At 58.2% G+C, this 57,671-nt stretch carries 53 protein-coding genes (2 of these 53 running past the window's edge); 30 read left to right on the top strand and 23 right to left on the bottom strand.

The features are described from left to right. Positions 1–723, bottom strand: partial view of a GlxA family transcriptional regulator gene (locus DI396_RS04755; protein WP_110795044.1) — the 5' portion only. The gene continues 282 nt to the left of window position 1, outside the view; the window shows 723 of its 1,005 coding nt (coding positions 1–723); the start codon lies at positions 721–723; its stop codon lies off the left edge, out of view. Positions 724–948: 225 nt separating this feature from the next. Between DI396_RS04755 and DI396_RS04760 the strand changes: the two genes are divergently transcribed. After that, positions 949–2,319, top strand: coding sequence for a class II 3-deoxy-7-phosphoheptulonate synthase (locus DI396_RS04760; protein ID WP_110795045.1), 1,371 nt, complete (start codon positions 949–951; stop codon positions 2,317–2,319). A 141-nt stretch (positions 2,320–2,460) separates the two neighbouring features. On the opposite strand, the gene DI396_RS04765 is transcribed toward DI396_RS04760, so the two are convergent. After that, positions 2,461–3,171 (bottom strand): PAS domain-containing protein, encoded by a 711-nt coding sequence (locus DI396_RS04765; protein WP_235851745.1) that lies wholly within the window; start codon positions 3,169–3,171, stop codon positions 2,461–2,463. 384 nt (positions 3,172–3,555) lie between these two features. Here DI396_RS04765 and DI396_RS04770 point away from each other — a divergent pair, with 384 nt between their 5' ends. The 4 genes from DI396_RS04770 to DI396_RS04785 are packed head-to-tail and all read left to right on the top strand — an operon-like array spanning position 3,556 to position 6,732. Then, positions 3,556–4,437 carry a YicC/YloC family endoribonuclease gene (locus tag DI396_RS04770; RefSeq protein ID WP_110795046.1) on the top strand — a complete coding sequence of 294 codons (882 nt, stop codon included), beginning with the start codon at positions 3,556–3,558 and terminating at the stop codon, positions 4,435–4,437. Between the two features lie 4 nt (positions 4,438–4,441). Beyond that, positions 4,442–5,095 (top strand): guanylate kinase, encoded by a 654-nt coding sequence (gmk, locus tag DI396_RS04775; RefSeq protein ID WP_110795047.1) that lies wholly within the window; start codon positions 4,442–4,444, stop codon positions 5,093–5,095. Beyond that, positions 5,092–5,619 (top strand): gamma carbonic anhydrase family protein, encoded by a 528-nt coding sequence (locus tag DI396_RS04780; RefSeq protein ID WP_110795048.1) that lies wholly within the window; start codon positions 5,092–5,094, stop codon positions 5,617–5,619. The genes gmk and DI396_RS04780 overlap by 4 nt, the downstream gene beginning before the upstream one ends. Positions 5,620–5,667: 48 nt before the next feature. Next, positions 5,668–6,732: an ATP-binding protein gene (locus tag DI396_RS04785; protein ID WP_110795049.1), complete on the top strand. Its 1,065-nt coding sequence runs from the start codon at positions 5,668–5,670 to the stop codon at positions 6,730–6,732. Here the strand turns inward: DI396_RS04785 and DI396_RS04790 are convergent. Then, a complete protein-coding gene (locus tag DI396_RS04790; RefSeq protein ID WP_110795050.1) occupies positions 6,729–7,649 on the bottom strand; it encodes a LysR family transcriptional regulator in 921 nt (306 codons plus the stop codon). The genes DI396_RS04785 and DI396_RS04790 overlap by 4 nt on opposite strands. Before the next feature lie 135 nt (positions 7,650–7,784). Between DI396_RS04790 and DI396_RS04795 the strand changes: the two genes are divergently transcribed. Both DI396_RS04795 and DI396_RS04800 read left to right on the top strand, forming a co-directional pair. Next, complete coding sequence (locus tag DI396_RS04795) at positions 7,785–9,008, top strand: acyl-CoA dehydrogenase (RefSeq protein WP_110795051.1); 1,224 nt, start codon at positions 7,785–7,787, stop codon at positions 9,006–9,008. A gap of 86 nt (positions 9,009–9,094) precedes the next feature. After that, positions 9,095–11,281: a dehydrogenase E1 component subunit alpha/beta gene (locus tag DI396_RS04800; protein WP_110795052.1), complete on the top strand. Its 2,187-nt coding sequence runs from the start codon at positions 9,095–9,097 to the stop codon at positions 11,279–11,281. A 173-nt stretch (positions 11,282–11,454) separates the two neighbouring features. Here the strand turns inward: DI396_RS04800 and DI396_RS04805 are convergent, their stop codons facing one another. Further along, positions 11,455–12,720: a glycerate kinase type-2 family protein gene (locus tag DI396_RS04805; RefSeq protein ID WP_110795053.1), complete on the bottom strand. Its 1,266-nt coding sequence runs from the start codon at positions 12,718–12,720 to the stop codon at positions 11,455–11,457. A gap of 234 nt (positions 12,721–12,954) precedes the next feature. On the opposite strand from DI396_RS04805, the gene DI396_RS04810 reads away from it, so the two are divergent. Beyond that, positions 12,955–13,710 carry a helix-turn-helix transcriptional regulator gene (locus DI396_RS04810; protein ID WP_110795368.1) on the top strand — a complete coding sequence of 252 codons (756 nt, stop codon included), beginning with the start codon at positions 12,955–12,957 and terminating at the stop codon, positions 13,708–13,710. A gap of 429 nt (positions 13,711–14,139) precedes the next feature. On the opposite strand, the gene tsf is transcribed toward DI396_RS04810, so the two are convergent. From tsf to DI396_RS04825, 3 genes are all read right to left on the bottom strand, one after another. Continuing rightward, a complete protein-coding gene (gene tsf, locus DI396_RS04815; RefSeq protein ID WP_110795054.1) occupies positions 14,140–15,015 on the bottom strand; it encodes a translation elongation factor Ts in 876 nt (291 codons plus the stop codon). Between the two features lie 82 nt (positions 15,016–15,097). After that, positions 15,098–15,856, bottom strand: a complete 759-nt coding sequence (rpsB, locus tag DI396_RS04820) for a 30S ribosomal protein S2 (protein ID WP_110795055.1) — start codon at positions 15,854–15,856, stop codon at positions 15,098–15,100. A 279-nt stretch (positions 15,857–16,135) separates the two neighbouring features. Then, positions 16,136–17,281, bottom strand: coding sequence for a HupE/UreJ family protein (locus DI396_RS04825; RefSeq protein WP_110795056.1), 1,146 nt, complete (start codon positions 17,279–17,281; stop codon positions 16,136–16,138). Between the two features lie 7 nt (positions 17,282–17,288). Between DI396_RS04825 and DI396_RS04830 the strand changes: the two genes are divergently transcribed. The 4 genes from DI396_RS04830 to DI396_RS04845 all read left to right on the top strand — a co-directional run bounded on the left by DI396_RS04830 (position 17,289) and on the right by DI396_RS04845 (position 20,826). Beyond that, the gene (locus DI396_RS04830) at positions 17,289–18,104 is read left to right on the top strand and encodes a DUF4198 domain-containing protein (protein ID WP_235851746.1); all 816 of its coding nucleotides are present in this window, start codon (positions 17,289–17,291) and stop codon (positions 18,102–18,104) included. A 90-nt stretch (positions 18,105–18,194) separates the two neighbouring features. Further along, the gene (locus DI396_RS04835; RefSeq protein WP_110795370.1) at positions 18,195–19,115 is read left to right on the top strand and encodes a carbohydrate kinase family protein; all 921 of its coding nucleotides are present in this window, start codon (positions 18,195–18,197) and stop codon (positions 19,113–19,115) included. Further along, positions 19,112–20,044: a pseudouridine-5'-phosphate glycosidase gene (locus tag DI396_RS04840; RefSeq protein WP_110795057.1), complete on the top strand. Its 933-nt coding sequence runs from the start codon at positions 19,112–19,114 to the stop codon at positions 20,042–20,044. The genes DI396_RS04835 and DI396_RS04840 overlap by 4 nt, the downstream gene beginning before the upstream one ends. Positions 20,045–20,142: 98 nt before the next feature. Further along, the gene (locus DI396_RS04845) at positions 20,143–20,826 is read left to right on the top strand and encodes a DUF502 domain-containing protein (protein ID WP_110795058.1); all 684 of its coding nucleotides are present in this window, start codon (positions 20,143–20,145) and stop codon (positions 20,824–20,826) included. A gap of 39 nt (positions 20,827–20,865) precedes the next feature. Here the strand turns inward: DI396_RS04845 and DI396_RS04850 are convergent, their stop codons facing one another. Continuing rightward, a complete protein-coding gene (locus DI396_RS04850; RefSeq protein WP_110795059.1) occupies positions 20,866–21,900 on the bottom strand; it encodes a patatin-like phospholipase family protein in 1,035 nt (344 codons plus the stop codon). A 61-nt stretch (positions 21,901–21,961) separates the two neighbouring features. Next, the gene (locus tag DI396_RS04855; protein WP_110795060.1) at positions 21,962–22,747 is read right to left on the bottom strand and encodes a 3-hydroxybutyrate dehydrogenase; all 786 of its coding nucleotides are present in this window, start codon (positions 22,745–22,747) and stop codon (positions 21,962–21,964) included. A gap of 355 nt (positions 22,748–23,102) precedes the next feature. On the opposite strand from DI396_RS04855, the gene DI396_RS04860 reads away from it, so the two are divergent. The 7 genes from DI396_RS04860 (at position 23,103) to DI396_RS04890 (ending at position 30,432) form a co-directional block, all read left to right on the top strand. Further along, positions 23,103–24,914 carry an extracellular solute-binding protein gene (locus DI396_RS04860; protein ID WP_204362794.1) on the top strand — a complete coding sequence of 604 codons (1,812 nt, stop codon included), beginning with the start codon at positions 23,103–23,105 and terminating at the stop codon, positions 24,912–24,914. Between the two features lies 1 nt (position 24,915). After that, a complete protein-coding gene (locus tag DI396_RS04865; protein WP_110795062.1) occupies positions 24,916–25,038 on the top strand; it encodes an entericidin EcnA/B family protein in 123 nt (40 codons plus the stop codon). 40 nt (positions 25,039–25,078) lie between these two features. Further along, a complete protein-coding gene (locus DI396_RS04870) occupies positions 25,079–26,614 on the top strand; it encodes a class I adenylate-forming enzyme family protein (protein ID WP_110795063.1) in 1,536 nt (511 codons plus the stop codon). A gap of 100 nt (positions 26,615–26,714) precedes the next feature. Beyond that, the gene (locus tag DI396_RS04875; RefSeq protein ID WP_110795064.1) at positions 26,715–27,353 is read left to right on the top strand and encodes a DsbA family oxidoreductase; all 639 of its coding nucleotides are present in this window, start codon (positions 26,715–26,717) and stop codon (positions 27,351–27,353) included. 4 nt (positions 27,354–27,357) lie between these two features. Then, a complete protein-coding gene (locus tag DI396_RS04880; protein ID WP_110795065.1) occupies positions 27,358–27,753 on the top strand; it encodes a potassium channel family protein in 396 nt (131 codons plus the stop codon). Between the two features lie 140 nt (positions 27,754–27,893). After that, on the top strand, positions 27,894–29,102 hold the full coding sequence (locus DI396_RS04885) for an MFS transporter (RefSeq protein WP_110795066.1): 1,209 nt from the start codon (positions 27,894–27,896) through the stop codon (positions 29,100–29,102). A 106-nt stretch (positions 29,103–29,208) separates the two neighbouring features. Next, a complete protein-coding gene (locus DI396_RS04890) occupies positions 29,209–30,432 on the top strand; it encodes an NADP-dependent isocitrate dehydrogenase (protein WP_110795067.1) in 1,224 nt (407 codons plus the stop codon). A gap of 117 nt (positions 30,433–30,549) precedes the next feature. Here DI396_RS04890 and DI396_RS04895 read toward each other — a convergent pair whose 3' ends face one another. After that, positions 30,550–31,425 (bottom strand): NAD(P)-dependent oxidoreductase, encoded by an 876-nt coding sequence (locus DI396_RS04895; protein ID WP_110795068.1) that lies wholly within the window; start codon positions 31,423–31,425, stop codon positions 30,550–30,552. An 83-nt stretch (positions 31,426–31,508) separates the two neighbouring features. Between DI396_RS04895 and DI396_RS04900 the strand changes: the two genes are divergently transcribed. Continuing rightward, positions 31,509–33,983, top strand: a complete 2,475-nt coding sequence (locus DI396_RS04900) for a penicillin acylase family protein (protein WP_110795069.1) — start codon at positions 31,509–31,511, stop codon at positions 33,981–33,983. Between the two features lie 48 nt (positions 33,984–34,031). On the opposite strand, the gene hflX is transcribed toward DI396_RS04900, so the two are convergent. The 4 genes from hflX to trkA form a co-directional block, all read right to left on the bottom strand. Then, positions 34,032–35,306, bottom strand: a complete 1,275-nt coding sequence (gene hflX, locus DI396_RS04905) for a GTPase HflX (RefSeq protein WP_110795070.1) — start codon at positions 35,304–35,306, stop codon at positions 34,032–34,034. Next, positions 35,306–35,545: an RNA chaperone Hfq gene (gene hfq, locus DI396_RS04910; RefSeq protein ID WP_110795071.1), complete on the bottom strand. Its 240-nt coding sequence runs from the start codon at positions 35,543–35,545 to the stop codon at positions 35,306–35,308. The genes hflX and hfq overlap by 1 nt, the downstream gene beginning before the upstream one ends. 132 nt (positions 35,546–35,677) lie before the next feature. Next, positions 35,678–37,240, bottom strand: a complete 1,563-nt coding sequence (locus tag DI396_RS04915) for a TrkH family potassium uptake protein (RefSeq protein WP_110795072.1) — start codon at positions 37,238–37,240, stop codon at positions 35,678–35,680. A 14-nt stretch (positions 37,241–37,254) separates the two neighbouring features. Further along, positions 37,255–38,631 (bottom strand): Trk system potassium transporter TrkA, encoded by a 1,377-nt coding sequence (trkA, locus tag DI396_RS04920; RefSeq protein WP_110795073.1) that lies wholly within the window; start codon positions 38,629–38,631, stop codon positions 37,255–37,257. 155 nt (positions 38,632–38,786) lie between these two features. Here trkA and DI396_RS04925 point away from each other — a divergent pair, with 155 nt between their 5' ends. After that, a complete protein-coding gene (locus DI396_RS04925; RefSeq protein ID WP_110795074.1) occupies positions 38,787–39,245 on the top strand; it encodes a hypothetical protein in 459 nt (152 codons plus the stop codon). Positions 39,246–39,337: 92 nt separating this feature from the next. Here DI396_RS04925 and ntrX read toward each other — a convergent pair whose 3' ends face one another. The 5 genes from ntrX to dusB all read right to left on the bottom strand — a co-directional run bounded on the left by ntrX (position 39,338) and on the right by dusB (position 46,585). Continuing rightward, a complete protein-coding gene (gene ntrX / locus DI396_RS04930) occupies positions 39,338–40,759 on the bottom strand; it encodes a nitrogen assimilation response regulator NtrX (protein WP_110795075.1) in 1,422 nt (473 codons plus the stop codon). A 7-nt stretch (positions 40,760–40,766) separates the two neighbouring features. Continuing rightward, positions 40,767–43,004: a sensor histidine kinase NtrY-like gene (locus DI396_RS04935; RefSeq protein ID WP_235851767.1), complete on the bottom strand. Its 2,238-nt coding sequence runs from the start codon at positions 43,002–43,004 to the stop codon at positions 40,767–40,769. Between the two features lie 175 nt (positions 43,005–43,179). Beyond that, positions 43,180–44,550 carry a response regulator gene (locus DI396_RS04940; RefSeq protein WP_110795076.1) on the bottom strand — a complete coding sequence of 457 codons (1,371 nt, stop codon included), beginning with the start codon at positions 44,548–44,550 and terminating at the stop codon, positions 43,180–43,182. Then, a complete protein-coding gene (locus DI396_RS04945; protein WP_110795077.1) occupies positions 44,550–45,629 on the bottom strand; it encodes a two-component system sensor histidine kinase NtrB in 1,080 nt (359 codons plus the stop codon). Before DI396_RS04945 ends, DI396_RS04940 begins: the two co-directional genes overlap by 1 nt. Beyond that, positions 45,626–46,585 carry a tRNA dihydrouridine synthase DusB gene (dusB, locus tag DI396_RS04950; protein ID WP_110795372.1) on the bottom strand — a complete coding sequence of 320 codons (960 nt, stop codon included), beginning with the start codon at positions 46,583–46,585 and terminating at the stop codon, positions 45,626–45,628. Before dusB ends, DI396_RS04945 begins: the two co-directional genes overlap by 4 nt. 235 nt (positions 46,586–46,820) lie before the next feature. Between dusB and DI396_RS04955 the strand changes: the two genes are divergently transcribed. The 4 genes from DI396_RS04955 to DI396_RS04970 all read left to right on the top strand — a co-directional run bounded on the left by DI396_RS04955 (position 46,821) and on the right by DI396_RS04970 (position 50,454). Further along, the gene (locus DI396_RS04955) at positions 46,821–48,065 is read left to right on the top strand and encodes a bifunctional 2-C-methyl-D-erythritol 4-phosphate cytidylyltransferase/2-C-methyl-D-erythritol 2,4-cyclodiphosphate synthase (protein ID WP_110795373.1); all 1,245 of its coding nucleotides are present in this window, start codon (positions 46,821–46,823) and stop codon (positions 48,063–48,065) included. A 13-nt stretch (positions 48,066–48,078) separates the two neighbouring features. Further along, a complete protein-coding gene (locus DI396_RS04960; protein WP_110795078.1) occupies positions 48,079–48,600 on the top strand; it encodes a phosphatidylglycerophosphatase A family protein in 522 nt (173 codons plus the stop codon). Beyond that, positions 48,597–49,088 carry a CinA family protein gene (locus tag DI396_RS04965; protein ID WP_110795079.1) on the top strand — a complete coding sequence of 164 codons (492 nt, stop codon included), beginning with the start codon at positions 48,597–48,599 and terminating at the stop codon, positions 49,086–49,088. The genes DI396_RS04960 and DI396_RS04965 overlap by 4 nt, the downstream gene beginning before the upstream one ends. A gap of 187 nt (positions 49,089–49,275) precedes the next feature. Continuing rightward, a complete protein-coding gene (locus tag DI396_RS04970; RefSeq protein WP_110795080.1) occupies positions 49,276–50,454 on the top strand; it encodes an ammonium transporter in 1,179 nt (392 codons plus the stop codon). Positions 50,455–50,559: 105 nt separating this feature from the next. Here the strand turns inward: DI396_RS04970 and DI396_RS04975 are convergent, their stop codons facing one another. Then, positions 50,560–51,018: a type II toxin-antitoxin system RatA family toxin gene (locus DI396_RS04975; protein ID WP_110795081.1), complete on the bottom strand. Its 459-nt coding sequence runs from the start codon at positions 51,016–51,018 to the stop codon at positions 50,560–50,562. Positions 51,019–51,089: 71 nt separating this feature from the next. Here DI396_RS04975 and hpt point away from each other — a divergent pair, with 71 nt between their 5' ends. Together hpt and DI396_RS04985 are read left to right on the top strand one after the other, a co-directional pair. Next, on the top strand, positions 51,090–51,653 hold the full coding sequence (hpt, locus tag DI396_RS04980; protein WP_110795082.1) for a hypoxanthine phosphoribosyltransferase: 564 nt from the start codon (positions 51,090–51,092) through the stop codon (positions 51,651–51,653). A gap of 11 nt (positions 51,654–51,664) precedes the next feature. Then, the gene (locus DI396_RS04985; protein ID WP_110795083.1) at positions 51,665–51,844 is read left to right on the top strand and encodes a hypothetical protein; all 180 of its coding nucleotides are present in this window, start codon (positions 51,665–51,667) and stop codon (positions 51,842–51,844) included. 6 nt (positions 51,845–51,850) lie between these two features. Here the strand turns inward: DI396_RS04985 and lipA are convergent, their stop codons facing one another. Continuing rightward, on the bottom strand, positions 51,851–52,810 hold the full coding sequence (lipA, locus tag DI396_RS04990) for a lipoyl synthase (protein ID WP_110795084.1): 960 nt from the start codon (positions 52,808–52,810) through the stop codon (positions 51,851–51,853). 305 nt (positions 52,811–53,115) lie between these two features. Here lipA and DI396_RS04995 point away from each other — a divergent pair, with 305 nt between their 5' ends. Further along, positions 53,116–53,664, top strand: coding sequence for a peroxiredoxin (locus DI396_RS04995; RefSeq protein ID WP_110795085.1), 549 nt, complete (start codon positions 53,116–53,118; stop codon positions 53,662–53,664). Positions 53,665–53,771: 107 nt separating this feature from the next. On the opposite strand, the gene DI396_RS05000 is transcribed toward DI396_RS04995, so the two are convergent. After that, positions 53,772–54,695, bottom strand: coding sequence for a LysR substrate-binding domain-containing protein (locus DI396_RS05000; protein ID WP_110795086.1), 924 nt, complete (start codon positions 54,693–54,695; stop codon positions 53,772–53,774). Between the two features lie 112 nt (positions 54,696–54,807). Here DI396_RS05000 and DI396_RS05005 point away from each other — a divergent pair, with 112 nt between their 5' ends. Then, on the top strand, positions 54,808–56,301 hold the full coding sequence (locus DI396_RS05005) for a catalase (protein ID WP_110795087.1): 1,494 nt from the start codon (positions 54,808–54,810) through the stop codon (positions 56,299–56,301). Between the two features lie 184 nt (positions 56,302–56,485). Further along, on the top strand, positions 56,486–57,217 hold the full coding sequence (locus DI396_RS05010; protein WP_110795088.1) for a VIT1/CCC1 transporter family protein: 732 nt from the start codon (positions 56,486–56,488) through the stop codon (positions 57,215–57,217). Here DI396_RS05010 and DI396_RS05015 read toward each other — a convergent pair. Next, a protein-coding gene (locus tag DI396_RS05015; RefSeq protein ID WP_235851747.1) for a DUF6456 domain-containing protein crosses the window boundary here: on the bottom strand, positions 57,214–57,671 show its final stretch. 676 nt of this gene lie beyond the right edge of the window; 458 of the gene's 1,134 nt are visible here — the last part of the coding sequence; the start codon falls outside the window, past its right edge; it ends in the stop codon at positions 57,214–57,216. The genes DI396_RS05010 and DI396_RS05015 overlap by 4 nt on opposite strands.

The raw sequence follows: 57,671 nt of genomic DNA on the forward strand, positions 1-57,671 counted from the left end.
CTCTTCGATATTGCCTTCCATCCGCAAAATCACCGCTGCCAATTTCGGGTGCCGCACGCCAATGCGCGTCGGAACCGACAGCCGTTGCGTATCGCTATCGGTGCGGATCGAGGAATAAATCAATTGATCCGCCACATCATTGGCCAATCCGGCCCCGTGATCCGTGCCAATCAACTGCAACATCAAATCGATCGACGCGGTCCCACCGGCGCAGGTGATGCGATTGCCATCGACCACAAACACCGAACGGGTCAGCTGCACATCCTCAAACTCTTCTGCAAAACTGTCCTGGTTCTCCCAATGGATTGTCGCGCGTTTCCCATCCAAAAGGCCCGCCTTTGCAAGCACATAGGCCCCGGTGCACAATCCGCCGATCACAACACCCTTGCGTGCTTCGCGGCGCAACCAGCCCAGCAACCGCTTACTGGCGGCGGCTTGAACCTGTGTGCCACCACAAATCAGAACCCGATCGCCACGCTCCAGATCGACCAGATCATCATCGGCCTGAAACGCCGCACCGGACGAGGACACCACAAGCCCGCCACCGTCGCAGGCCAGGCGCCATTCGTACAACGGCGCGTTGGCCATCCGGTTCACCACGCGCAAACATTCCAATGCCGATGCAAAGGGCATCAATGTGAATTGATCCAAAAGCACAAAAACAAACCGCTGCCGCGCCGCAGGGGCGGGCAGGGCGGCGGCGGGGGAAAGGGGCTCTGCCATTGGTCACATCCCTAAGGCAACATCATTCATGCGGCGGCGCATATCGAAGATCGTCAATCACAAGGGCGCAAATGTTAGCGCAGGTCAATCCCTGCAATTGCCCTATGGCCTCTTAGGGCGTGGTTTTGTATAGGTTGGGCTTGATATTGAGCGCTACGGGCCAAAACCACCCGCAGCATAGAAGAGCAGCGCGCGGCACGTCCTGCGCGAGACCGGAGTACGACGATGAGCGATTGGCAAAAAACCGACTGGCGGAACAAACCCCGGGTTCAGATGCCGGACTATCTGGATCAAGACGCGCTGAAGGCCGTCGAGGCCCAACTGTCCAAATATCCGCCTCTCGTATTTGCGGGCGAATCCAGACGGTTAAAAGCGCAGCTTGGTGCCGCAGCACGCGGCGAGGCCTTCTTGCTTCAAGGCGGCGATTGCGCCGAAAGCTTTGAACAATTCAGCGCCGACGGCATCCGCGACACTTTCAAAGTGATGTTGCAAATGGCGATGGTTCTGACCTTTGGCGCCAAAGTGCCGGTGGTCAAAGTCGGCCGCATGGCGGGGCAATTTGCCAAACCGCGCAGCGCCCCGACCGAGGTGGTCGATGGCGTCGAATTGCCAAGCTACCGCGGCGACATCATCAACGAATTGGATTTCACCTCGGCGGCGCGCATCCCCGACCCGAAAAAAATGTTGCAAGCCTACACACAGGCGGCGGCGACCTTGAACCTGTTGCGTGCCTTTTCGACGGGCGGCTACGCCGATGTGCATCAGGTCCACGCGTGGACATTGGGCTTTACCGAAGGCGAAAAGGCGGCAAAATACCGCGAAATGGCCAACCGGATTTCCGACACATTGGATTTCATGAAGGCCGCCGGCGTAAATTCGGCCAGCTCCTCGGCGCTGCATACGGTCAGCTTTTACACCTCACATGAGGCGCTTTTGCTGGAGTATGAAGAGGCGCTCACCCGCCGCGACAGCACCTCGGGCAATTGGCTTGCCGGATCGGGGCATATGGTTTGGATCGGCGACCGGACACGCCAACCCGATGGCGCGCATGTTGAATATTGCCGCGGCGTGATGAACCCGATTGGGTTGAAATGCGGCCCGTCGATGACCGCCGAAGACCTTAAGGTGTTGATGGCCAAATTGAACCCTGAAAACGAAGCCGGTCGTTTGACATTGATCGCGCGGTTTGGCGCGGGATCCGTTGGCGAACACCTGCCGCGTTTGATCAAAACCGTGCAAGAAGAGGGGGCCAATGTGCTTTGGACCTGTGATCCGATGCATGGCAATACGATCAAATCCTCGACCGGATATAAAACTCGTCCGTTTGACAGCGTGCTGCGCGAAGTGCGTGAATTCTTCGCCGTGCATAATGCCGAAGGCACCGTGCCGGGCGGCGTGCATTTCGAGATGACCGGCCAAGACGTGACCGAATGCACCGGCGGCGTGCGCGCGGTCAGCGAAGAGAACCTGTCGGATCGCTACCACACCGCATGTGATCCAAGGCTCAACGCCTCGCAATCTCTGGAACTGGCCTTCCTCGTGGCCGAGGAACTATCAAACCGCCGCGATGCGGATATGGAAAGCAAAGCCGGATAAGCCAGCGGGCGCGGCCTGACATGACATAAGCTTCGCTTGATACGGCGTTGAAACAAAATAAAAAGCGCGGGGCTGGAGCCTCGCGCTTTTTCCTAATCCGTCAGGTTTTTTCAGCCTGTCCGATCACATCACGACGGGCGCTCAATCGTCGTTTTTCACCAACCGCAGATAGGTCACATTGCTACGGCTGTGTCCGGGGTCTGTTTCGAGCGGCTCGTCCGAGAATACGGTGCTGGGCGCGCTAAAGCCGAGTTGCGGTGCGGCCTCCAATTCGGGCAAGGCTCCTTCATCGGGCGTATGAGTTGCGCCGGTCACACCGATGGCGCGGGACCGGGTGCCGGTGATGTTAAACCGGCGCGGCGTACGGCCCACCGATCCACGCGTGACAAAACATCCCAAAATCCGCGTCACATCGCCCAGATCGCTTTTCAGCGGTAGCAAGAGCAACCGCCCTTCGACTACGGGTTTACCAATGCCGCCCTCGGCCTGGATATCCAATTCAACGATCGACGGGCCATCAAAGACCTCTTCCATCTTCTCGGAAATCGTCTTGCGCGCCGTCGGCGTGAACAGGGCCGAAACCGGCATGCCGCGCACTTCCATGCCCATCAATTCTGTCAAATGCGACCCGGCGATGCGCAGCCGCGCAATGCCGGGCGCGATGCGTTCCAAGATAAATGCATATTCCAAGGCGCGTTCAATTCCGCGCGGATCAATTTCGGAGCGCCGCGGCATGAGGCGCGTTCCGCGCAGGCCGTTCCAATAGGCTTCGACCTCTGCAATCACCGGAAAGCGCAACTCATTTTGGAACCGCGCCATGTTGATGATATTTTTGCTGCTATCCTGTTGCACTCTGTCCATCCTTCGTTTCTCACACTGTATATCAGGTTCGCCGCCCGCGAGGGTTAATACGTTCCTAACATTCCCTACCCAAATATGAATATGCCACAGCTTAACGAAAATTGGCGTTAAATTTTGACCATTGGTTAATATTGCTCTGCGTCGCGCGGCCTGTGGGGCGCGCCATTCCGGGCGCAAGGCGCACCGGCCAAACAGGGTATTGGACACCCGGCACGTATTATCATAGGCATAGGCCAATTGGTGATTGTGCCGGTGATATGCCGCACGCCGCCGTAATATGACGAACCTCGCGCCGCCGCCCATGGGCAAAAATCCGCCCATATTTGCCGCACCACTGCGCGACGCCAAGGGAGTGATCCGCGCGTGAGACAATCAATGACCGGATTTGCAGCCGCCAAAGGCACCGATGGAGGCGCATATAGTTGGGCATGGGAAATCCGTTCGGTCAATGCCAAGGGCTTGGATCTACGGCTGCGCGTGCCCGATTGGATCGAGGGGCTGGAAGCCGGCCTACGCAAACGCATCAGCGCCGCCGTCCAGCGCGGCAATGTCACGCTCTCATTGCGGATCAGCCGCAGCGAAGAGGCCGGCACATTGGCCATCAATGCCGCGCAGCTGTCTTCGGTTCTGGAGGCGATGGCTGAAATCGAACATGAAGCAATGGAGCGCGGATTGTCGTTGGCCCCCGCCAATGCCGCCGATATCGTTGGTCTGCGCGGGGTTTTGGAACCCGCAAAATCCGATGACGACAGCGCCGCGCTGTTAAAGATCCTCGCCAAGGATTTCGACGCCGTTCTCAACAGCTTTATCGACATGCGCGCCTATGAGGGCAGGGCGCTACATAGGGTTCTGCTGGATCAACTTACCGAGATCGAAACCCTCACGGCCGCCGCTGCATCCGCCGCAAAAGCCCGCGCGCCCGAGGCCGCCAAAGCGCTCAAGGTCAACCTTGCCGCCGTGATGGATAACACCGAAGGCGCGGACCCCGCCCGCGTCGCGCAAGAATTGGCGCTTTTGGCGGTGAAATCCGATGTCACCGAGGAAATCGACCGTCTCACCGCCCATGTTGACGCCGCGCGCGCGCTATTGGCGCAATCGGGGCCGGTGGGGCGCAAGCTGGATTTCCTCACTCAGGAATTCAACCGCGAGGCCAATACGCTGTGTTCCAAAGCCGGTGCCGTGGAATTGACCCGCATCGGTCTTGATCTCAAAGCAGTGATCGACCGGTTGCGTGAACAAGTACAGAATATGGAGTAACCCGATGTCTTCGGTGAACGCCGCCCGTCGCGGGCTTTTGATCATCCTGTCCTCGCCCTCGGGCGCTGGCAAATCCACTCTCGCCAAACGGCTGCGCATTTGGGATGAGCAGATCCGGTTTTCGGTCTCGGCCACCACGCGCAAACCGCGTGCCGGTGAAATTGACGGCGTCGATTACTATTTCCACGACCGCACAGAATTTGAAGCCATGATCGCCGAGGATCAAATGTTGGAACACGCCGAGGTGTTCGGAAATCTCTATGGTAGCCCGCGCGGCCCGGTCGAAGCCGCCATCACCGCCGGACAGGACCTGCTTTTTGATATTGACTGGCAAGGCGGGCAACAGGTGCGTAATTCGGCGCTTGGCAAACATGTGTTGTCGATCTTTATTCTGCCGCCCTCGATCCCCGAGTTGGAACGCCGCCTGCACACCCGTGGTCAAGACAGCGACGAGGTGATCGAAAGCCGTATGCGCAAAAGCCGCGACGAGATAAGCCATTGGCCGGAATATGATTATGTTTTGGTCAACGACGATCTGGACGCGACAGAATCCAAACTTCAAACCATCATCACCGCAGAGCGCCTGCGCCTGTCTCAACAACCCGATGTGGTCGAGACCGTGCGGCGGCTCAACAAAGAATTCGAGGATATGCAATGACACTCTACACCCTTGACGGAAAAGCCCCCCAAACCCCCGAAGACGGCGATTTTTGGGTCGCGCCCGATGCCAATGTCATCGGCAGCATCGTGATAGAAAGCGGCGTCGGCATCTGGTTCGGCAGCACACTGCGCGGCGACAACGAAGTGATCCATATTGGCAAAGGCAGCAATGTGCAGGAAAACACCGTCATGCATACAGACATGGGATTTCCGCTGACCGTTGGCGAAAACTGCACCATCGGACATAAGGCCATGCTGCACGGCTGCACCATCGGTGACAATTCTTTGATCGGTATGGGCGCGACGATTTTGAATGGCGCCAAGATCGGCAAAAATTGCCTGATCGGGGCGGGGGCATTAATCACCGAAGGCAAAGAGATCCCCGACGGCAGTCTGGTGATGGGCGCACCGGGCAAGGTCGTGCGCACATTGGACAAGGCGGCGATCGAGCGGCTGACCGCTTCTGCGCGGGGCTATCAAAACAACATGCGCCGGTTTAAAAACGGCCTAAAACCACTCTAAGGTCGCACGCTAAATTACTGTATTTAATTTTTTATCTAGGGATCATGGATGAGCGACAAGGACATTGACGGCCTTTTGACCGCGATCCCGCTGGCGGCGCTTTTGGTGGCCCCGAACGAACGCATTCTGGGCGCCAATGCGCGTGCCTTGGCGCTTTTGGGGATTAACCTGCGCGGGCGACATTTCATCACCGCGATCCGGCAACCCGGAGTTCTGGATGCGGTCGAAGGCGTCATGAGGGACGGCCAGCTGCGTGAAACCCGCTATCTGACCAATGATGGGGCACGCGATATGACCTATAAGGTCACGGTCAGCCATATCAAAACCAGCCTCGCCGAGGGTGTCCTGCTGTGCTTTGAAGACATCACACATGTCGAGCAAGCCGGCCAAATCCGCCGCGATTTTGTCGCCAATGTCAGCCATGAATTGCGCACGCCTTTGACCGCGATGATGGGATTTATCGAAACCCTGCGCGGTCCGGCCCGCGACGATGCGGCCGCCCGCGACCGGTTTTTGGGAATCATGGCCGGCGAAGCCGCGCGAATGGAACGGTTGGTCAAGGATTTGCTATCGCTAAGCCGTGTCGAGTCCGACGAACGCCTGCGCCCGAACGAACATGTGGACATCGCCGCGCTCACCGATTCGGTCTTTCACACGCTTGCGCCCTTGGCGCAGGATGCCGGTGTCACGCTGGTGCGCGGTGGCGACACCGCCGCAACTGAGGTCATTGGCGATCCCGATCAATTGCGGCAGGTCCTCTCGAACCTGATCGAAAATGCGATCAAATATGGCGGCGCAGAGGGAACCGTCACGGTACAGATTGCCCATAATGACAGCGAATCCGCCCTGCGCGGCCCGGGCGTCAGCTTTGCGATTTCCGACAGGGGGCCGGGCATCGACCCGCTGCATCTTCCGCGACTGACCGAACGATTTTATCGCGTCGACAGCCATCGCAGCCGCGAAATGGGAGGCACGGGGCTTGGCCTTGCCATCGTCAAACACATCATCAACCGGCACCGCGGGCGGTTGCGCATCGAAAGCGCGCTTGGCGAGGGCAGCACCTTTACCGTGATCCTGCCTGCCGCGCCGCGTTCGGATCCCTCCGCGCCCTAGCGCGGCAAAAGGTCTTCGTCTTCGGCCTGTGTCGCAAGCCAATCGCGGAACACTTCCAATGCGTTCTGCCGCGCCGTCTCGCGCGGCCAGACAAGATAATAGGCCCCAAGACTTTGCGTCGGACCGCCAAAGGCCACCTGCAACCGCCCCGCCGCCAAATCTTGTTCCACCAGATAATCGGGCAAAAGCGCCACGCCAAGCCCGTGAATGGCCGCCTGTGTGATGGTCGAAAACTGGTCATAAAGCGTGCCGGCGGGCAGGGCGGGCGCGGCCGCCGTGCCATCGCCTTGCCGCGCCAACCATTGCCGCCATGCATCGGGACGTGTTTCAATATGCAACAGCGGCAATTGCAACAGGTCCGAAGGCTTGGTTATATCCACGGATTGCAAAACCTGCGGCGCACAAACCGGCACGACATATTCTTCCTTAAGCAATAAGGATTCTGTGCCCTGCCAATCCCCGCGTCCAAAATGAATAGCCGCATCAAAGGGCTCTGCGCCAAAGTTAAACGGTTTCAACCGCGTCGACATGTTGATCGTAACTTCGGGATAGAGCTTTGCAAATTCTGCCAAACGCGGCACCAACCAGCGCATGCCAAAGGTCGGCAAGATCGCCAAATTGAGCGTCCCGCCTTTGGGGTTCAGGGTCAATTTTATCGAGGCGCGCGTGATTTTCTGCAAGGCCTCGCGCACGTCCGCCGCATATCCCGTGGCGGCGGGGGTCAACCGCATCCGCTTGCGTTCGCGCACAATCAACGGCAAGCCAATCTGCGCCTCAAGCGCCTGTAATTGTCGGCTCACCGCACTTTGGGTCAGGTCCAATTCCTCTGCCACCGCCGTGGCGCTGCCCAGCCGGTCCAACGCTTCGAGCGCCCGCAACGACGCAATAGAGGGTAAAAACCGGCGCGGGGCGATCATCTATGCGAAAACCTCATGAAGTGATGCGACAAATGCAATGTTCATGGCGGTATAGCTCCTATAGAACCTCGATCAAGAGAAAATCTTGACGCAAAACTCATGACTGGCCCGTCGGCCAGCCCAAGGGAGAGAAACATGACACAAGAAACACCGCACCTGCGCGCCAAAGACGCCCCCGATTTGAGCAGCTTTGACTGGCAAGACCCGTTCCGGCTCGATGAGCAATTGCGCGAAGACGAACGTATGATCATGCAAAGCGCCCGCTCTTACGCCCAAGAAAAGTTGCAACCGCGCGTCACCGAAGCCTTTGCCAATGAATCCACCGATCCGGAGATTTTCCGCGAAATGGGCGCTATGGGTCTCTTGGGTGTCACCACGCCCGAACAATATGGCGGGCTCGGGGCGGGTTATGTGTCCTACGGCCTCGTTGCACGTGAAGTTGAGCGCGTAGATAGCGGATATCGTTCAATGATGTCGGTTCAATCCAGCCTCGTCATGTATCCGATTTACGCCTATGGCAGCGAAGAACAGCGGATGAAATATCTGCCGAAACTGTCGTCCGGCGAATACATCGGCTGCTTTGGCCTGACCGAGCCCGACGCCGGATCGGACCCGGCTGGCATGAAAACCCGCGCGATCAAGACCGAGGGCGGCTATCGCCTCAAGGGGGCGAAAATGTGGATTTCCAATAGCCCCATTTCCGATGTCTTCGTGGTCTGGGCCAAATCCGAAGCCCATGGCGGAAAAATTCGTGGCTTCATCCTTGAAAAAGGGATGAAAGGCCTGTCCGCGCCAAAAATCGAAGGCAAAATGAGCCTGCGCGCCTCGATCACCGGCGAAATCGTCATGGACGATGTGGAAGTCGGCGAAGATGCGTTGCTGCCGCATGTCGAAGGCCTCAAAGGACCGTTCGGTTGCCTCAACCGCGCCCGTTACGGCATCAGCTGGGGTGTGCTTGGCTCTGCCGAATTCTGCTGGCATGCTTCGCGCCAATACGGGCTTGACCGGCACCAATTCAACCGGCCTCTGGCGCAAACCCAATTGTTCCAGAAAAAGTTGGCGGATATGCAAACCGAGATCAGCCTCGCACAGCAAGCCAGCCTGCGCGTCGGTCGGCTTATGGATGAGGCCAAGGCCGCGCCCGAGATGATTTCAATCGTCAAGCGCAACAACTGCGGCAAGGCGTTGGACATTGCACGCATGTCGCGCGACATGCATGGCGGCAACGGGATTTCGTTGGAATATCAAGTCATTCGCCATATGGTGAACCTTGAAACCGTCAATACCTATGAGGGTGCCCATGACGTGCACGCCCTCATCTTGGGCCGGGCGCAAACCGGTTTGCAGGCGTTCTTCTAAGGCTTTGAAAATCGCCCCCGAGCGGACTTCGCAAGATCGCGGCGCGAGAAATTCGCGCCGCGCATTGGATCAGAAAGGGGCCGGCAATGGACCGCGCAGACATCGTGCATCACAATTTTCTTCGCCGCGTCCGTGACGGAGATCTGCCTCCAGTCGGACCACTACCCGCCAAGGAGGCACGATTGGACGGCGCCGCGCTGCTGTCGATCTTCCGTGCGCAAGTGCTCAGCCGTCAACTCGACCGGATCTCACGAAAAATGCAAGCGGCGGGGCAGGGGTTTTACACCATCGGATCTTCCGGCCATGAGGGCAACGCCGCGATTGCTGCGGCGTTGCGCCCCACAGATCCGGCCTTTTTGCATTACCGTGACGCCGCTTTTCAAATCGCACGTGCAGCGCAGGTCGAGGGACAAGATCCCCTCACAGATATGCTGCTCAGCTTTGCCTGCGCCGCCGATGATCCAATCAGCGGCGGGCGACATAAGGTGCTTGGCTCCAAAGCGTTAAACATCCCGCCGCAAACGTCGACCATCGCCAGCCATTTGCCCAAAGCCGTCGGCGCGGCTTATTCGATTGGTCTCGCGCGCCGCGTGCCACCGATCGCGGCTCAATATCCCGCCGATGCGGTGGTCGCATGCAGTTTTGGCGATGCCTCCCTCAATCATTCCACGGCGCAAGGGGCGCTGAATACTGCCGGTTGGACCTCCTATCAAAATGTGCCTTTACCGTTGATTTTCATTTGTGAAGACAACGGCATAGGGATTTCCACCAAATCGCCCGCCGGGTGGGTGGCGGCCAATTTGCAGGCGCGGCCAGGGCTTGAATATATCTCTTGCAACGGTTTGGATATTGTCGAGACCTACGCCGCCGCGACCCGCGCTGCACAGATCGCGCGGGCGCGTAAGAAACCGGCTATCCTCCATACGCGTTGCATCCGTCTCTATGGTCATGCCGGGGCGGATGTCGAAGCGGCCTACCGGCCCAAATCCGAGATTGAAGCCATCGAAGCGCAAGATCCCTTAATCCATACGGCCGCACGGCTCATCGCAGAAGGTGCCGCATCTCAAGATGACATTCTGAAATTATATCAAGATATTGAAGCGCAAACCTCACGCACCTCTGAAGAGATCGTAACCCGCCCACACCTCAAAACCGCCGCGCAGGTGATGCGGTCAATTTTGCCTCCAGAACGTACCGTGCCACGGATCAATGCGCCCTCGGATGCAGAGCGCGCAGAGCGTTTCGGGGTAGCGGACATGCGCGCCATGGATGCGCCACAACCGATGAACAAGCTGATCAATCTCGGCCTTTGTGACCTTATGCTCAGCTATCCCGAAATCGTCATGATGGGCGAGGATATTGGCCGAAAAGGCGGGGTTTACGGGATTACCAAAGGGTTGCAAACACGGTTCGGCGAAGCGCGAATGATTGATACGCTGCTCGATGAACAAAGCATTCTAGGTCTCGCCATTGGCACGGCGCACAACGGATTTGTCCCAATGCCGGAAATCCAGTTCCTCGCCTATCTACACAATGCCGAGGATCAAATCCGAGGCGAAGCTGCGACCCTGCCGTTTTTCTCGAACGGGCAATTCAGCAACCCGATGGTGTTGCGCATTGCCGGGCTGGGCTATCAACGCGGCTTTGGCGGTCATTTTCACAATGACAATTCTCTGGCGGTTCTGCGCGACATTCCGGGCATCGTGATCGGCGTGCCAAGCGATGGCGCCGAAGCCGTGCGGATGTATCGCGAAGCGGTGCGTTTGGCGCGCGAAGAGCAACGTGTCGTTGTGATGATCGAGCCCATTGCGCTTTATCCGATGCGCGATCTGCATGAGGATGGCGACGGCGGTTGGATGCGGACCTATCCGGATCGCGCTGAAACCGCGCCATTGGGCAAGGTGACGGTGAACGGGCAGGGTGACGATCTGGCGATTGTGACATTTGGCAACGGGGTTTACCTTTGCGAACAAGCGCGCCCCGACATCAAGGCTGATCTGCGCGTCGTCGATTTACGCTGGCTTGCGCCCTTGGCCACCGAAGCCGTACTTGATGCGGTCAAAGGATGCAAACGCGTGTTGATCGTCGATGAATGTCGCCGCACAGGCGGCCAAAACGAGGCGCTGATGGCGCTGTTTTCCGAACATCTGGACGTGCCGATCGCGCGCTATACAGCAGAAGACAGCTTCATCGCCACGGGTCCCGCATATGGTGCGACCTTGCCAAATCGCGACGGCATCATCCGCGCTGCCAATGCCTTGCTCAATCCCTAGACACTAGAACAGCCCGCGGGGCCGGCGCGGCAAACAACACATCAAGAATGCCACCTAAGGTCCAGTAGAATATAAATAGATATCACATATCACTGCGTACAGTCTGATCCACCATTGTTACGCATAATCAGTATTATGTAATATAATTACCGATGCCGCGTGACCTAAGCCCCTTAAGCCTCAATCAAAATCGCCCTGAAATCATTCACATTGGTCAATGTTGGCCCTGTCACCACCTGATCTCCAATCTGTTCGAAAAACCGGTGTGCATCGTTCTCCGCCAAAGCCGCCCGCGCATCAACATCTGCCGCACGGGCTTTGTCCAAGGTCTGCGGACCGATCACTGCACCGGCGACTTCGGCCGCACCGTCGACACCGTCGGTGTCGCATGCGATCGCCGTGATCCCATCCGCGCCGCGCAACGCCAGAGCCAAGGCCAGACAGAATTCTGCATTTGGACCACCGATACCATCGCCACGCCGCGTCACGGTCAATTCGCCGCCCGACAACAATAGGACCGGCGCTGCGCCATCGGTCATGCCGCGCTGGATCTCGCAGGCCATTGCGGCCTGTGCCTGTGCCACTTCACAAGCTTCGCCTTGCAGCGCATCCCCTAGAAGACGCACATCGATCCCCGGTCGCATCTTGCGCGCCCACGCCTCGGCAGCGCGCAGCGATTGCACCGGCGCCGCGTAAATCCGGTTTTCGACATGCGCCAACCTTGGGTCATCCCGCCGCACGACGGTGCTGCCCTTGGTCAAAGCCTCGCGAACCGATACCGGTGCATCGATATGCCACTTTTCCAACACTGCCAAAGCCTCGGCGGCAGCGCTATCATCGCCGACGGTCGGCCCCGAACCAATAAAGGCCGGATCATCCCCCGGCACGTCGGAGATCATCAAACACAGCATCCGAGCCGGAAACGCCCGCGCCGCCAATTGCCCGCCCTTGACGCGGCTCAGATGCTTGCGCAGCGTATTCATCCGCTTGATGGGCGCACCGGATGCCAATAAAGCGTTGTTAATCAACTGCTTTTCTTCCAAAGAGACGCCCTCGACCGGCGCCACCAGCAAGGCCGAAGCCCCACCAGATATCAGTGCCAAAACATGATCTTGCGGACCTAACCCGTCAAGCATATCGAGCATCCGCACCGTTGCCGCCTGCCCTACCGCGTCCGGGACCGGATGCGCCGCTTCGACAATTTCGATCCCCTGACACGGACGCGCGTAGCCATACCGGGTGATCACCAATCCCTGACAGGGGCCCCATGCGGCCTCGACTGCTTCGGCCATCCGGGCGCTGGCCTTGCCGGCACCAATCACCACCAGCCGCCCGCCACCCTTCGGCTTGGGCGGTAGATGCGCCGCAAGAGACCGCATCGGATCGGCCACTTCGACCGCATGGTCAAACATCGCGCGAAGAAATTTATCGTTCTGCATCAGTCTACTACCCGTTAAAGCGCATCTTATCTGCCCCTGATCCGCAAGAGCCACGCTCTTTAACCTACCCTGCACCAAATCCCACCATAATGAAACGGCCCATCCATTGCCCCGTGCCGCACATCGCAAGACTTGCAGCACTGCTATAATAATGGTCAAATAGTTCTTCTCATGGTATTGCAAACGCGAGTCATGATCCGCGTCAGCGTGTGCGATCAATTTCAGGAGCCGAATATGCACCGCATCACCCATCTCGAAGATTTGACCAATGCGCAAAGCATTGAATCGCTATGGGACATGCATTGCCGTCGAATGGACGACTATGGCTTTGATCGCCTGCTCTATGGCTTCACCCATTACCGCACCAACACCAGCCTCGGCGATCCCGACGATTACGTCATTCTCACCAATCATAGCGCCGCCTACACTGATGTTTTCATGGGGCAAGGGTTATATTTCCACGCGCCAATGGTGAATTGGGCCTTGGAGCATGAAGGTGCGGCCAGCTGGAACATGGTCCGCGACATGCAGGCCACGGGCACCATGACCGCCAGCGAACGCAAAGTAATGGAATTCAATCATTCCATGGACGTGACTGCGGGCTATTCGATAAGCTTTAAGTCAATCTCGCCGCGCAGCAAAGGCGCCATTGCCCTCACCGCGCGCAAAGGCATCAGCCAAGAGGAAGTTGACGCCACTTGGAAGCGTTTCGGCCATGAAATCCTGGTGATGAACAACATTGTTCACCTCAAGATTATGACCCTGCCCTATGCCGGTCCCGGACGCGGTTTGACCAAACGCCAACGCGAAGCCTTGCAATGGGTTGGTGACGGGAAAACCACGCAGGACATTGCGATCATCATGGGATTAACGGCGGGAACCGTGGAAAAACACCTGCGCCTCGCGCGTGAGGCATTGAATGTCGACACCACGGCGCAGGCTGTGCTCAAAGCGGCCTTTCAAAATCAAATGTTTGTGGTCGAAGCCTGAATTAGGCACGCCCGCTGAAATGCCCCTCCGCTCTGCACGGAAAACAATGCTGCGTGGGCGCGGTTAGAATCGGCATATTTCGAATGAATTCGAGCCGCATCCGAGCCTTTTGACCACAAGGTAAGGTTTACCTGACTATCTTAACCTAACGTAAATAATGCATTCTAAACGAGTTCCGTGAGTGGTGGCCTAAGGCCTGGGAACATGGATGCAAACCCTTGTGATTTCAGGGCTCTTTGTGTTCTCCGGTGCAATCCGGAATTGTCGACTCGGGGGCGTATGTTCCGCTTTCGGGTCGACGCCCATCCTTTTCCGGCCGACCTCATCCCCAATGCGCCGGCGAGAAGGAAAAACGGCGCCGTGGATCTTCTCCACGGCGCCGTTTATACGTTTTGTCAATCGCTTACAAAGCGACGTCAATCCAAAACATTAGCCTTTGGCGGCTTTTGCGACCTCGGCGGCGAAGTCTTCTTTTTCAACTTCAATGCCTTCGCCCACTTCCAGACGCACAAAACCGGTGATCTCGACGCCTGCTTCTTTGGCAGCCGCTTCAACCGTCAGGTCAGGGTTCACCACAAAAGCTTGACCGAACAAGGTGATTTCGCCGAGGAATTTCTTCATCCGGCCCACAATCATTTTCTCGATCACGGCTTCGGGCTTGCCGCTTTCGCGTGCAATGTCCATTTGCACGGACTTCTCTTTTTCGACAACCGCCGGATCCAAATCCGCTTCGCTGAGCGAGGCAGGGTTCGCTGCCGCGATGTGCATGGCAACCTGACGCCCGAAGGCTTCGTTGTCGCCTTTAAGCGCGACCAAAACGCCGATTTTGCCCATGCCGTCGGCAACCGCGTTATGCACATAGGACACAACCTGTTCGCCTTCGATCGCCGCCATACGGCGCACCGACATGTTTTCGCCAATGGTGGCGATTTTGTCTGTGATGATGGTTTCAACGGTCTTGCCGTCGATTTCGGCGGCTTTGAGCGCCTCAACATCGGACACATTTTGCGCCGCGGCAGCGATGGATGCGACCATGGCCTGGAATTCGGCGTTCTTGCCGACAAAATCGGTTTCCGAGTTCACTTCAACAGCAACGCCTTTGTTGCCGTTGACCGACACGGCAACGAGACCTTCGGCAGCCGTGCGGCCGGATTTTTTCGCCGCTTTCGCCAGACCCTTGGTACGCAGCCAATCGATTGCGGCTTCCATGTCGCCATCGGTTTCGGTCAGCGCTTTTTTCGCGTCCATCATGCCCGCGCCGGATGTGTCGCGCAGTTCTTTAACCATTGCAGCTGTAATCGCCATCTTGGTTCTCCTAAATTTCGGTTGGGTTCAAACAGATGTAGGGGCGCTGATACGCGCCACTCATGTCAGTTTCGTAACCTTATTACGCCTCGGCGACGACGTCTTCGGCAGGCGCTTCTTCAAGCGCGCCAAGATCAACACCGGCTGCGCCCATCTGTGCGGTCATCCCGTCCAGAGCCGCGCGGCTGATCAGGTCGCAGTAAAGGGCGATTGCGCGGGCCGCGTCATCGTTGCCCGGAATGATGTAATCGATGCCATCAGGCGAGCAGTTGGTGTCGACGACGGCAACAACGGGAATCCCCAATTTGTTGGCTTCGGCGATGGCCAAGGCTTCTTTGCGCACGTCGATGACGAAGAGCAAATCAGGCACGCCGCCCATTTCGCGGATACCGCCGAGCGAGGCTTGCAATTTGCCTTGATCGCGCTCCATGCCCAAACGCTCTTTCTTGGTCAGGCCTTCGGCACCTTCCGCGAGCTTCTCGTCGATCTCTTTGAGACGATTGATCGACTGGGACACAGTTTTCCAGTTGGTCAATGTGCCGCCGAGCCAACGGTGGTTCATGTAGTATTGCGCGGATTTCTCTGCGGCTTCGGCGATGGGGCCTGCGGCCTGACGCTTGGTGCCGACGAACAAAACGCGGCCGCCTTTGGCGACGGTTTCGCGCACAACGTTCAATGCTGCGTCGAGCATCGGAACCGTTTGCGTCAGATCCATGATGTGAATGCCATTACGCGATCCGTAGATGAACTCGCCCATACGGGGGTTCCAACGCTGCGTTTGGTGGCCAAAGTGAACGCCTGCTTCGAGAAGCTGGCGCATGGAGAACTCAGGAAGAGCCATGTCCGTTTCCTTTCCGGTTTTGCCTCAGCGGGGATCAGAGCATGTGCTCAACCGGCGGACCTTTGAGGATGTCTCCCTCATCAGCCCAGCCCCGCCTGCGGGATTGAATGGCGCGCGTATAGAGCGATTGCGCGAAGCGCGCAAGAGGTAAAGTGTAAGGCCCCAACGGCCAGAGGCTGCACCCGATCATGATGATGGCACGGGCGCAGGTTTTCCTGTGCAATGTGATTTCAGCCTATCCGCCGCGCGATTTTACCGGCGGCCCGCTCATGCGCCGCCTTAAACGAACACACGCTCCACAAACCAATAGGCCCCGACCGCCGCGATCACCAAGGACGCCGGCGTGGCAATCCGCGCCTGATACCATGGTTTATCGCGGAACCACGCGCCGACCACCAAGAACGCCAGCGCAATCACCGTCAATTGTCCCAATTCCACCCCGACATTGAACCCGATCAACGCCGGAACAAACTGCCCGTCCGGCAACCCGAATTCGCCCAGAACCGAGGCGAACCCCAATCCATGCAGCAATCCGAACCCGAAAATCACCACCGGCCGGAACCGGGTGAGATGCCCTAAAAATACGTTCTCCAAGGCCACATAGACAATAGAGGCCGCAATCAACGGCTCGACAATCGTGCCGGGCACGTTGACCCATCCCATCGCCCCCAAAGCCAACGTCACCGTATGCGCCAAGGTAAAGGCGCTGACTTGCCACAGCAGCGGGCGCAACCGCACGCTGAGAAAAAACAGGCCGAGAACAAACAATATATGATCGAGCCCCAAGGGCAGAATATGTTCGAATCCGACCGGGATATACTGCCCAAAGGCCGACCAGCCCCCGATGGCAGAGCCGCCGGAAAGCGCGATCTCGGGGCTGATTTGGCCACCGCTGAGCGTGCCGGTATAGGGCGCGTCCACCCCAGCCTGCCGCAAGATCAACGTCCCATATCCCGCCCCCCACGACAGCTGCATCGCCTTGGCACGCGGCGGCACATCACCGGTCAACCGCAGGGTTGCAGCCCGCGCCACCTCCTCCGATCCGGGGTCCTCGATGACGATCTCATCCAAGGTCAATGGCGCGTCGGCCCCGTCAATCAACACCGCCACCCCATGCGCCAATTGCGGCCAATGGGCTTTGATCCGCGCGTTCAACGCCTCGGGGGGCAAGGCACGCAAAACATCATAATCATTGGCCTGCACGGCCTCATTGGTGTCGCTGACCACATCCAGATTGATCCCCGCGATCAAAGCCTCGGGGTTGATCCGCAGGCGCATTTGCAACACGCCGGCCTGTATCTCGATATCGGCAACCGAAGGGCTGACTTCATGGGCGAGAGCCGCGCCACCGCCCGTCAACACCCCCATCACAAACCCGGCAACCGCAAGCGCGCCCCTTGACTTGGCCGGTATTCCGGTCAGCATTCTCAATATGTTCAAAACAATCACGCCCCTTGTATGCGCCGCTCTCGTCGGCATGTTCACCGCCACGGCGCCCCTATCGCACGAATTCTGGCTAGAACCCACAGAGTTTCAAGTCGAAAGCGGCGCGGCCCTTTATGCGGATCTGCGCAATGGAGAAGATTTCAAGGGCATCACCCTGCCCTATTTCGACAGCCGCAGCGACAGATTGGAAATCTGGCATCGCGGCAAAGACGAGGCGATCACCGCCCGCAATGGCGACCTGCCCGCCGTCGCCCTCGCACAGCCGAAAGACGGGCTTGCCGCGCTCGTGTATCAGAGCGGGTTCAGTACGGTAACCTACAATGATATTGATAAATTTTACCGATTTATCAAACATAAAGACCTTAAAGCTCAGGTGGATTTCGACGCGATTGACGCGGTTACCGACAGCGAACGGACAGAGGTGTATAAACGGTTTTGCAAATCTCTTGTCGCCATCGGTTCCGGCACCGGCACCGATGTTCCGGTCGGTATGGAAACCGAATTTGTCGCCCTGAAAAACCCATATGTTGACACCGGCCCCCTGCCGGTGCGCTTGCTCTATCGCGGCACCCCCCGCCGCGAATCCCAGATCGAAGTGTTTGAACGCGCGCCGGATGGCCAAGTGAGGGTTTTCCTGCTGCGCACGGATCACGCGGGAGAAGCGCATGTGCCGGTCAAAGCCGGATATGATTACCTGCTTGATGCCGTGGTCTTGCGCACGCCCGCGCCTGCCCTCGCCGCCGAATATGACGCGATTTGGGAAACCCTTTGGGCATCGTTGAGCTTCTCCGTGCCCGAATAAGCCGCTAGACCAATCGGTCCAATGCCCGAAATCCGCCGCCGCCGCCGCAATCCCATTGCGCCCCGCCGCATGGCGCGGCATGACGTTGCCATGACCCATGATCCGAATTCAACAACCGCTCCCGCAGCCTATGATATCCTTTGTATTGGAAGCGTCCTATGGGATGTGATCGGCCGCACCGATAGCACCATGAACATCGGACGCGACGTCGCCGGCCGGATTTGCCAGATCCCCGGCGGCGTGGCGCTCAACATCGCAATGACCTTAACGCGGTTTGGCCTGCGCCCTGCCTTGCTCAGCGCCTTGGGCCGCGATGCGCTCGGCGATGCATTGATTGCCGACTGTAATGCTATGGGTCTGGGCACCGATTACATCTATCGCTCCGACGATTACCCGACCGACAGATACATGGCGATCGAAGGGCCGGAGGGCCTCGTCGCTGCAATCGCCGATGCACATTCTCTGGAAGCCGCCGGCGCCCTGATCCTGGAGCCGCTGCGCGACGGGCGTTTGGGCCGCGCCAGCGCCCCCTATACCGGACCCGTGGCTTTGGATGGAAACCTGACGCACGCCCTGCTGACCGAGATCGTCGCCATGCCCGAATTTGCAGAATGCGATTTGCGAGTCGCCCCCGCATCACCCGGAAAAGCCGAGAGATTGAAACCGTTTTTCAATCACTTGAACACCACTCTTTATGTGAACCTCGAAGAGGCTGGTTTGCTCTGCGACACAGAGTTTGCACATGCGGAGACCGCCGCCTGCGCGCTTTTAGAACGGGGCGCAGCCCGTGCCCTGGTCACAGATGGCGCCAAAGCCGCCGCGCTTGCGAGCGCCGGAACCACGCTCTGCCTGACGCCGCCACCGGTCACGCCCCGCCGCATCACCGGCGCTGGGGATACTTTCATGGCGGCGCATATTGCGGCAGAAATTGACGGGGCGACGCCCCACGACGCGCTGCACCGCGCCCTTGAAACCGCTGCTGCCTTTGTTGCCGGAGAGACATCCACATGAGCAAAACCGCCCTGCCCGAATTCATTACATTTTCCCCCGAGGTCGCCGCAGCCCGCGCCGCCGGAGAGGCGATTGTCGCGCTGGAAAGCACGATCATCACCCATGGCATGCCTTATCCGCAAAACCTCGAAATGGCCCGCAAGGTCGAATCCGAAGTGCGCGCCCACGGTGCAGTTCCGGCAACCATCGCAGTGATCGACGGGGCGCTGAAAATCGGCCTTACGGATCACGAATTACAAAGCTTGGCGCAGACACCCGACGCGCTGAAGCTCAGCCGCGCCGATCTTGCCGCCTGTATCGCGGGCGGCGGCACCGGCGCCACCACCGTCGCCGCAACGATGATCGCTGCCGCGCGCGGCGGCATTTCAACATTCGCCACCGGCGGCATCGGCGGCGTTCACAAAGGCGCCTCGGAAAGCTTTGATATTTCTGCGGATTTGCAAGAACTGGCGCAAACCCCCATCACGGTTGTCTGCGCCGGAGCCAAGGCGATTTTGGACATGCCCAAGACCCTCGAAGTGCTCGAAACGCTCGGCGTGCCGGTGATCACCTATGGGCAGGATGCCTTTCCCGCTTTTTGGTCGCGCGACTCCGGCCTGCCCTCGCCCTTGCGCATCGATACGGCCGCTGGGATCGCCGCAGCCCACCGCACCCGTGCGGCACTGGGTTTGCCGGGGGGACAATTGGTCGCCAATCCGATCCCCGCCGCCGATGAGATCCCCGCACAGACGATGATCCCGATGATCAACGCCGCGCAGGCCGAAGCCGACGCGCAAGGGATCCAGGCAAAATCGGTCACCCCCTTTCTACTCAACCGGATTTTCGAGCTCAGCCAAGGCCGCTCTCTCGCCGCGAATATCCAATTGGTGTTGAACAATGCCCGACTCGCCGCCGCAATTGCCTGCGAAATGAGCACCGCGAAGCAATAATAAGCACTGATCGCGTCATTAACCGCGTTCCGCCCATTGCCGCCAGCGTCCTGTGCACCTAGGTTCATTCAAGTTGCGTAAAAAGAAATGACCCATCCATGACCGAGCCGTTTCAGGACTTCAACCACGCCAAACCAAAGCTTCTCGCACGCCTACGATCGAATTTCCTCACCGGCTTGGTGGTCATTTTGCCCGTCGCGCTGACCGTTTGGCTGGTTTGGACAATGTTCGGCTGGGTGGACGGCGTCGTCCTGCCCCTCGTGCCCGCGTCGGTACAGCCCGAAAAATACATCGGCATCAACCTGCGCGGTGTCGGGGTTATTTTCTTTTTGCTGTTCACAATTTTTGTCGGATGGATCGCCAAAGGCCTGTTAGGCCGGTCGATGATCCGTTGGGGTGAAAACCTTGTCGGGCGAATGCCCTTTGTCCGGTCCATCTATTCCGGTGTGAAACAAATCGCCGAAACGGTCTTCGCCCAAACCGAGCGCAGCTTTGAAACCGCCTGCCTCGTGCAATACCCGCGCAAGGGCGTTTGGGCCATTGGCTTCATCTCCACCAAAGCCAAGGGCGAGATTTCCGATCGGGCCGAAACCTCGGGCGATTTGCTATCAATCTTTATTCCGACCACGCCAAACCCGACATCTGGATTCTTGCTGTTCTTCCCACGCGAAGATGTCATCGATTTGGACATGAGCGTGGAAGAAGCGGCAAAATTGGTTATCTCGGCCGGCTTGGTCTATCCCAACACTGAAAAACCCGAAGATCCAGTCCGCAGCAAGTAACACCAAGAACGCGCCCAAACCCCATATTTTAAAACGATTTTATCCGAACATCTCGGGAAGGTCCGCGCTGCTTTTACGACCCAAATCTCTCTTATGCGCGTCTAAAAAACCCTCGGCCGCCTTACGGCCCGCTGCTTTGAGCGAGGCCAAAATATAGGGGTTCGGCATCATTTTGGTGGTTTCCGACAGGTCCAGCATAAAGTCATCATCGCCGATGATATGCACCAGAACTTGCTTCATCTGCCCCTTGGCAACGGTGCCGTTTTCGATCAACCGTTGCACAAATTCGACGGCCCGCAACTCCCGCAGCAACGAGGAATTGAAACTGATCTCGTTAATCCGGTTTTGAATTTGTTGCGGCGTCACCGGCAATTCCTTGCGCGCCAAAGGGTTTATGTTCACGATCACGATATCATCGGGCAACGCCGGATCGAACAGCGGAAACAAAGCCGGATTGCCGCTATACCCGCCATCCCAATAGGGCACGTTTTCGCCGGTTTCCGGATCGGGGATTTCCACCGCCTGAAACATCGTTGGTAAGCAGGCCGACGCGAGAATTGCATCTGTATTGATCTCCGACCCGCTAAAAATGCGGATTTTTCCGGTATGCACATTCGTCGCACCGATGAACAATTTTGGCCCGCCTTCGGCACAGACCTGATCGTATTTAAATTGCTCGACCACTTCGTTCAACGGGTTTGAGTAAAACGGCCCATAGGAATAGGGCGTGGTCAGCCGGGTGAAGCTATCGCCCATCGATACCGCCCAAGCATTTGATATGGCAGAGGCAACATGCGCCGGGCTGGGCAAGAAGCCCGTCATCCAATGCGGCATCCTCAGATCGTTCAGCGCCCCCATCTGCGCCCAAAGCCAATCCAGATTTTCACGCGCGCCTTCGCGCCCGCCGTATATCCATCCCGATTTGAATGCCGCCCCGTTCAGCGCCCCCGCCGAGGCGCCGGAAATGCCCGCCACCTCGATCTCTTCATCATCCAGAATGCGATCCAACACACCCCATGTAAACGCCCCATGCGCGCCGCCACCTTGCAATGCCAGATTGATCCGGATCGTCATCGTCTTTTCCTTTCAATAGCTTGCAAATCACGCCGCGAATTGGACCGATCGGTCCACTGCCCTATAGCGCGGTCCAGCCACCATCTACGCTCAATGTCGTGCCGGTGATCTGCGTCGCCGCATCCGAGCACAAGAAAACCGCCGTGCCGCCCAATTGCTCCACCGTGGCGAACTCTTTCGACGGTTGCCGTTCAAGCATGACCTTTTCGATCACCTCGTCACGACCCATACCGTATTTCTCCATGGTGTCAGGGATTTGCGCCTCGACCAACGGTGTCAAAACATAGCCGGGGCAAATCGCATTGGCGGTGATCGGATCGCGCGCGGTTTCAAGAGCAACCACTTTGGTCATTCCAACAATCCCGTGTTTCGCCGCCACATAGGCCGCCTTATAAGGCGATGCCGTAAGCCCATGCGCCGAGGCGATATTGACCACCCGCCCCCAACCGGCCTTGCGCATCATCGGCAAGGCCGCCGCAGTGGTGTGAAAGGCCGAATTCATATTGATCGCGATGATCGCATTCCATTTATCGACCGGAAATTCATCAATCGGTGCGACGTGCTGAATGCCCGCATTGTTGACCAAGATATCGCAAACGCCCGCCTGCTCGATCAAGGCACGGCATGCGGCGCCATCGGACATGTCGGCCTGTATGTATCGCGCCTCGACGCCGGTGACATCGCTGATCTCCTTGGCCAAAGCGTGATCTTCTTCGCTGTTGGTGAAGGAATTGAGCACAACATTTGCCCCCGCCTTGGCCAGTTCCTTGGCAACGCCAAGCCCGATGCCCGAGGTCGATCCGGTAATAACGGCGGTTTTTCCGCTGAGCGGTCCATTGAGTGACATGATCTCGTCTCCAATTGCTGTCTTCAACAGAGTAGATGCTGCGGATGCGAAATCAAATGCCGGATTCGTGACCAAAGAGATTCGCGGCACAATCCGAGGAGAAATTCACCCGCGTGACGCAGGCCGCCACGGCACGCAAAGCAAACTATACATAGCTGTAAGCCAAAAAAAAACGCCAGCACGAAGCTGGCGTTAAGTTATTGAGGCAGGTTTCATACAGGCAAGAAACCTATCGAGCAGTGACCCCTTTATAAGCAAATGCGCGCCGCACTCCAAGCTAAAAGTTTGAAAACCCACGAAACCCCCGTTAGGTATCGAATGAGCAAAACAAGGGCAAAGCAGGATTGTTGCAAATATGAGGCCAGTATTTTTCCGCGCAAAAGCCCCGAAAATTGCGGCGTTTTGTGCTCTGATTGCCCTGCCGCATATGGCCATGGCGCAACCGCAACATGGCATAGCTATGTATGGACACCCTGCCCTTCCACCGGATTTTGTGTCCCTCCCCTACGCCAACCCCGATGCCCCGCACGGCGGGCGCATCACCACCGGCAACACCGGCAGCTTCGACAGCCTCAATCCTTTTGTGCTCAAGGGCACCGCGCCTTGGCAGCTGCGGTTCATGGGATATGAATCCCTGATGGGGCGCTCGTACGACGAACCCTTCACGCTTTACGGTCTACTCGCCGAATCGGTCGAGGTCGGGCCGAATCGCCAATGGGTTGAATTCACCCTGCGCAAAGAGGCACAGTTTTCCGATGGTAGCCCGGTGACCGTCGAAGATGTGATCTGGTCTTTCGATATTCTTGGCCGTGAGGGCCATCCGCGCTATCGCGGTTTTGCCGGTCACACCAAAGAGATTACCCAAACCGGCCCGCGCAGCCTGCGCATCACCTTCAACACCGAAGACCGCGAATTGGCATTGATCGCCGGGCTGCGCCCGATTTTACAAAAGGCACAGTTTGCGGATAAAGATTTTGCAAACGTCACCGATGCGCCGATTGGGTCCGGCCCCTATGTGGTATCAAATTACGAGTTGGGCCGCCGCGTCACCCTGCGGCGCAATCCCGACTACTGGGGCAAAGATCTGCCCTTGCGGCGCGGCACCAACAACCTTGATGAAATCCGGATCGAATTTTTCGGCGACGCGACCGTTCTATTCGAAGCCTTTAAGGCCGGCGAGCTTACCGTTCTGCGCGAAGACAACGCCGAAAAATGGGACAGCCAATATGATTTCCCCGCCGTGCAGCGCGGAGACGTGATAAAAGCGGAAATTCCCCATAAGAAACCATCCCGTATCACCGGTTTGGTCATGAACACCCGCCGCGCGCCCTTTGATGATATCGCCGTGCGCGAGGCCCTGATGCAGGCGTTCAATTTCGAATTTATCAACGACACGCTGACCGGCGGACGCCAACCGCGCGTGACCTCGTATTTCTCCAACTCCGAATTGGCGATGTCCCTTGGCCCTGCGACCGGACGGGTCCGCGCGCTTTTGGCCCCCTTTGCCGATCAGCTGCCACCGGAGGTCATGACCGGCTATGCCCTGCCGCAATCGGACGGCAGCGCCCGCAACCGCAAAGGCATCCGCCGCGCCATGAATGCCTTGGAAAACGCCGGTTGGTCGGTCGAGGATGGCAGATTAACAAAGGACGGCAAGCCGCTGTCATTCAGCATCCTTTTACGCCAAGGCAGCGGAGATACACGGGCCATTGTCGATCTTTATATTCAGGCGCTGGAGCGTCTTGGCATCACCGCCCGAATCGAAACTGTGGACAATGCGCAATATGAGGCGCGCCAAAGCAGTTTTGACTTCGACATGACCCAATTTCGCCGTGACCTGTCGCTCAGCCCCGGGAATGAGCAACGCTATTACTGGGGCGCCGATGCCGCCGACACCGAAGGATCGCCAAACCTCATGGGGGTCAAACAGCCCGCCGTGGATGCGATGATCGACGCGCTATTGACCGCCACCGACCGGGATGATTTTCTCGCTGCGGCGCATGCGCTTGACCGGATCCTGACGGCCGGGCGTTATGTGATCCCGTTCTATCAATTCAACATCAGCCGCATTGCCCACGCCAAAGCCCTTCACTATCCGGCAACGACGCCTATATATGGTGATGGGGTGTGGTTCATGCCCGAAGTCTGGTGGTATCAGGAGGAATAACATGCCGCTTAAACCCGTTTTCGCCGCCGCCCTTCTTGGCCTGGTTTTGGCCGGATGTGCCACGGTTGAAGGCATTGGTCGCGATATTTCAGGCGGGGCACAACGTGCCTCAAACTGGTTCTGATCGCCTTGTTCTGCTCTGCTGTCAAAGGCAAAGACGCCCCATGACATCTGTGTTTGATGCCGGTCCTGCGGCGCCTTGCCCGGCGCCGTTCAACCTTGCGGCGCATGTGCTGGCGCACGCCCGCGATCTGGGTGACAAACCCGCGCTTGAGGTCTTGAGCCCTGACAGGTCTGAGATCTGGAGCTACGACCAACTGGAACGAGCGGTGCGCGGCATCGCCACAGGGTTGCTACAACGCGGATTAAAACCGCGAGACAAGATATTGATGCGAATGGGAAATACGGTTGATTTCCCTCTGTCATACTTGGGTGCAATCGCGGCCGGAATGGTGCCGGTGCCCACCTCGTCGCAATTGACCGCGCCCGAAGTGGCCAAGATGATCACTGCGCTCGATCCCGCCGCGATCCTGTTCAGCAATGGCATCGCCGTGCCCGAAAACAGCGGGTGCACCGAAATCGGACAGGCTGAGCTTGACGCGATGCACGCGCTACCGCCCGCCGATTATGAGATGGGCGACCCCGAGCGCTTGGCCTATATCATCTATACCTCCGGCACCTCGGGGCAACCGCGCGCCGTTTGCCATGCCCATCGCGCCATTTGGGCGCGACAAATGATGCATGCCGGATGGTCCGGGTTGCGGATCTCCGACCGGTTGCTGCATGCGGGTGCGTTCAATTGGACCTTTACACTTGGCACCGGATTGATGGACCCGTGGAGCATCGGCGCCACGGCTTTGATCCCCGAAGACGGCACCGCACCAGAGGCGTTACCCGCTCTTTTGCGCAAGCACAAAGCAACGATTTTCGCCGCAGTTCCAGGGGTTTATCGCAAGATATTAAGTCAGCCGAACATCCCCGACCTACCGGATTTGCGCCATGGATTGGCCGCCGGAGAGAATTTACCCGAAACGCTGCGCCGCGCATGGCAGGCCGCCACCGGCGGGCAGATATACGAAGCCTTCGGCATGTCGGAATGTTCGACCTTTATTTCGTCGAGCCCGACAACCCCTGCCGAAAACGGTATGATTGGCCGCCCGCAAATCGGCCGCCGCGTGGCTTTGATTGATCCTGAAACCGGCGAGATCGTGCCACATGGCAGCGCCGGCACAATCGCAATACACCGCAGCGATCCGGGCTTGATGCTGGGCTATCTCGGGGCTGAGGACGAGACAAATTCCAAATACATCGACGATTGGTTTATCACGGGTGATCAAGCGGTTATGGACCAAAGCGGAGGTGTTTCCTACCTTGGCCGCGATGATGATATGATGAATGCAGGCGGCTTTCGCGTCTCGCCGCTCGAAGTCGAGGCGGCGCTTTTGCCGCATCCTGACATTCGTGAGATCGGCGCCACCGACATCAGGGTCAAAGAAGGCACCAGCGTCATCATGGCGTTCTACACCAGCGACACCCCGATCGATGAGGCGGCGCTCAAAGACTATGCCGCCGCGCGGCTTGCACGGTATAAACAGCCGCGCGCCTACATCCGCTTGCCGAAACTGCCAAGCAATCCAAATGGCAAACTCTCCCGCCGCGCTTTAAAAGAAAGCCACGAGGCGCATCTGCGCAGAACGTGATGCGCAGCCTCATCCCGTTTCTGGCACATGCCTCGGCGGGATTATCCTTTCCCTTTGCCGATGCGCCCCTTACCAAAGTAAGGGTACAAAAGGAGGCCTCATGGTCAAACTCGATATTATCTCCGACCCGATTTGCCCATGGTGCTTTATCGGTAAAACCCTGCTTGATCGCGCGTTAGAGGCGCGGCCGGACCATCCTTTTGTGATCGAATGGCATCCGTTTCAGCTCAATCCAGATATGCCGGTTGAGGGTATGGAGCGCCGCGCCTATCTCGAAGCAAAGTTTGGCGGCGCGGAGGGTGCGGATAAAACATATGGCGCGATTGCGGACCACGCCAAAGAGGCCGGCGTCGAGATTGATTTCGACGCAATCACCCGCACCCCCAACACCTTTAACGCCCATCGGTTGATCCATTGGGCGCAGCTTGAAGGCAGACAAACCGCCGTGGTCTCGCGCCTGTTCAAAGCCTATTTCCAAGAGGGCCGTGACATTGGAAATGCCGATGTTCTGGCCGATATCGCGGATGGGGTCGGCATTGATGCCTCTGTGGTGTTGCGGTTGTTCGATTCGGATGCGGACCGCGACACTTTGACCGATCGCGAAACCCAGTTCCGGAAAATGGGTGTCACCTCTGTTCCGACCTTCATCGTCGCCAGCCAGCACGCCGTGCCGGGCGCCCAACCCACCGAACTCTGGCTTCAGGTGATGGACGATATTGCCGCGCAAGCAAGGGAATAACTCCATGCGTTTGGTAAAAGTTACCGCGTTACTTTCAACGGTTATATTGATCATCGGCTCGGGAACGGTGTTCTTTCACCACGTCGAAGGATGGTCCTGGCTCGACAGTTATTTTTTCACCGTGGTGACCCTGTCAACGGTCGGTTACGGGTCCATCGTGCCGGTCACGGCGGTCGGAAAAATCGGCACAACGGTGTTCATCTTTGTTGGCTTGGGGATTTTCGCCTTTGCCTTGCAACAATTTGGTGCCTTCACGGCGCGCAAGCGCGAAGAGCACACCGAATGGCTCGTCGCACAGCTTGGCCATGGCCACCTCCACGGCCGCCATCCGCCCCCCGAGCCCCAGGCCGACAACGCTGCCGATGCCCCGCATCACACCGGCCACTCCCCCAAACCCTAACCAGATCATTGCGGTGGACCGAACGGTCCACCGACCCAAAAACTTCTGTGATTCAGCGCACAGAGCAAACGCCGCGCGCGCCTCTGGCACAGCATCGCCGCCAATGCTAAAGCCACGGAGATCCCAACGCCGGAGTCCCCATGCCATCCAAACCTCAATCTCGCATTGAATTCATTGCGCTCATGGCAATGATGGTCGCAACCGTCGCCTTTTCCGTCGACTCGATGTTGCCTGCGCTGCCGGAAATCGCACAGGATTTAACGCCCGACCGGCTCAACCATGCACAATTGATCATCACTGCTTTTGCCATGGGCATGGGCATCGGCACGTTATTTACCGGACCGCTGTCCGACACCTTTGGGCGCAAACCGGTGATTGTCGCCACCGCCGCACTATATATCATCGGTGCGGCGCTGTCTTATCTGGCCCCGACGATTGAATTGATGATCGCCGCGCGGGTCTTGCAAGGGCTCGGAGCCGCCGGGCCACGCACCATTTCCATGGCTGTGATCCGCGACCTGTATTCGGGGCGCGAAATGGCGCGGCTGATGTCCTTTGTGATGATGGTGTTCACAATGATCCCCGCCGTGGCGCCTTTGATCGGGTTTGGCATCATGTCGATCACCGGATGGCGCGGCATTTTCCTCGCCTTTATCCTGTTTTCGGTGATCTCGACCCTTTGGATGAGCCTGCGCCTTGACGAACCCCTGCCCAAGGACCGCCGCCGGTCGCTTGACCTGCGCCGTTTGGCCACGGCCTCCCGCGAAATGCTCTCCATCGCGATGGTCCGGCAATCGATTTTTGTTCAAACCATGTGCTTTGGCATGTTGTTCACCTCGATCACCATGATCCAACAGATCTTTGACCAGACCTTTGATAAATCCGCGTCCTTCACCTTCTGGTTCTTCTCCATGGCGCTCTGCGGGGCCTGCGCCAATATGCTTAACGCCGCGCTTGTGGTGCGCATTGGCATGTGGCGTATTGCGACCGGCATGCTTGCGCTGCTGATCCTGGCCAGCCTCCTGATGCTTGGGTTCTACGCCACCGGTCCGGCGCTCGGGGCGCTGTTCATCGGGTATCTGTTGTGGCAAGCGATGGTGTTTTTCCAAATGGGCATGACCCTCGGCAATCTCAATGCCATGGCCATGGGGCCTTTGGGGCATATTGCCGGTCTGGCGTCATCCATCATCGGCGCCTTATCGACCGTTGGTGGCGCGGTTATTGGCTCTGTCGTCGGGCAAATGTTCGATGGCACCCCGCAACCCTTGATCACCGCCTGTGCGATCATGTCGGCGGCGGCCTTTGCCACCATGCTACGCATGAACAATCTCGAAGCGCGCGCCGCCTGACCGCCTTTATATGCGACATAGATTTGCGCCTTACCTTTCCCTGACGGCGCGGTTGCGCTAGCCTTGCTGCATATGCAAAGCACGCCACAACCGGTAAGGATTGCCCATGTCAAAAATCAAAGTGGAAAACCCCGTTGTCGAGCTCGACGGTGATGAAATGACCCGCATCATGTGGCAGTTCATCAAGGATAAATTGATCCTGCCATATCTCGATATTGATCTGAAATACTACGATTTGGGGATGGAAGCGCGCGACGACACCGATGATCAAATCACCATCGACGCCGCCGAAGCGATCAAAACCCACGGCGTTGGCGTGAAATGCGCAACCATTACCCCCGACGAGGCGCGCGTCGAAGAATTCGGCCTGAAAAAAATGTGGCCCTCGCCCAATGGCACCATCCGCAATATCCTTGGCGGGGTGGTGTTCCGCCAACCGATCATCTGCAACAATGTGCCACGTTTGGTGCCCGGTTGGACCAAACCCATCGTCATCGGCCGCCATGCCTTTGGCGACCAGTATAAAGCCAGCGACTTTAAATTCCCCTCGGCGGGCAAGCTGACGATGAAATTTGTCGGCGAAGACGGCACCGAGATCGAGCGCGAGGTCTATGACGCGCCCTCCTCTGGCGTCTTTATGGGCATGTATAACCTTGATGCCTCGATCCGCGATTTCGCCCGCGCCTCGCTCAATTATGGCCTTATGATGGGCTGGCCGGTCTATCTCTCGACCAAAAATACCATTTTGAAACAATATGATGGTCAATTTTTGCAGATCTTCCAAGAGATCTATGAGCAAGAGTTCCAAGACCGCTACAAAGAAGCGGGCATTTGGTATGAACACCGCCTGATCGACGACATGGTCGCCTGCTGTATGAAATGGAATGGTGGCTTTGTCTGGGCTTGCAAAAACTACGACGGCGATGTGCAATCGGACACCGTGGCCCAAGGCTTCGGCTCGCTTGGCCTCATGGCCTCGCAATTGATGACGCCGGACGGCAAAATTGTCGAAGCCGAAGCCGCTCATGGCACCGTGACCCGCCACTATCGCCAACACCAAAAGGGCGAGGCCACCTCGACCAACTCCATCGCCTCGATCTACGCATGGACCGGCGGCCTCAAACACCGTGCAAAACTTGACGATAACGCGGCGCTGAAAACCTTTGCCGAAACTCTCGAACGCGTCGTTGTTGAGACGGTCGAAAGCGGCTTTATGACCAAAGACCTCGCACTATTGGTCGGCCCTGAACAAAAATGGCTCACCACAATGGGTTTCTTGGAAAAAATCGACGAAAACTTGGGGAAATCCCTCGACGCCGCGCTCGCCTGATCTTTCTGCTTTCTTCAAATATCCACGCCGTAGGCACATAAATCAAAGCAAAAGACCGGCCCACAAGGACCGGTCTTTTTCATTTGAAAACAGGCTCATGCCAGTGGACCAATCGGTCTATTCCCCCGCATCCGTCAATCGCTTGATCAAGCTCGACGTATCATAACGCCCGCCGCCCATGCGCTGCACGTCCTTGTAAAATTGATCGACCAAGGCCGTCACAGGCAGGCTCGCGCCGATCTCGTCGCCGGTCGACAGGCAAATCCCGAGATCCTTGCGCATCCAATCCACGGCAAACCCGTGCTCGAATTCCCCATCGAGCATCGTCTCATAGCGGTTTTGCATCTGCCAACTGCCCGCCGCGCCCTGCGAGATCACCTCGACCACATCGCGCCCGTCCAATCCGGCCTTTTGCGCGAAATGCAGGGCTTCGGATAGCCCCTGCACCAGCCCTGCAATGGCAATCTGGTTGCACATCTTGGCCATCTGTCCCGCACCGCTCGCGCCCAGACGTTTGCAAATCTTCGCATAGGCATCAATCACCGGCGCCGCAGCCTCATAGGCCGCAACATCGCCGCCGCACATCACCGACAGAGCACCATTTTCCGCCCCCGCCTGCCCGCCCGACACCGGCGCATCCACGAAATGAATGCCTTTTCCCTTGGCCGCAGCATAAAGCTCTGCGGTGACCTTGGCTGACACCGTGGTGTGATCGACGAAAATCGCCCCCGCTTCCATGCCCGCAAAGGCGCCATCCTCGCCCAAGCAAACCGAGCGCAAATCGTCGTCGTTGCCCACACAGGCCATGACAAATGTGGCACCCTGCGATGCCTCGCGCGGGGTCGGTGCGGATGCACCGCCATAGGCATTAGACCAATCGGTCGCCTTCGCCGAAGTGCGGTTATAGACCGTGACGCTATGGCCCGCGCTTTGCAAATGCCCCGCCATCGGGTATCCCATCACGCCCAATCCCAAAAATGCACATGTCGCCATCGACTTTCCCCTTGCGCTGATCCTGTCTAAAAGGTTGTGAAACCGTAGCGCGCGGATATCAAGGCAAAACAGGACGACATCCAATGGCAACCCTACTTAGATGGCTTATCCGGATCGCGGGCACTTTGATCCTGCTGTCGCTGCTGATCGTCCTCGCGGTCTATTACCTCGCCTCGCGCAGCCTGCCCGAATACAATAAAACCTTGTCCGCTCAGGGCCTTGTAGCGCCGATTGAGATCGTCCGCGATCATGCGAATGTGCCGCATATCCTTGGTCAGACCGACACCGACAGTTTTTTTGGCCTCGGCTATGCCCATGCGCAAGACCGGCTTTGGCAAATGGTGACGCTGCGCCGCACAGCGCAGGGGCGGCTGTCGGAAGTGTTCGGACCGCGGATGTTGGACGTGGACCGGCTGATGCGCCGCTTGGACCTTCACGGATTGGCGCGGGAATCGCTGCCGGACCTCAAACCGGACACCCGTGCCATTTTGGACGCCTATGCAGCAGGGGTGAATGCGCGGATGGCCGAGATCAACCGCGATGCTCTGGGTCGGGGGGCGCCCGAGATGTTCATCTTCAATGCCGCCATTGCGCCATGGAACGCTGCGGATTCCGTGGCTTTGATCAAACTGATGGCCCTGCAACTGACCGGTCACCTCAACAGCGAGGTTTTGCGCGCGCGCACCTCTCTCCGATTGGCCGACCCGTCACGGATTGTCGACATTCTACCCGATGCGCCCGGAGCTGGAATCGCCCGCCTGCCCGATTATGCGGCGCTTCTTCCCGATCAAGCACGGCCGCTTGAGTTCGCCGCCAGACCCGCACCCAAACCGATCGGTCCACTGTCGCCGTTTCACAGCCTTGCCCATACCGGTGCCTCGAATGCCTTTGCCGCCGCACCGACGCGGTCGGCCGCTGGCGGCACGCTTCTGGCCGCAGATCCGCATTTGGGCTTTTCCGCCCCGTCCATCTGGTATCTGGCACGGATCGAACTTGCCGCCGGCGGTGTTATTGGCGGATCGATCCCGGGAATTCCCGCGATCATGACCGGGCGCAACGCCGATTTAGGATGGGGGCTGACCGCCTCATATCTTGATGATCAAGACCTCCATATCGAAGAGATCAACCCGCAAAATCCCAATGAATACCGCACGCCGGAAGGGTTCAAACCCTTTAAAACCCGCAAGAGCATCATCGAAATCAAAGACAGCGCGCCGATGACCATCACTTTGCGTTGGACGGACAATGGTCCGGTGCTTCCGGCCGGGGACTTCAACCTTGGCATCATCACCCCCGCCGGCCATGTGATGAGCCTGAATTGGACAGGGCTCAGCGGCGACGACACCTCGATGGATGCGGTGATCGGATTGATGCGGGCCAAATCCGTGCGCGCCGCCATTGATGCGGGCGCGGCGATGGTATCGCCGTCGCTGAACCTGATGTTGGCCGACCGAGAAGAGATCGCGATGAAAACCATCGGCGCCATGCCGCGCCGGGATGCCAACCACCAAAGCCAGGGCCGTTTGCCATCGCGCGGATGGCGCCCCGAAAACCGTTGGCAGGGTCTGCTTCCCTATCGCGCCAATCCCGAATTTGTCGCGCCGCAAGGGGGGCTTTTGGGGAATACAAACAACAAGATGGTCGAACGCCCCTTCCCCATGCACCTCAGCTTTGAATGGGGCGACACCCAACGTATCCGGCGTTTGGAACGATTGATGAAAAGCCGCGAAATCCACACCCGCGACAGCTTTATCGAGGCGCAACTCGACAGCGTCAGTTATTCGGCGCGCGCGGTGCTGCCGCTCATCGGGGCTGATCTTTGGTATACCGGCGAGGCTGCGCCCGCCGGAACGCCCGAACGGCTGCGGCAACGCGCCTTGGAGTTATTGGCCAATTGGAACGGTGAAATGAACGAGCATATGCCCGAACCGTTGATCTATGCCGCATGGGTCCGGATGTTACAGGCGCGGTTGATCCAGGACGATCTTGGCCCTCTGGCAAAGGAATACACCCATGTCGACCCGCTGTTTCTGGAACGGGTGTTTCGCGATATCGACGGGGCCGCGCAATGGTGTGACGTGGCACAAAGCACGCCAATCGAAACCTGTTCCGACGTCTCGCGCATGGCTCTGGACGACGCGTTGATCTGGATTTCCGAACGCTATGGCACACATCTTGAAAGCCTGCGTTGGGGCGATGTGCATCAGGCCACCCACGACCATCCGGTATTGGGCGAGGTGCCGCTTTTGCGCTATTTCGTCAACATCCGCCAAAGCACCTCGGGCGGCGACAATACATTGATGCGCGGGCTGACCTCGGGTGCGGAAAACGATCCGTTTGAGAATGTCCATGGTGCGGGGTATCGCGGTGTCTATGATTTTGCGGACCCCGACAGTTCGGTATTTGTCATCTCTACCGGCCAATCCGGACATTTCCTGAGCCGGCATTACGATGATTTGGCACAGCTCTGGCGGCGCGGCGAATATATCCCGATGTCGTTGGATGTTGATTTGGCCCGTGCGGCGGCCACCGGCGTGACCGTGATTAACCCGCAGTAAGCCATTGTTTTTATGGGAAACGTCGCAGAAGACCAATCAGTCTGATGCTCACATATCGCGGAATCGCTTTTCCTGACGGTTGGTCCAGAGGAGGTCGAATTCAAATCCCTCCTCGGTTTGCCGTTCGGCTTCGACAATCTCTTGTTCGAACAACCACGCACGTTTACGCCCTTCCGAAAACGGCAGGGTCAAAGTGGTCATATGTTTGGCCAACTCAAGCCTGTCCGCAATCGCTTCAAGCAAGGGAGAAATTCCCTCGCCAGTGACCGCCGAGAGCGCATAGGTGTCCTCGGCACGGCCGGCGCGGGTGACCGCCGCCTCATGCTCCTCCGCGTCCAGAAGGTCGATCTTGTTCCACACTTCCAGCATCGGAATGCGCGCATCCAATTTCAGATCGTTCAAAATCTGATGCACATTGCGGGCTTGCCCGGCCGTTTCGGGATGCGAAATGTCGCGCACATGGATGATCAGATTGGCACCCAAGACTTCTTCGAGCGTGGCGCGAAACGCCGCGACCAATTCGGTCGGCAAATCGGAAATGAACCCCACCGTGTCCGAGAGGATCACCTCGGGGCCACCCTCGGGCAGTTGAATGCGCCGCATGGTCGGATCGAGCGTGGCAAAAAGCATATCCTTCGCCATCACCTCTGCGCCCGTCAACCGATTGAAAAGAGTTGATTTTCCGGCATTGGTATATCCCACCAAAGCCACAATCGGATAGGGGATCTTCGCCCGCGCGGCGCGGTGCAATTCACGGGTTTTCACCACCTTCGACAATTGCTTGCGAATGCGCACCAACTGTTCGTCGATGGCGCGCCTGTCGGCCTCGATCTGTGTCTCGCCGGGACCGCCGACAAAGCCAAGCCCGCCGCGTTGCCGTTCAAGGTGCGTCCATGCCCGCACAAGCCGCGTGCGTTGATAGCTGAGCGCCGCCATATCAACTTGCAGCACCCCCTCACGGGTGCGGGCACGATCCGAGAAAATCTCTAAAATCAATCCGGTACGGTCGAGGAGCTTCACCCCCCATGCCTTTTCCAGATTGCGTTGCTGCACCGGTGTGACCGGACCATCGACCAACACAAGGTCAATCTCTTCGGCCTCGAACACCGCCTTCAATTCATCCATCTTTCCGGTGCCGAACAAATGCCCCGGATGCGGTTTGGCCACGCGCACAACATCGGCGCCCACCACCTCAAGATGCGGCAAGGCAGCAGCCAGAGAGACCGCCTCTTCAAGCGCAAGCGCAGAAGCGCGGGCGCGGTGTTCGGTTTTTATATCAGGATGCAACACCCATGCGCGGGTGGCCTCCTGTCCATGTTCCATCAATTGGCGTCTTCGCCCTCATAAAGGCTGATCGGTTGCGACGGCATAATCGTCGAGATCGCGTGTTTATAAACCAATTGCGATTGCCCGTCGCGGCGCAGCAGCACACAAAAATTATCAAACCATGTGATCACACCTTGCAGTTTGACCCCGTTGATCAGGAACACCGTCACCGGCACCTTGGTCTTGCGCACATGATTGAGGAATGCATCCTGCAGGTTCTGACGGTCGGAAGCCATGTCTGATCACCTTTATTTTTCTCTTGGGCCGCAAATCGGCATGCTGTTTGATCCGTGTCGAAGTATGACGGGCAATGACAGCAGTTTCCAGCCCCAAAATGCAGCGCCTCTTTGACGCGGCACGCATGCGCGTCAGTTGCGCCACACTGACGGCGCGGCCAATGCAACAATCGCCAATGTCTCAAGCCGCCCCAAAACCATCGCCGCGCAGAGAACCAGTTTCGCACCCACGCTCATATCCACCAGAACAATCGGCACATCCGAGGCGATGGAAATCAATGGGCCCGTGGTAGACAGGGCGGCGATGGCCAAAACCGTGGCCTGTTCGAAATCCGCACCGAAACCCGCCAAAACCACAATCACCAAGGACAGAGAAACCGCGAACAACATAAAAAAGATCCACGCCACAAAGGCCCCGTTGCGGCGGATGCGGCGACTATGTGCGCCGGCACCGCCAACCGAATGCGGATGCACCAATTTTTCCATCTCGCGCAACCCGTTGAGGTAGAGCGCATAAACCCGCAGCAACTTTACCCCGCCCGCCGTTGTGGCGACGCCGCCACCAACCAAAGCCAACCCCATCAAGATCAACCCGGTGGTGCTCAACCCCGACCAATCCTGTGCCGTGCTCCAATCCGCAGAGACGAAGCCGGTGGTCGACAAAAACGACAGCACAGTGAACACCCCGCCCCAAAGCGCATGCAGCGCGGCCAAGGCACCCATACCATCATCCAATTCGAAACTGGCAATGAAATGCCGTGCAAACAACAACAGCGGCACGCCCAGAACCAAAAGGATACCGATACGAAACTCCGGATCATGGCGCAAACTTTGCCGTTGCCCCGTGGCGCTGTCGGATGAAAAGGTCAACCGAGACAGGGCAAAGAGAAGGAAGAGAAAAATAACCATCTCTCCGGCGATCCCCGAAGAGGTTCCAAGGCCCAGAGACGCCGGCGTACCGGCATCGCCCATTGCACCGGGGGCAAGCCCGCCAACCGGCGAAATGCCGCTGGTCGCCATGGTCGACATCGCATGGCAGAGCGCCACAAACGCACGGTCGCCCGTCACCATCAGCAAGATCCACAGCACCAGCGTCAGCCCGACATAGATCGGCAGGAGCTGCGCCGCAGAGCGCAGCAACCGCAACGCCGGATCGGCGCCGTCCTGGCGGTCGGCGGCGGTGTCGCCCTGTCCCGGCTCGGCAAAGGAGGTGACTTCGAACCCGCCAAGGTTCAAGGGCGCCAAAACCGCCGCCGCGACGACCCAAATCAGGAAACCGCCAAGCCACCCGACTTCGGCCCGCCACAAATGCAAGGCCGCCGGCAAACGCTCGGCATCGGGGAACAATGTCGCCCCCGTGGTGGTCAGAGACGACACCATCTCGAAATAGGCATTCATAAACGAGGTGGTATTGAGCGCATCATGGAACGGCACCGCCAAAAACACAGGCAACAACAGATAGGCCGCCAAAAGCGCCAGCAAGTTGCCAACGCCGCCGCTGGTGCGCCGCCTGCGGCCCGATAAAGAAATCGCGATCAATACAGATGCGGTCAATCCCAAGGTGCCGGCATAGAAAAACGCCCGCGCCTGCGCATGCTCGCCAAGCCGCAAACCATAAATCGCCGGTGCATACATCGCCGCCGCCGCAATCGCGGTCAAAAGCAAAAACAAGGGAAGTTGAACAAGGCGCTGCATCACATTGATCTATCTTAGAAAAAGTCGATTGAGACCTGCAAGAGTCGCTCAACCTCCGGCACATCCGCCGCCATAGCAAAGAGCACAATCACATCGCCTTCGTCAATTTTCACGCCGCCAAGAGGTTTGACCACTTTGTCATTCTTGAGGATCGCGGCAACCAAGACACCTTCGGGGAAATCAATATCGCGCACTGTCCGACCGGCAATCGGAGAGGTCGACAGAACCTCGGCTTCGATGACCTCGGCTTCGGCATCACCGATGGAATAGACACCGCGCACCCGCCCGTGACGGATATGGCGCAAGATCGAGCTGACCGTTGTGGCCCGCGGATTGATATAAGCATCCACCCCCAGCGGTCCGAGCAACGGCACCAAGGTCGGATCATTGATCAAGGCGATGGCCATCGGGCAGCCTTCGGCCTTGGCCCGCACCGCCGCCAACATATTGGTTTTATCATCATCGGTGACGCAAAGAACCGCGTCGGCGCGGCTGATATTCGCTTCAGCCAGCAAGGCCGCGTCCAACCCGTCACCATTCAAAACAATCGTCCGCTCCAACTCTTCGGCGGCACGTTCGGCAATCTTGCGGCTCTTCTCGATCACCTTGACGCGAATCTTCTGGGTGCGTTTTTCCAACGCCTTGGCCACCGCAAGCCCGACGTTGCCGCCACCAACAATCACCACGCGCTCTTGTTTTTTCGACGTCTTTCCAAATACTTCCAAGGTGCGCGGAATGTCCTCATTGGGCGCGAACACATAGCAATTATCGCCAACAAACAATTGGTCCGATGAGGCGGGCACAAACAACCGCCCGTCGCGGCGCACCCCCACCACGATCACCCGCAGGGTCGAAAACAGATCGGTCAATTGCCGCAACGGCGTGTTCACCACGGGGCAATCCTCATCGATGGTGATCCCCATCAAATGCGCTTTGCCGCTCAAGAAGGTTTCGGTGTCGAAGGCCGCAGGCGCGGCCAACCGTTGCAGCGCCGCCTCCGCCACCTCGCGTTCGGGGCTGATCACCACATCAATCGGCATGTGATCGCGGCGATACAAATCCGAATAAATCGCCGTCAGGTAACTTTGCGCCCGCAATCGCGCCACTTTGCGCGGCACAGAAAACACCGAATGGGCGACCTGACAGGTGACCATATTCACCTCGTCCGAATAGGTCGCCGCAATCACCATATCGGCATCGCGCGCGCCAGCACGATCCAGCACATCAGGATAGGAGGCGAAACCGGAAATCCCTCGAACATCAAGAGCATCCGTCGCACGGCGGACCAGATCAGCATTGCTGTCCACCACGGTGACGTCATTTTTTTCTCCCGACAGATGGCGGGCGATTTGCCACCCGACCTGCCCCGCGCCGCAGATAATGACCTTCATAAAAGCCGTTCCCGTGCTTGTTCATATACTCCCGCCACGCTAGCGGGTTGAGGCGCGAAATGACAGAAGCGAATATGCCCGTCAAATCAATTGTCTTTTGCCCGCCGGCTGCGCAAGCTGGCGGCAATCAATCCCCATCTCTGTAGAGGTCCGCTATGATCCTGTTTCGCCTGTTGCCCGCCCTGCCCGCTGTGGTTTTGCTCGCGGGGTGCCTGCCGATCGAGACCTATCACAAGACCGGCGCGCCGGTGGCGCGGGTCCAAAGTGACGAGGTGGAGTGCAAGGTCGATGCTTTGAAACAGGTGCCGGTGAATACGGTGACCAGGTCCATTCCCGGCCAATATGTGCCCGGCCGCAAAATCTGTAACCCGCGCGGATGCTACCGCACCGCCGGACATATGACCCCGCCGCGCATCGAAAGTTATGACAGCAATGCGGGTCTGCGCGGTCAAGTGGTCGAGCAATGCATGCAGGCCCAGGGATATAAACGCGTCAAACTGGAACGATGCACCGCAACCGGCGCGATGACCCTTCCCGCGACGCAACCCGCCTTGAATACGCAGTCATGTCTGGTCCGCGCCCAAAACGACCAATGGGTTATTGTCACACCCTAAGATCGCTCGCGGGAAAACCGGCCACAGCGCACCCAAAAGCGCATCACTATCGGGGACTGGACCAATCGGTCCACGCCCGATTTAGACCTGCGTTACCCTGCCTCTTCGACGGCCTCCTCGTCATCCACATGGGCGACCCGTGCGCCGGATTTATTCGACGTGACCACCCCGAGAGATTTCAATTTGCGGTGCAGGGCCGATCGTTCCATTCCGACAAACTGCGCCGTGCGAGAAATATTTCCACCGAAGCGGTTGATCTGTGTGAGCAAATATTCGCGTTCAAAGGCCTCGCGTGCCTCGCGCAGCGGCATCGTCGCCAATGTGCCGGAAAGGATCACGCGGCCTTCCTCGCCGCCGCCACCGCCGCCGTCGCTCGGCAATTCCGCAGCCTCGATTGCACCGCTGCCCTCGCCCAAAATCAACACCCGTTCCATCATGTTGCGCAACTGGCGCACATTGCCGGGCCAAACCATCGTTTGCAACATCGCCACGGCTTCGTCGCTGAGTGTGCGCAGCTGCAAGCCTTGGGTTTTATGGAACATCTCCAAAAAGTAGCCCGCCAAAACCGGAATGTCCTCGCGGCGGTCCTCCAATGACGGCACCGCGATCGGCACCACGTTCAACCGATGAAACAACTCCTGACGGAAGCGTTCGGCTGCGATTTCGGCCTCCAAATCGCGGTTGGTCGAGGAAATGACCCGCAAATCCACTTTGACCTTGGCCGATCCGCCGACCCGCAAAAATTGTTGATCCACCAACACCCGCAGAATTTTTGATTGTGTTCCCAAAGGCATATCCGCGACCTCGTCGAAATAGATCACGCCGCCGTTGGCCTGTTCCAACAAGCCCGGCTCAACACCGCGATCGGCACCCTCACGGCCAAACAGCACCTCTTCCATCCGCTCGGGTTCGATCGACGCACATCCCACCGTGACAAAAGGCGCAGAAGCGCGAGCCGAATTGGCATGAATATAGCGCGCCGCAACCTCCTTGCCCGCCCCCGCCGGTCCGGTCAACATCACCCGGCCGTTGGATTTGGTCACCTTTTCAAGCTGTCCCATCAAGGTTTTAAACGACACAGACCCGCCGACCATCTCGCTCGGCCCCACATCCTTGCGTTTCAATTCGGTGTTCTCGCGCCGCAGACGCGAAGTTTCCATTGCCCGCCGGATCACCACCATCAACTGATCGATATTAAAGGGCTTTTCGATAAAATCATAAGCACCCTGTTTGATCGCCGCGACGGCAATTTCGATATTACCATGGCCGGAAATGATCACCACCGGCACCTCGGGATAATCACGTTTGACGCACTTCAAAATGTCGATCCCGTCCATCTGGCTGTCTTTCAACCAAATATCCAGGATCATCAAACTGGGCTGCTGCTCCTCGACCGCTTTCATGCAATCGTCGGAATTGCCCGCCAGCCGCGTGGTGAACCCCTCGTCCTGAAGAATGTCTGAAATCAACTCGCGGATGTCGCGCTCATCGTCCACAATCAGAATATCGCTCATGTGTCCCTCATACCGTTTCATTTACTTCGGTTTCCCCGCCCTGCGCCGTTGGCGACGTCCGGGGCGCGAGTGGCAAGCGTATCACCGCCATTGCCCCCGCATGCATCGTGCCGCCGAACAGCGGCGCGTCCTCAAGCGCAAGGCTTCCGCCGTGCTCTTCAATAATTTTCTTCACAATCGGCAGGCCAAGGCCGGTGCCCTTGTCGCGCGTGGTGACATAGGGTTCGAACAACCGGCCGCGATCTTCTGGCCATCCGGTGCCATTGTCCGCGATGCGAATTTCCGCCATGTCGCCCGCCTCGACGAGGCTGATTTGAATGGTGGGCACATAGCCCTCTGGCGCGCCGGCTTCGTTTAGGCTTTCGGTCGCCTCGCCGGCGTTTTTGATCAGATTGGTCAAAGCTTGATGGATCATCGTCGCGTCCAGATCGGCATTCACAACCCCATCGGCCCCCTCCAAAGTGATCGTTACATCGGGTTGCCCCGCCCGTTGCAACACCACGGATTCGCCCAAAATCGAGGCAATATTTTCGGGGCGGCGCTGCGGCTCGGGCATGCGGGCAAATTTTGAAAACTCATCAACAATTCGCCGCAAGTCATTGGTTTGACGTATAATAACACCCGTGAGCTGTTCGAGGTTCTCCCCCAACTCCTCATCCAGATGGCGGGTGAATTTCCGTTTGATCCGTTCTGCCGACAATTGAATGGGCGTGAGCGGATTTTTGATCTCATGGGCGATCCGGCGGGCGACATCGCCCCATGCCGCCATGCGCTGTGCGGCGACCAAATCGGTCACATCATCAAACGCCACCACATAGCCTTCGCGCAATCCCTCATCCGAGCGCCGCGTTGACATCCGCACCAACAGGTTTTCCACCTGTCCGGCGCGCGCCACTTTGATTTCTTCCTGCACCACCTCGGAGCCGCCATGATGCAGCCGTGTGAACAGCGGCCCGAACTCTGGCACCGCCACTTCAACGGCCACGCTTTGCCGTTCTTCGTGCCAATCCAACAGCCGTTCGGCGGACCGGTTCACGAAGGAAATGCGCCCCTCTGCATCCAAACCGACAACCCCGGAGGTGACAGAGCTGAGCACGGAATCAAACATCCGGCGCCGGCGTTCGGTTTGCTCATTGGTATCCAAAAGCTCTTGCCTTTGGCCCTTCAACTGTCGGGTCATCTGGTTGAAATAACGGCCAAGCTGGGCGATTTCATCCTCGCCCTCCTCTTCGACCACCTGCACATCAAGATTTCCCGACCCGACATGCTGCGCTGCGGAGGTCAACCGCCCGACCGGTCGCGCCAAACGTTCCGCAAACCAAAGTCCAAGCCAGATCGCCGCCAAAATCAAAATCACGGCAAACCCAAGGTAGAGCAGACCAAATTCAAAAAGCACCCGCCCGCGTTCGCTCTCCAATTGGGTGTAAAGCCGCGCGGTTTCCTGGGTCTCGTCCAACAGGTTGAGGATATCTCCATCGACATTGCGACTGACGTAGACCAATCGGTCCACAAAAGCCTCAAGCGGGACTAAGGCCCTGAATTCATTGTTATCCCAATCCTGAATGATCAACAGCCCTTGATCAATCGCGGTGGCGATCTGCTCTGCTGTCGGCTGTTCGAAATTGAACAAATACGACCGTTCCCCACGGGCCCGCAGCGTGCCACTGCTGTCGATGACATAGGCTTCGCGCAAGCCGCGCTGGATCTGAGTCTGTCCTTGGGTCAAGACCTCGCGCACCTGCCCGTCTGCCATGAAGCCGCGCGTGCGCCGCGTGGCATCCACGAACCCCGCAAGCGCTCGCGCATCCTGCGCCAAATCGCGGCGGTGCTCGTCTTCATAGGCCTGTGCCGCTGCCAGCGACGAGCCAACCACTTGGCGCACCCGTTCGGAAAACCACCCCTCCAGCCCAACATTCACCGTCAACATTGCAAAAATCGCCACGGTCACCGTTGGGATCAGTGCCATCAATACGAACACACCGGTCAGCCGCAGGTGCAATCGCGATCCCGCCGAATGCGCCCGCCGCGCGGCAACCATCTGTGCCACCCGTTGCAATACCAATGCGGCAATCGCCAAAATATAAATCAGATCGGCCAGCAGGATCAGCCGCAATGACAAAGACGCCGCGCCCTGATCCAGGGGGCCGAGAACAAGAAAAGTCGCCAGGGCCAAAACCGGGCCCAGCACCACAAGCCCGAAGGTTGCCGCAGTCTGCACACGTTTCTGGCGCCGCAAGCGTTGCAGCTTTCGCCAAGTCTGTTTCCGTCTAGGGGAAGCCAACCGCTGCCCTCTTCCTGATGTGCTGATACAAATGTGCCACAACACCCCAACAGGATGCGGAGGTCTCTGCTCAGCGAACCGCCATATTTTGTGGTCCTCTCAAGGCATGACGCCTTTGGGCCACTCTTATGTTGCCCTTTTACATCAACTTGCGGCGTCGTGTCACGCGAATATCGAGGTCGGTGATCTTCTTGCGCAAAGTATTCCGGTTAATCCCCAAAAGATCCGCGCATTTTGCCTGATTTCCACCGGTTGCATCCAATGCAATTTCGATAAGAGGCATCTCGACCTCACGCAAAATCCGCGCATAGACCCCCGGCGGCGGCAACATATTGCCGTGCAAATCAAAATAGCGCCGCAAATGCCGTGCCACGGCGCCCGATAGCTTCTCGGTGTCGGCCCCGCCAAGCGCCGGTTCAAGCTCGGGCTGATTGCCTAAAACGCTCTCGACCTCGCTGCGGTTGATTTCGTCAGCGCGGGCGGTCAACACCAACCGACGGATTGCATTTTCAAGCTGTCGCACATTGCCCGGCCAGCTGTAGACCCGCATCAATTCAAGGGCATCATCGGCAAATCGCCGCGCCGCCGATCCATCCCGTTCGGCCCGGGCCAGAAAATGGTCGGTCAGGAGCGGGATATCATCCACCCGTTCGCGCAACGCGGGCACATGAAGCGACGCACCAGACAGCCGGTAATACAGATCCTGCCGCAGCTTCCCCTCATCCATCGCGCGGCTCAAATCGCTTTGACTGGTGGCCATGAACCGCGGCGTTGAATCGCCGGGCGTGTCCATCATGCGCACAATGCGCGCTTGAACTTCGCTGTCTATATCGCTGATTTCATCAAATAAAACCGTCCCACCTTTGGCCCGCGCCAAGACTCGTGATGGCCCTTCCAATTCCGACAGATCCGCCGCCGTTGCCGTCACAAATGGCAGATTACGCCGGTCGGAAAAATCATGGATCGCCCGTGCAATAAGAGATTTCCCAGTGCCGCTTTCGCCCGAGATCAGCACCGAGAGATCGGTGTTCATCACCTTGGCCACCAACCGATAAAGCGCCTGCATCGCCGGGGTGCGCCCGACCAATGGCAGCTCATCGGGGCGATCTTTGACCTCGACCTGCGAGGGCGCCCCGCCAGCAGTGCGCCGCACCTCAAGCGCCCGCGCGGTGCGCTTCATCAGATCCGGTAAATCGAACGGTTTGGGCAGGTAATCATAGGCCTCGGCCTCGGCCGCCTGAATCGCGGTCATGATTGTGTTTTGCGCCGAAATTACAATCACCGGCAATCCCGGCCGGTCTTCGGCAATTTTGGGCAACATTTCCAGACCATTGCCATCCGGCATCATCACATCGGAAATTACCACATCACCTTTGCCTTCGGCGACCCACCGCATCAGCGTGGTCAGGGAAGAGGTCGCATGCACCTTGCACCCGGCGCGGGTCAAAGCTTGGGTCAAAACGGTGCGAATCGTGCGGTCGTCGTCAGCGACCAAAACAGTGCCATCCATCAGGAGGTCTCCTCTGCGTTACGGGGGGCAAGCGGTAGGGAAATGCGAAATGTCGTGCGGCCCGGGATGCTATCGACCGAGATCCACCCGTCATGATCCGAGATGATCTTGCTGACGAGGGCAAGCCCAAGCCCGGTGCCGTTCTCGCGGCCCGACACGAAGGGGTCGAAAATATCCCCCGCGATCTCCGGCGGCAGGCCGGGACCATCATCGATAATCTCGATTTGTAACGGTAAAGACACCCCCGAACCATCGGCGCGGCGCAATCGAAAGCTGTGCTCGTAATAGGTATGAAGGCGAATATTTCCTCCTTTTTTATCGGCAGCTTCCGAGGCGTTCTTCAACAAGTTCAACACCACCTGCAGCAATTGATCGGGATCCCCCGCCGCCGAAGGCAAAGAGGGGTCGTAATCCTCGGCGATTTTCATATGGGCCCCGAATCCAAGCAAAGCCGAACGCCGGGCGCGGTCAAGCACATCGTGAATATTAACCGCCTTTACGCGCGGGCGGGACAGATTGCCGAATTGTTCAACCTGTTCCAAAAGTCCGACAATCCGGCGGGTTTCCTCGACGATCAGATCGGTCAACTCCTGATCCTCCTTGCTCAATCCCATCGACAACAGCTGCGCCGCGCCGGTGATGCCGGCCAAGGGGTTCTTGATCTCATGGGCCAACATCTCGGCCATGCCAATCGCGGATTTCGCCGCCGATTTGACCGAATGGTTCTGCGTCATCCGCCCCGCCAATTCACGCGGCGAAATCAAAAACATCATCACCCGCGGCGCATCATTGAGCGGCGAGATTTGCAAATTACAATGCAGCGGCGCGCGTTCGCCGGTGCCCACATCCACATCATTGACAAACAGGGGCGAGGATTGCGCGCGCGCGCGGCTGAACGCCTCTTCAATTTGTGCGTCGATGGCGAGGCGGTCCCACAATGGTTGCCCCTGAATGCTTTTCGCCGAGGTGTTCAAGAACCCTTCGGCGGCGGGATTGATGTCGAGGATCAGATCATTTTCATCGACCAAGAGCGCCGGCACCGGCAAAGAGGTCCAGATTGCCTCGTAAGATGCAGTCATGCCGCCGCCCTCCCTTCGTCAATTGCCTGCGGAATAAGTTTCAGCACCTCAGCACTCTCGCCGCAGGTCAACACCGCGCGGCGCAACGGTTTCGGCGTCTGCGCCGCATCCATATACCACCCCAAATGCTTACGCGCGGTCCGCAGGCCAAGATCCGCGCCATAGAAGCTGAGCATTGCTTCATAATGCGTTGAAATCATATCAGAAAGGTCAGATCCGCGCGGCACGTCCGGCGCGCGTCCACCATAAAGGCGATGCGCAATTTGGGCCAACAGCCACGGGCGCCCCTGCGCTCCGCGCCCGACCATCACCCCATCCGCACCCGAGACCGAAAGCGCCCGCTGCGCCGTCGCCGCATCGACGATATCCCCATTGGCGATGACGGGGATGTTCACCGCCTGCTTCACCGCCCGGATCGCCGCCCAATCCGCGCGTCCTTTATAAAACTGGCATCTGGTGCGACCATGTATCGTGACCATTTGTATTCCTGCATTTTCCGCCCGCGCCGCCAATTCCGGGGCATTCATCATATCCGCGTCCCAACCGAGCCGCGTTTTCAAGGTCACCGGCACGTCGACCGCGCCAACCACCGCTTCGATCAACCGCAACGCGTGATCCAGATCGCGCAGCAAGGCCGAACCGGAATAGCCATTCACCACTTTTTTCGCGGGGCAGCCCATGTTGATGTCGATCACCCGTGCGCCACTGTCTTCGATCTGCTGTGCGGCCCGCGCCATCCATGTGGCCTCGCGCCCGGCGATTTGCACCGATGTGCCCGCGACACCAAATCCCAATTCCGCCTTCTCGCGCACACCGGGTTTGCCTTGGACCATCTCCTGACTGGCGACCATTTCCGACACCACCAATCCGGCACCGAAGCTGGCGACAAGAGAACGGAACGGCAGATCGGTGATCCCCGCAAGCGGCGCCAACAGCACCGGCGGTGTGATTGTCATCTCTGCCAACGCAAGGGGCACGCGCTTAATCCTTGTGCATTTTCAGTCATTGTTCTTCTTTGCGTACCCCAAGGACCAGAGCGCGACAATGGCATAGGCGCTGAATTTTGCTACACATTGCGGCATGTGATTAAAATTTAAGCGCACAGCTGCCGCAGCGGTGAAGATTGCCCTTTGCCGCGCTTCGCCCTATGCAGGAGCGGAGATATTTCAGGTTCAAATCCCACCGATGCCGATGACACCCTCCCCGATCACTCCCCCTGCAATCCGCCCGCGCCGCGCGGCGCTGATCGTTGCTGCAGGTCGCGGCAGACGCGCCGGCGGCAATGAGCCAAAACAATGGCAACCGCTGGCCGGGGCGCGGGTCGTGGATTGGACATTGGCCCGTTTCGCCGCCCATTCTGGCATTGATATGATTCAACTGGTGCTGCACCCCGATGATATTGCGCAGATCGCACCACGGGACGGCCTGCGCATTTGCACCGGCGGAGCCAGTCGCATGGCCTCTGTGCGTCTCGGGCTTGAGGCTTTGGCCGCCCTGCCCGCCGCGCAGCGACCGGCGCAGGTCCTGATCCATGATGTCGCCCGCCCCTGCGTCAGCGATGCGGTGATCGATGCGGTGATTGCGGCGCTCGCGGACCATCCCGCCGCCGCCCCCGCTCTTGCTGTCACCGATGCGCTTTGGCGCGGCGAACACAACCACGTCAGCGGCACGCAGGACCGGAACGGCCTTTTTCGGGCACAGACCCCGCAAGGGTTTGATTTCGACGCGATCCTCGCCGCGCATCAGCAGGGCGGCGATCAAGCCGCCGATGATGTGCAAGTCGCCCGCGCCGCAGGCTTGCCAGTGACCATCACCATGGGCGACGAGGACAATATCAAAATCACCCATCCCGCCGATTTCGCCCGTGTCGAAGCAATTTTAACCCGCACCACCGCCCCGGTGCCAAACACCCCGCATCCCAAAACCACCAGAGGAGCCGCCATGACCGCCCGCCCTTTTGATATCCGTCTTGGCAATGGCTATGACGTGCACCGGTTTACCGATGGCGATCATGTGATTCTTTGCGGTGTGACCATCCCGCATGAGCGCGCGCTTTTGGGCCATTCCGACGCCGATGTTGGTATGCATGCCGTCACCGATGCGATTTACGGGGCGCTTGCAATTGGAGATATTGGTCGGCATTTCCCGCCCTCGGATCCGCAATGGAAAGGCGCCGCAAGCGAGATCTTCCTGGCCCACGCTGGAAAGCTGGCGCGTGAAAACGGGTTCGAGATCAGCAACATAGACTGCACTCTTATATGCGAGCGCCCGAAAATCGGGCCCCACGCCACAGCCATGCAAACTGAATTGGCGCGGATTTTGCAAATCGACGCTGCGCGCATATCCGTCAAAGCCACCACCTCCGAACGGCTCGGCTTCACCGGCCGCGAGGAAGGCATCGCCTCCATCGCCACAGCCACTTTGATCAATCAGTAAAGCGAGAGCCCCCATGACGACCCACCGCGCCCCGCATTCGACACCTTTGACGCACCTCATCGCCACCTGTTTTCATGTCGGCCATTTGCGCCCTGCGCCCGGCACATGGGGGTCACTGGCCGCACTGCCGATGGCATGGGGCATCCACCAGATCGCCGGCTTCTCGGGGCTGGTCGCGGCAACGACCCTCGTGTTTGCATTGGGTTGGTGGGCGACGGCGCGTGAGACCCGCGAGGCCGCGGATCATGACCCGTCAGAGATCGTCATTGACGAAGTGGTCGGACAATGGATTGCGCTTTTTACCATTTCCTATGGCGCCGAATTTGCCGGGGTAGATATTCTTAAGCTCTATCCCGGTTGGATCGCGGGGTTCTTGCTGTTCCGGCTGTTCGACATCACCAAATGGGGTTGGGTGGGACGCGCCGACCGGCGCGGCGATGCGCTCGGTGTTATGCTGGACGATGTCATCGCGGGCCTCTTTGCGGCCGCTGTCACTGCGGCCCTCGCCGCCATCGCCCATGGGGTATTGCTATGATTGCAGAAGAGCTTGCCAACCGTCTTTTGGAGGCCGCCAAAGCCCGCGGCGCAATGGTCACCACCGCCGAAAGCTGCACCGGCGGGATGTTGGGCGCGGCGATCACCGATATTGCCGGGTCCTCGGCGGTGTTTGAGCGCGGCTTCCTGACCTATACCAATGCCGCCAAAGAAGAGATGCTCGGCGTCTCCGCCGCGACGCTCAGCGCCCATGGCGCGGTCTCTGAAGAGGTGGCGCGCGAAATGGCAGCAGGCGCGCTGGCGCGCTCTCATGCCGATTTGGCCGTGGCAATCACCGGCATTGCCGGTCCGGGCGGCAGCGACAACAAACCCGAAGGGCGGGTATGCTTCGGTCTTGCGCAAGCCAACGCCCCCCTTCATGCAGAAACCACCGACTTTGGCCCACTGGGCCGCAGTGCAGTGCGGCAGTTTTCGGTGCAAAACGCACTGATGCTGTTGATCGAGGCTCTGGAAACGCCGCGCGCGTAAACCGGTGCGGCACAATATTCCCATTTCGCCCATTATTCGCGCAAACACCTACATTCACCGCACATAAATGCGGCAATTTGCAATTTGCTCAATATAATAGCGCAAACAAAGCCTCTCGCCCCTTTTCGCATCAATGCAAAGACGCTTTCAGCCCCGAAACTGACAACAGATCTTTCGGAGGGGACAGATGAACGCCGCAGATACCGCGTGGATTATCACCGCGACAGCCTTGGTGCTGTTTATGACATTGCCGGGGCTTGCCCTGTTTTATGGCGGGCTGGTGCGCGCCCGTAATGTGCTCAGCGTTTTCATGCATTGCTATGCGATTGCATGTTTGATGAGCGTGCTTTGGTTCGCTTTTGGCTACTCCATCGCCTTTGGTGACGGTAATGCCTATTGGGGCGGCCTTGGTAAAATGTTCCTTGACGGGATCGACGCCGACACGCTGTCCGGCAATTTGCCCGAAGTGCTGTTCTTTGCCTTCCAGATGACCTTTGCGATCATCACCCCCGCGCTGATTGTCGGGGCTTATGTGGAACGCATCGGTTTTGGCTTTGTACTACTGTTTTCCGGCCTTTGGATGTTGCTGTGCTATGCGCCGGTGACCCATTGGATTTGGGGCGGCGGTTTCTTGTCCGATGGCGGTATTTTCGGAGAGACCGGCGTCAAGGATTTCGCGGGTGGTATTGTCGTGCATGAAACCGCAGGTTTGGCCGCTCTTCTGATCGCCGTCTTCCTTGGCCCGCGCCGCGATCATAGCAAACCGCCCCATTCGCCCGGTTTCGTCATGATCGGCGCGGCGATGCTTTGGGTGGGCTGGTTCGGCTTTAACGGCGGCTCGCAATTGGCCGCAGACGGCGGCGCCGCCATGGCGATCACCGTCACGCATATTTCGGCGGCGATGGCGTCGCTGACGTGGGCGCTGTGGGAAAAGATCAAATTCGGCAAAGCATCCCTTGTCGGCATCGTGACCGGCACGATTGCCGGCCTTGCCTCGATCACCCCCGCATCCGGATTTGTCGGCCCCGTTGAGGCGATGATCATCGGCGCGATTGCCGGTATTGGCTGCCAAGAGGCGGTGAACCTGATCCGCAACACGCTCAAGATCGATGATACGCTTGACGTGTTTGCCGTACACGGCGTCGGCGGGATTTTCGGCACCATCATGATCGCGGCCTTCGGTGCGGGGTCTTGGGCAGCACAGCTCGGGTCGCTGGCCATCGTTGGCGTTTTCACCTGTGTGGTGACGGTCGTCTTGATCAAAATCGTCGGGTGGATCACCCCGTTGCGTGTCGATGCGGAAACCGAAACCGGCGGGCTTGATTTGATCGTCCACGGTGAACGCGCTTACGATCACGCCTCATAGGCTATGGAATGCACAAAACAAAAGGCCCTCGCAGAAATGCGGGGGCCTTTTGTCGTCGGATTATCGTTTAAAGAGCCGGCTGCGCCTAAACCGCATGACGCGCAATCATGCCGATCCGTAAAGCGCTGCGGCGCGGCGTTCAAACGCCCGCACAATGCGCTGCATTGCCTCATTGAAAACCACACCAATAATGCCCTGTAAGATCGCGTTTTTAAACTCAAAATCAACAAAGAACGTCACATCGCAACCGCCATCCGCATCCGCAAAAGCCCAGTTGGATTTCATATATTTGAACGGCCCGTCAAGATATTCGGTATCCACCTTCATCTGATCGGGAAACAGGGTCACACGGCTGCCGAACTTCTCGCGGAAGACCTTGAAGGAAATCACCAAATCCGCCTCCATCACCTCGGCATTCTCTACGCCCTCTAGCGGCGTGATTGACCGGATGCGCGCGGCGGAGCACCAGGGTAAGAACTGCGGGTAGGCGGCAACATCCGCAACCAGATCATACATCTGTGCGGCAGTATACGGCAGGTGGCGGGTTTCGGAATGCGTCGGCATAATCTCTTGGTTTTTTCGTGACTTGTGCCCCCCATGTCGTAGAGTAGGCAGGGAAAATCAAGGGGGAATAGATGCCAACGCGACCCTATGTCATAGATCAGATGATCACAGCCAAAGCGATTGCCGCCCGAATTGAGGCGCTTTGCCGCGAAATAGAGGCCGAATTTTCGGACACGAAAAAACTCGTCGTCGTCGGATTGCTGCGCGGCTCTTTCGTGTTCATTGCCGATCTGGTCCGCGAACTGGATCTGCCGGTCGAAGTTGATTTCCTGGAAGCGTCGTCTTATGGAAACGAGATGAAAACCAGCAGAGAAGTCCGCATTCTCAAAGACTTGCGCGGCGAAATTGCCAACCGTGATGTTCTGGTCGTCGAGGATATAATCGACACCGGCCACACCATGACCCATGTCACCCACCTGCTCGAAAGCCGCCATCCTGCACGGCTCAAGACCATCGCGCTACTGGACAAACCCAGCCGCCGCGAGGTCGAGTTTCGCGCCGATTGGACCGGCTTTGAAATCCCCGATGAATTTGTCGTCGGCTACGGCATCGATTTTGCACAACGCAATCGCAACCTTCCCTTTATCGGCAAGGTGCGATTCACAGATGAAGATAGCCCCGCAACACACGAATAAGGCAGATAATTATGAACCCACGCCATCTTCTTCGCATGGCTAAATGGGCCCGAAAACCGCCCTCGATGCGTCAGGTGAAAATCGGTGTGTCGATCTTGTTGATATGTATGATGATCTTTGCGGTGGAGTATTTCATCGGTTGGCCGGACGCGCTCACCATGGAGCGCGTGCCAAAATACAAACCCGATTAGGCGCGATCACGCCTTGCCTAACTTTGCAAACCGCGCGTCCCGCAGTTTTGCAAAGTCGTCGCCGGCGTGATAGCTCGACCGCGTCAACGGCGAGGCGGACACCATCAAAAAGCCTTTGCCATAGGCAGCTTTTTCATAGGCCGCGAATTCATCCGGATGCACGAAGCGGTCCACCGCGTGGTGTTTTGGTGTCGGCTGCAAATATTGGCCGATGGTCAAGAAATCGATATCCGCCGCGCGCATATCCTCCATCACCTGCACCACGGCCTGACGGTCTTCTCCGAGGCCAACCATGATGCCGGATTTGGTGAACATCGTCGGATCCAGTTCCTTGACCCGCTGCAACACACGCAACGAATGGAAATAGCGCGCACCGGGGCGCACTTCGGGGTAGAGCCCCGGCACCGTTTCCAAATTGTGGTTGAACACATCGGGGCGCGCCTCGACCACGATCTCCACGGCTTCGGGACCACAGCGGATAAAATCCGGCGTCAAAACCTCGATCGTGGTTTTGGGGCTGCGGTGACGGATGGCGCGGATGGTTTGCGCAAAATGCTCGGCGCCGCCGTCGGCGATATCGTCGCGGTCCACCGAGGTCACAACCACATGATTGAGGCCCAATTTGGCCACCGCATCGGCCACACGGCCCGGTTCAAAGGCATCGAGGTCTTCGGGCGGCTTGCCGGTCGCGATGTTGCAAAAGGTGCAAGCGCGGGTGCAAACCTCGCCCATGATCATCATGGTGGCGTGGCCTTGGGACCAACATTCACCGGCATTCGGGCATCCCGCCTCTTCGCAGACGGTGACCAATTTATGCTCGCGCATGATGTCACGGGTCTGTTTATACCCTTCGGATGTCGGCGCTTTGACGCGAATCCAATCGGGTTTGCGCGGCTGTGGATTGTCGGGACGACGCGCCTTTTCAGGGTGGCGCTGCTCGGGGATTTTCAGATCACGCGGCGACATGGCTGCTCCTTACTGTTGTCTCCATATACGCCCGTCAAAGTAGGCTGTCCAATGCTCAGCGCGCCAAAACGCGCATATCCGCCTTGCCCAAGCACCGCCAAATCCCGTGGGGGGCTTTGTATATCGCTTATTTTGCACGCAATCCGCCGCCGATGGCACCGTCCCCGCGCCCTGCCCGCAGCCGGCTTCGCTCTCGCAGCATTATTTGCCGCAGGCGCATTGAAACCCTGATTAGAATCGCTCTAAACACAGATCGAACCTTTTGGCCTGCCGCTCGCGCGGGCACTTATTACAGGAGCACAATTATGATTGCCGGAGCAAAACTTCCCAATGTGACCTTCCACACACGCGTGCGTGACGACTCCATCGGTGGGTCCAACCCGTTTCGTTGGCAGGACATGACCACAGAGGATTATTTCGCCGGCAAACGCGTGGTCCTCTTTTCGCTTCCCGGCGCTTTCACGCCGACCTGCTCGACCTATCAACTCCCTGGTTTCGAAGACAATTTTGAAAAGTTTCAGGAAATGGGCATCGACGCGATCTATTGCATGTCGGTCAACGACAGCTTTGTGATGAACAAATGGGCCGAGAGCCAGGGTATCAAAAACGTCAAAGTCATCCCGGACGGATCGGGTGAATTCACCCGCCGTGCGGGGATGTTGGTGCGCAAGGACAATCTCGGCTTTGGCCTGCGCTCGTGGCGCTATGCCGCCGTGGTCAACAATGGCGTGGTCGAAGCATGGTTCGAAGAGCCGGGCCTGTGTGACAACCACGGCGAGGATCCCTATGGTGAAAGCTCCCCTGAGAACGTGATGAAATACCTCGAAACGGCGGCTTCCGTCGCCGCCCAATAGGTAGGCAGACGGTGCAGACCGAACGGTCCAATCCCAAAATAGTGCAAACACCCGTGCCCCTTATCCGGCGCGGGTGTTTTTCATTGATCGCGTAAAATTGATCCGGATCACACCGCCGCACGGCAGGTGGCGGTCAATCCGGCCCCCACTTGCGCCAGCAAGCTCGCCAGATTCTCGAACCAATCGCTCGCCCCGCTGCCATGACGACGCAGCAGGGCAATCTGCCGCGCCGGTTCGGGTGCCGCAAACCGGATCAACCGCATCTGCGGTGCCGACAGTTGTTCCGATAGCGCCGCGATTTCCGGCATTAAGGTCAATCCGAACCCCGCCTCGACCAAACGCGCCAATGTCGCCAAAGAAGAAGCGCCGGTGTTGATCTGCCCCGCCGCGTGCCCGCAGACCTCGAGCGCCTGATCGGTCAGGCAATGGCCATCTTCAAGCAACATCAATTGTGTCGGCTCCAACGCACGCGGGCGCAAGGATTCTGCCTGCGCTCCCAATGCGGCCAAGCGCGCCTCGGACCCTGCCAATAAAAACCGATCTTCGAACAAGGGCACCGCTTCAAGCCCCTCGGCCGCGATCGGCATCGCCATCACCGCTGCGTCCAATGTGCCGTCTAACAACTGCGCCACCAACCGTTCGGTTTTGCCTTCGATAACTTTCACATCCAAAGACAGGTCATGCGCCCGCATCTGTGCCAAGGCTTGGGGCAAAAGATAGGGCGCCACGGTGGGGATCACGCCGAACCGCAACTCCCCCGACAATCCGCCACGCCAACGGGCCATTTGGACCAATCGGTCCACCTCGAACAACGCTCTTTCTGCTTGGGCCAAGGCTTGTCGTCCGAAAGGCGTCAGCACCACATCGCGGGCGTGCCGCTCGACCAAAGGTGCACCCAATGTCGCCTCCAGCTCGCGAATCTGCACCGATAAGGCCGGTTGCGAGATATGCACCATTTGTGCGGCGCGACCGAAATGGCGCGCGGCGGCCAGGGCTTTGAAATAGGTCAATTGGCGCAGGGTGATATTCATAACTTATTCCTATCAATGGAAGAGGAATATGCAATTGGAAATTATTGCTCCAATCCTGCCTTATACAGCCAAGCATCATGCTCAGCCACATATCCTATGGAGGACGCCAGATATGACACACCGCCTGACAACCACCGCCGGCGCACCGGTCACCAGCAACGCCAACAGCCAAACCGCTGGGGAACGCGGTCCGGTTCTGCTGCAAGATTATCAATTGCTCGAAAAACTGGCCCATCAAAACCGCGAACGTATTCCAGAACGTGTGGTCCATGCCAAAGGTTGGGGGCTTGAGGGCAAATTCACCGTCACCCATGACATCACACAATACACCTGTGCCAAAGTCTTCAAACCCGGTACCACCACCGATGTTTTGTCCCGTTGGTCCACTGTGGCGGGCGAGCAAGGCGCCGCAGATGCCGAACGCGACGTGCGCGGATTTAGCCTTAAATTCTATACCGAGGATGGCAATTGGGACGTCGTAGGCAACAACACTCCGGTATTTTTCCTGCGCGACGCGATGAAATTCCCCGACTTTATCCGCACCCAAAAACGCCACCCGAAAACCAATCTGCGCAGCCCCGAAGCGATGTTTGATTTTTGGGCCGCACAACCCGAATGCGTCCATCAGGTCACGATCCTGATGTCGGATCGGGGCATTCCGGTGAACCCGATGCGGATGAACGGTTATGGCAGCCACACCTATAGCCTTTGGAATGAAAAGGGCGAACGCTATTGGGTGAAATTCCATTTCAAAACCCAACAAGGCCACGCCCATTACACCAATGCCGAAGCCGAGACTTTGATTGGCAAGACCCGCGAGAGCTATCAAGAGGATCTTGTAAATGCGATTGGTGGCGGCGACTTCCCCAAGTGGACGCTCTATATCCAAGTGATGCCCGAAGCCGATGCCGGCAAACAGGCCTATAACCCCTTCGATTTGACCAAAGTATGGCCGCATGGCGATTACCCGTTGATCGAAGTCGGCGAATTGGAGATGAACAAAGTCCCCGAAAACTATTTCCAGATGGTCGAAAACGCTGCGTTTAGCCCGTCCAACGTGGTTCCGGGAATCGGGTTCAGCCCCGACAAAATGTTGCAGGGCCGTATTTTCTCTTACGCCGATGCGCACCGCTATCGGTTGGGCACCCATTATGAGGCCCTGCCCGCGAATGCCCCGAAAGCAGCCACGATGCAGCACTATCACAAAGATGGCTCCATGCGATTTTTCACCAATGATTTTGGCAATCCCGATGCCTATTACGAACCGAACCAATTCGACGGGCCGACCGCGCAGCCGGAGTTCGTGGAACCGCCGCTGCGGATTGACGGTGATGCAGACAGGTATGCGGTTGAGGATAACGAGGCCGATTACGTTCAGCCGCGCGCCTTGTTCAACATGTTCGACGCGGAGCAAAAACAACGGCTGTTCAATAACTACGCGGCGGCCATGGGCCCGTGCTCTGACGGTGTGAAAGAACGCTGGTATGCGGTGTTGGAACGCGTGCATCCAGACTATGCCGCCGGTGTTCGCGCCGCCAATGAAGCACAAAACAGCGACGTCAATGCGGTGCCGGTGACCAACGAATCGCCGGTCCCCAAAGGCTAGACGTCCATAGGATCGACTGGGACCATTCGGTCCAACACAAAACGAAGGCCGCGGCGGCATCCTGCCCTGCGGCCTTTACCTATTGAAACGGTTATAAAGTGCAGTTGCGAGTCGCTCTCGGTTGCGCCTCGGCCCCCATCGCTTAAGACTTGCCTCCATCGCCCGACACAGCCAAGGAGCCGACATGACATTTGATTGGACCGCACATCGCCGCGAAGCGCATGCACTTGGCCGCACACAGGAATTTCTCAAACAGATCATCTATGGCGGTAATGACGGCATCGTCACGACTTTTGCCATCGTTGCCGGATTCGCCGGGGCGGCGGCCGATGGCGCCGGGCAAATCGGCGCTGTGGCGGTTTTGGTCTTCGGGCTTGCCAATCTTTTTGCTGATGCGGTGTCGATGGGACTTGGCGAATTCCTATCCACCCGATCGCAACATGATCTTTACCGCGCCCGGCGTAACAGCGAATTGCACGAAATCGAGGTAAACCCTGCCCAAGAGCGCTATGAAATGGTTCATATCCTACGGCAACGCGGCCTGCCCGACGAAGAGGCGGAAGCCACAGCGGACATCATGTTACGCCATCCGGACATGATGGCCGATTTGATGATGACCTATGAATTCGGCATGCATGATCCAGCCGAGGAAAACCCCGCGATCAATGGCTTTGTTACATTTTGCAGCTTCGTGGTTTTTGGATCCGTGCCGCTTATGCCCTATTTCCTGACGGAGCCGACCCCTGCCACCTTCATCCACTCGGTGATGACGACAGCAGGGGCATTGGTTGCGCTCGGGCTATTGCGGTGGAATGCCACGGGGGAGCCTTTGCATCGCTCTGTAGGTGAAACCGTCTTGGTCGGGACGGTATGCGCCGTGGTGGCTTACGGTGTTGGAATGTTGGTCGGCGGTTAACCGATCATTGCGCCCGCGTCTCCCAGATCATCATAGTGCCGCTTGAGCCGTTGCAACGCGATGCGCAACACGATCTTGCCAGACCGCGCGGACCATCCCATGCGTTTCTCGGCAGCCTCAAGCCCCTCGAGATAACAACAGCAGCGCAGCGCCACATCGCCAAGCCCCGGACCGAGGTCTTTGAGCGCGCCCATCACCCGCGCTTTGGCGGCGTCCGATCCGGCGCTGCCCCCGCTTGGACCAGGCGATCCCTGCACGCCGCCAGTCAAGAACCGCTCCCAATCCTGCGTTACCCGCGTTCCCATTTGAGCCAATTCAAAATCTTCGCGCAAACGCTCACCTGCACGCACCAAGCTGTCCTCCAAGAATGGAGAGCCATCCTTGTCGCGACGGCGCGCCAGAGCAACCAGAGGACTCTCCCCCAGATTGTATCGCACACGGCGCGGTTTGCCAT

The organism is Litorivita pollutaquae (genome assembly GCF_003205515.1).
GTDB classification, from domain to species: domain Bacteria; phylum Pseudomonadota; class Alphaproteobacteria; order Rhodobacterales; family Rhodobacteraceae; genus Litorivita; species Litorivita pollutaquae.

Coding starts and splice junctions, on each gene's coding strand:
- hpt (WP_110795082.1), top strand. CDS start 51,090: ATGCCAACGCGACCCTATGTCATAGATCAGATGATCACAGCCAAAGCG.
- DI396_RS04965 (WP_110795079.1), top strand. CDS start 48,597: ATGATTGCAGAAGAGCTTGCCAACCGTCTTTTGGAGGCCGCCAAAGCC.
- DI396_RS04985 (WP_110795083.1), top strand. CDS start 51,665: ATGAACCCACGCCATCTTCTTCGCATGGCTAAATGGGCCCGAAAACCG.
- DI396_RS04830 (WP_235851746.1), top strand. CDS start 17,289: ATGTTCAAAACAATCACGCCCCTTGTATGCGCCGCTCTCGTCGGCATG.
- DI396_RS04870 (WP_110795063.1), top strand. CDS start 25,079: ATGACATCTGTGTTTGATGCCGGTCCTGCGGCGCCTTGCCCGGCGCCG.
- DI396_RS04850 (WP_110795059.1), bottom strand. CDS start 21,900: ATGACGATCCGGATCAATCTGGCATTGCAAGGTGGCGGCGCGCATGGG.
- DI396_RS04995 (WP_110795085.1), top strand. CDS start 53,116: ATGATTGCCGGAGCAAAACTTCCCAATGTGACCTTCCACACACGCGTG.
- DI396_RS04890 (WP_110795067.1), top strand. CDS start 29,209: ATGTCAAAAATCAAAGTGGAAAACCCCGTTGTCGAGCTCGACGGTGAT.
- DI396_RS04975 (WP_110795081.1), bottom strand. CDS start 51,018: ATGCCGACGCATTCCGAAACCCGCCACCTGCCGTATACTGCCGCACAG.
- DI396_RS04900 (WP_110795069.1), top strand. CDS start 31,509: ATGGCAACCCTACTTAGATGGCTTATCCGGATCGCGGGCACTTTGATC.
- trkA (WP_110795073.1), bottom strand. CDS start 38,631: ATGAAGGTCATTATCTGCGGCGCGGGGCAGGTCGGGTGGCAAATCGCC.
- DI396_RS04785 (WP_110795049.1), top strand. CDS start 5,668: ATGAGCGACAAGGACATTGACGGCCTTTTGACCGCGATCCCGCTGGCG.
- DI396_RS04860 (WP_204362794.1), top strand. CDS start 23,103: ATGAGGCCAGTATTTTTCCGCGCAAAAGCCCCGAAAATTGCGGCGTTT.
- DI396_RS04800 (WP_110795052.1), top strand. CDS start 9,095: ATGGACCGCGCAGACATCGTGCATCACAATTTTCTTCGCCGCGTCCGT.
- hfq (WP_110795071.1), bottom strand. CDS start 35,545: ATGGCTTCCGACCGTCAGAACCTGCAGGATGCATTCCTCAATCATGTG.
- rpsB (WP_110795055.1), bottom strand. CDS start 15,856: ATGGCTCTTCCTGAGTTCTCCATGCGCCAGCTTCTCGAAGCAGGCGTT.
- DI396_RS04825 (WP_110795056.1), bottom strand. CDS start 17,281: ATGCTGACCGGAATACCGGCCAAGTCAAGGGGCGCGCTTGCGGTTGCC.
- tsf (WP_110795054.1), bottom strand. CDS start 15,015: ATGGCGATTACAGCTGCAATGGTTAAAGAACTGCGCGACACATCCGGC.
- DI396_RS04880 (WP_110795065.1), top strand. CDS start 27,358: ATGCGTTTGGTAAAAGTTACCGCGTTACTTTCAACGGTTATATTGATC.
- DI396_RS04855 (WP_110795060.1), bottom strand. CDS start 22,747: ATGTCACTCAATGGACCGCTCAGCGGAAAAACCGCCGTTATTACCGGA.
- DI396_RS04915 (WP_110795072.1), bottom strand. CDS start 37,240: ATGCAGCGCCTTGTTCAACTTCCCTTGTTTTTGCTTTTGACCGCGATT.
- DI396_RS04925 (WP_110795074.1), top strand. CDS start 38,787: ATGATCCTGTTTCGCCTGTTGCCCGCCCTGCCCGCTGTGGTTTTGCTC.
- DI396_RS04760 (WP_110795045.1), top strand. CDS start 949: ATGAGCGATTGGCAAAAAACCGACTGGCGGAACAAACCCCGGGTTCAG.
- DI396_RS05005 (WP_110795087.1), top strand. CDS start 54,808: ATGACACACCGCCTGACAACCACCGCCGGCGCACCGGTCACCAGCAAC.
- lipA (WP_110795084.1), bottom strand. CDS start 52,810: ATGTCGCCGCGTGATCTGAAAATCCCCGAGCAGCGCCACCCTGAAAAG.
- DI396_RS04970 (WP_110795080.1), top strand. CDS start 49,276: ATGAACGCCGCAGATACCGCGTGGATTATCACCGCGACAGCCTTGGTG.
- DI396_RS04790 (WP_110795050.1), bottom strand. CDS start 7,649: ATGATCGCCCCGCGCCGGTTTTTACCCTCTATTGCGTCGTTGCGGGCG.
- dusB (WP_110795372.1), bottom strand. CDS start 46,585: ATGACAATCACACCGCCGGTGCTGTTGGCGCCGCTTGCGGGGATCACC.
- DI396_RS04795 (WP_110795051.1), top strand. CDS start 7,785: ATGACACAAGAAACACCGCACCTGCGCGCCAAAGACGCCCCCGATTTG.
- DI396_RS04840 (WP_110795057.1), top strand. CDS start 19,112: ATGAGCAAAACCGCCCTGCCCGAATTCATTACATTTTCCCCCGAGGTC.
- DI396_RS04780 (WP_110795048.1), top strand. CDS start 5,092: ATGACACTCTACACCCTTGACGGAAAAGCCCCCCAAACCCCCGAAGAC.
- gmk (WP_110795047.1), top strand. CDS start 4,442: ATGTCTTCGGTGAACGCCGCCCGTCGCGGGCTTTTGATCATCCTGTCC.
- DI396_RS04895 (WP_110795068.1), bottom strand. CDS start 31,425: ATGGCGACATGTGCATTTTTGGGATTGGGCGTGATGGGATACCCGATG.
- DI396_RS04810 (WP_110795368.1), top strand. CDS start 12,955: ATGCACCGCATCACCCATCTCGAAGATTTGACCAATGCGCAAAGCATT.
- DI396_RS04875 (WP_110795064.1), top strand. CDS start 26,715: ATGGTCAAACTCGATATTATCTCCGACCCGATTTGCCCATGGTGCTTT.
- DI396_RS04940 (WP_110795076.1), bottom strand. CDS start 44,550: ATGGATGGCACTGTTTTGGTCGCTGACGACGACCGCACGATTCGCACC.
- DI396_RS04865 (WP_110795062.1), top strand. CDS start 24,916: ATGCCGCTTAAACCCGTTTTCGCCGCCGCCCTTCTTGGCCTGGTTTTG.
- DI396_RS05010 (WP_110795088.1), top strand. CDS start 56,486: ATGACATTTGATTGGACCGCACATCGCCGCGAAGCGCATGCACTTGGC.
- DI396_RS04945 (WP_110795077.1), bottom strand. CDS start 45,629: ATGACTGCATCTTACGAGGCAATCTGGACCTCTTTGCCGGTGCCGGCG.
- DI396_RS04770 (WP_110795046.1), top strand. CDS start 3,556: ATGACCGGATTTGCAGCCGCCAAAGGCACCGATGGAGGCGCATATAGT.
- DI396_RS04835 (WP_110795370.1), top strand. CDS start 18,195: ATGACCCATGATCCGAATTCAACAACCGCTCCCGCAGCCTATGATATC.
- DI396_RS04960 (WP_110795078.1), top strand. CDS start 48,079: ATGACGACCCACCGCGCCCCGCATTCGACACCTTTGACGCACCTCATC.
- DI396_RS04885 (WP_110795066.1), top strand. CDS start 27,894: ATGCCATCCAAACCTCAATCTCGCATTGAATTCATTGCGCTCATGGCA.
- DI396_RS04845 (WP_110795058.1), top strand. CDS start 20,143: ATGACCGAGCCGTTTCAGGACTTCAACCACGCCAAACCAAAGCTTCTC.
- DI396_RS04805 (WP_110795053.1), bottom strand. CDS start 12,720: ATGCAGAACGATAAATTTCTTCGCGCGATGTTTGACCATGCGGTCGAA.
- DI396_RS05000 (WP_110795086.1), bottom strand. CDS start 54,695: ATGAATATCACCCTGCGCCAATTGACCTATTTCAAAGCCCTGGCCGCC.
- DI396_RS04955 (WP_110795373.1), top strand. CDS start 46,821: ATGACACCCTCCCCGATCACTCCCCCTGCAATCCGCCCGCGCCGCGCG.
- ntrX (WP_110795075.1), bottom strand. CDS start 40,759: ATGAGCGATATTCTGATTGTGGACGATGAGCGCGACATCCGCGAGTTG.
- hflX (WP_110795070.1), bottom strand. CDS start 35,306: ATGGAACATGGACAGGAGGCCACCCGCGCATGGGTGTTGCATCCTGAT.